This window comes from Antarctobacter jejuensis (assembly GCF_052266595.1).
Lineage (GTDB): Bacteria > Pseudomonadota > Alphaproteobacteria > Rhodobacterales > Rhodobacteraceae > Antarctobacter > Antarctobacter jejuensis.
Genome location: NZ_JBQQXJ010000023.1, coordinates 1 through 54,705, shown reverse-complemented (window position 1 = coordinate 54,705; position 54,705 = coordinate 1). Strand labels below are relative to the sequence as shown.

The following is a 54,705-nucleotide window of genomic DNA, read 5'->3' as shown; positions in this document are numbered from 1 at the left end:
CCATGGTGATCGGCTGTTCGCTGGGGGTCCTCGTGGCCTTCATGAAAATGTCGAAGACATGGATCCTGCGGCAGATCGCGAACACTTATATCTGGATCTGGCGCGGCACGCCCCTGCTGGTGCAGATGGTCATCATCTACACCGTACTGCCAAAGGTGGGGATCAAGCTGGGCGTGGTCGAAAGCGCCATCATTGCCCTGTCCCTGCATGAGGCCGCCTATTTCGCAGAGATCGTCCGGTCCGGCATCCTCTCCGTGAACAAGGGGCAAGAGGACGCCAGCCTGGCTCTGGGCATGACATGGGTCCAGCGGATGCGCCTTATCATCATTCCGCAGGCGACCCGGATCATCATCCCGCCGCTGGGCAACCAGTTCAACCTGATGATCAAGACGACCTCGCTGGCCTCTGTCATTTCCATGGAAGAGTTATTTCGCCGCACGCAGCAACTGGCCCAGCTCGAGTTCAAAGTGCTGGAGGCCTACATGTGCGCGGCCTGCTGGTACCTCTTGATGACCACCGTCTGGGGCCTGATCCAGAAACGGCTGGAGGCGCATTACGACCGGCCCTTCGGTCCCGCCGTCGACACCGGATCTGAAAGCGTCAAGAAACCCGATCCGGTTCTGGCCGGACAAGCAGCCCAGATCTGAGATGGGGGACGAGGATATGACCAACATGGACACCACATTCCTGCCCGTGGCCCCTGCAGGTCCGCGCGACCTTGGCCCGCCCATCGTCGAGATCAGGAATGTCGAGAAACGCTTTGGGACGGTGACGGTGCTCAAGGACGTCAGCCTGACCGTCCGAACCGGAGAGGTGGTGGTGATCGCCGGGCGCTCCGGCTCTGGCAAGTCGACGCTGTTGCGCTGCATCGACCATCTGGAAACCATCGAGGGCGGCTCGATCCGTGCCTGCGGCGAGCTGATGGGCTACCGCGACGATACAGGCGGCAAGCGCGTGCAACTGGGCGACCGGCGCGTGGCAAAGCAGCGGCGCAACATGGGCATGGTGTTTCAGTCCTTCAACCTGTTCCCGCATCTGAACGTGCTGAAGAACATCACCATCGCCCCGGTCAAGATCATGGGTGAGGACCCGAAAAAGGCAGAGACCCACGCCCACGAGCTGCTGGCTCGCGTGGGGTTGCCCGAAAAGGCGGACGCCTACCCCAGCCAGCTATCGGGCGGACAGCAACAGCGCGTTGCCATCGCCCGCGCGCTGGCAATGCGCCCGCAGGTCATGTTGTTTGATGAACCGACCTCGGCGCTGGACCCGGAAATGATCTCCGAGGTCTTGGACGTGATGATCGACCTCAGCCGACAGGGCATGACGATGATCGTGGTCACGCATGAAATGGGTTTTGCCCGCGCCGCCGCCGACCGGGTTCTGATGATGGCTGATGGTCATATCGTCGAAGAGGCCCCCCCGGAGGAGTTCTTTACCAACCCGCAGAGCGAGCACACCAAGCTCTTTCTGTCAAAAATTCTCTGAGGGCTGTCCGGTGATCAGAACCGTTCTGGGCGACGTGTCTGCGGATGCGATCGGGCCGATAATGCTGCACGAACATCTGCTGTTCGACATCGTGCCACCCGGAGCAACCGGCGACCGCGCAGCACAGATCACGCCCGAAGATCGCTGGCAGATCGATTACCGCTCCAACGAATGTGCCGCGAATGCGGTGCAGACCGATGTCTCAATCGCAGCCGGGGAACTGGCGCATTTCGCGGCCGACGGGGGCAGCCTGCTGGTCGATCAGTCGGTCTTTGGTCTGGCGCGTGACCCGCGCGGTCAGGCGCAGGCCTCCCGCGTTAGTGGCGTGCATGTGGTCGCGGCGGCCGGCACCTATGTGCAGGCCTACCTGCCCGAACACGTGCTTGCCCTCTCCACCGGGGCGCTGGCCGACCGCTTTACCGCCGAAGTGACCGAAGGCATGGATGGCACCGATATTCGCGCAGGTCTGATCGGGGAAATGGGCTGTTCATGGCCACTGACCGTGTTCGAGCAGCGCGCGCTGGAAGCCGCCGCCGAGGCCCAGCAACGCACCGGTGCCGCGATCAGCGTGCATCCCGGACGGCATGACACCGCCTGCGCGCAAGTTCTGGACATTCTGGAAACCAACGGCGCCGACCTTTCCCGCGTCGTGCTCTGCCATATGGACCGGACACATCCCGATGGCACGGGTATCCAAGCTCTGCTGGAACGCAGTGCGGTGGTCGAATGGGATTTCTTCGGCGTCGAAACCTCGCACTATTGGATGACAGATGAGGTGGAGCTTCCCACGGACCTGACCCGCCTGAGGCTGATCCGCGACCTGGCTAAGCAGGGCTTCGGCAACCAGATCGCCATATCCCACGACATCTGCACCAAGACCCGCCTGAGGCATTGGGGCGGACACGGCTATGGGCACATCCTGCGGAACGTCACAGCGCTCATGCAGCGGCTGGAGTTTCCGCCCGACCTCACCTCTGCGCTACTGCGCGACACCCCTTTGCGATTGCTGAATATGAAGGAGACCCCGCAATGACCCAGTTTCGCGGCACGTTTTCCGTGATGGTCACGGCCTATGACGATGCGGGCAATTTTGATGCCGGCCGCATGGAGCGCTACACCGATTGGCAGGTGACCGAAGGCATTCACGGGTTGATCCCGCTGGGATCGACCGGCGAATTCCTCTCGCTGAACATCGGGGAGCGGGAATCCGTAGCGCGCTGTGTCGTCGATACCGTCGCAGGCCGGGTACCGGTGTTGCTGGGCGCGGGCGCGGAAAGCACCGAAGAGGTCATCGAAAACTGCCGCATGGCCGAAGCTGTCGGCGCAGACGGCGTCATGATCATCCCGCCCTTCTATTCCACGCCCACCGAGGACGAGCTTTTTCATCACTACGCGCGCATCGCAGAGGCGACCGATCTGCCGATCATGCTCTACAACAACCCGGCGACGTCAAACGTGGACCTGACCCCGCCCATCGTGGCGCGGCTATCGATGCTGAAAGGCGTGGATTACATCAAGGAAAGCACGATGGACGTCACGCGGGTGCGCGACATCCTCGACCTCTGCGGCGACCGGATGACCGTCTTTGGCGGCATCATGGGGTTCGAAAGCTTTGTGAACGGGGCAGAGGGTTGGGTCGCGGTGGGGTCCAACATCCTGCCGCGCGATTGCGCGCGTCTGTTCACCTTGACCGCAGATGCGCAAGATTATGATGCGGCGCGGGCGCTCTACAAGAAGATGCTGCCGGTGATCCGGCTGGTGGGCGGACATCGCTATGTCTCGGCCACCAAAAAGGCGCTGGAACTGATGGGCCTGCCCACCGGCGACCCGCGCAGCCCACGCCTGCCCTTACCAGAGGCGGACATGCCGGAACTGCTGGACGCGCTTAAGGCGGTGGATCTGCTGGAACGGGCCGGGGCCTGACGACCATGCGCTTTTCCTGGAACGGCGCGCCGATGCAGGCGCGTCCCGGCGACAGCATCGCAGCCGCCCTGACGGCGGCGGGGGTGCGCAGGCTGGGCAGCGGCGGTGCCGGACAGGATCGGGCGATGTTCTGCGGCATAGGCGTCTGTCAAGATTGCGCCGTGCAGGTGGACGGTCAAGTCGGCCAACTGGCCTGCATGACCAAGGTGGCAGAGGGTATGAGTGTCTGCGCTCAGGAGGATCTGGCTACAACGCCAAGCACTTGGGCAGGCGAGGCCTCACCGCCAGAGGAGTTACAGGCCGATACGGTGGTGATCGGCGCGGGGCCCGCCGGCCTGAGCGCGGCACTGATTCTGGCGCGGGCGGGCGCGCAGGTGATCGTTCTGGACGAACGCGACGCTGCGGGCGGACAGTTCTACAAACCCCGCACCAAGGGGTTTCGCGGCACCGGCGCAAAAGACCCTCAGCATCGCGCGGGCGACGATCTGCGGCGCGCAGTGGCGGAGGCCGGGATCGTGGTGAAACAGGGACAGACCGTCTGGCACGCACGCGCCGACGGTGGTTTTGCCCTGCGCAGCCACGGGTCATCGGGCGGGCTTGCGATTGCCGCGTGCAGCGTTCTGCTGGCGACCGGGGGCTATGAACTGCCTCCCGTTGTGCCGGGATGGACGCGCTCAAACGTGCTCAGCATCGGAGGGGCGCAGACCCTTGTGAGGCGTTACGGGGTTGTGCCCCCCGGTCCAGTGCTGATCGCCGGTCACGGACCTTTGGGATGGCAACTTGCCGACGAAATCCTGAGCCTAGGCGGTACGGTTGCCGCCCTTGCCGAACGCGGCCGCCTGCGCGCCCCCGGTGCGCTGCTGCGGGCCGCCGCGTTGTCCCCGGCGCTGATCCGCGAGGGGCTGCTGCAAAGGCGGCGTCTGGCGCTGGCGGGCGTTCCGGTATTGACCGGCTGGGAATTGGCCGAGGTCACGGACGCAGGCGCAACGCTGCGCAAGACGGGTGGCACTGATCGCCGTTTTGTCGAAGCTCAGACGATCTGCATCGGTTCAGGCTTCGCGCCGCAGATGGAACTGGCCCGGCTGATGGGGGCAGCGCTTACCCCGGACGCGCTCAGCGGCCTGCCAGTGCCGCTGGTGGACGACAGCGGCGCTACATCGGTGCCGGGCCTCTGGATCGCGGGCGATGCGGGTGGCATGGGCGGCGCCCCGGCAGCAGAGGCGCAGGGCGCGCTTGCCGGGTCTGCGATTGCCGCCCAACTGGGCCTGACCGCGCCCCCAGTGTCGAACAGACCTTTGCGCCGCGCGCGCCGTTTTCAGGCGGCGCTCTGGTCGCTCTTTCACGCCCCGCCGCCCCCACCACCCGACGACGACGCCACGGTCTGCCGATGTGAAGCGGTGGATGCGGGCCGGATCCGGCAGGCCATCCGGGACGGTGCGCGCGATCCCGGTGCGTTGAAACGGGCCACCCGCATGGGCATGGGGCGGTGTCAGGGGCGCTATTGCCTGCCCGTCGCTCTGCGGATGCTGTCCGAGGCAGGACAGCCCCCCGAGCCTGAACGCCTGTTCGCCCCCCAACTGCCCGCAAAGCCGGTGCCAGTCTCCGCCTTGGGTATCGAGAAACCGGAATGGGGCGGTCATCGTGAAAGCGCGCCCGCCGCCCGTCCGGGAACCCCGCCAACCGACCCACTGACGCAGGCACGCGCCGATCTGGTTGTGATCGGTGGCGGCATCACCGGCATTTCGGCCGCCCTCTACGCCGCCCGCGCAGGCGCACGGGTCAGCGTTCTGGAACGCGGCTGGCTGAATGCAGAGGCCTCGGGTGGCAACGCGGGCAGCCTGCACCTGCAGCTCCTGTCATGGGATTTCGGCCAAAAGGCCGTGGGCGGCGGAGACTTGCAATTGCGCACCCTGCCGTTGCAGCAGGAGTCCATCGCGCTTTGGCGCGATCTGGAGCGTACGCTGAACGCAGATTTCGAAATGGCTACGACCGGTGGCCTAATGGTCGCAGAGACAGAAGCTCAGATCCCGTTCCTTGAACAAAAGGCGCGCTCCGAAGCGCGGGTTGGCATCACCACAGAGGTGATCGGCCCCGATCGCCTCCGCCAGATCGCCCCCAGCATTTCCGACCGGATGATCGCCGCCGCATGGTGTCCGGGCGAAGGCAAGATCAACCCGCTCGCCGCCTCGCTTGCGCTGATTGCAGAGGCCCGCAGGATGGGCGTTCATTTCGAGGAACAGGCTCCGGTCTCGGCCATCGCCCGCGATGGCGATGACTACGCCATGCAGACCGCGCGCGGCACCGTCACCGCGCCACGGGTTCTGGTCGCCGCTGGCGGCTGGTCCGCACAACTGGGCGCGATGCTGGGGGCGACCATACCGGCGAAAGGCGCACCTTTGCAGATGGTGGTCACCGAACGCACCGCGCCGGTGTTGCCCTGCCTCGTCGCCCATGCCGACCGGCATCTTACCATGAAGCAGACACAGGCCGGCACCGTCCTGATCGGCGGGGCCTGGACAGCCGAAACTGGCCCCGGCGGGCAATCCCGGGTGCTGCCGGACAGCCTCGAAGGCAACCTCTGGGCCGCCGCGCGCACGGTTCCGGCGGTTGGCGGCTTGCGCGTCCTGCGCAGCTGGGCCGCAATGAACATCGACATCGACGGCGCGCCGTTGATTGGCCCGCTGCCCGGACACCCGCGTGTCACCGTCGCGGCCACCGCCAATGGTTACACCCTTGGCCCGCTGATGGGACGAGAGGCGGCGCAGGCGGCCCTCAACGGGCAATTGCGGCAGGACTTGACCGCCTTCTCCTTTGACAGATTCAACGCATGAAAGGACCCATGATGACCAAACTGAAAATCCACGCAGGCCCCTATGAATTCGATGCCGTGCTGGAAGAGGACGCCGCCCCCAAGACCTGCGCGGCCTTCCGCAAGACGCTGCCCTACAAGAGCCAGCTGGTGCATGTGCGCTGGAGCGGCGAAGGCGTCTGGATCCCGCTGGGCGATCAAGATTTCGGCGTGTCTTATGAAAACCATACCTCGCACCCCGCGCCCGGGCATTTCATCCTCTATCCCGGCGGCATTTCGGAAACCGAGATCCTGTTGGCCTATGGCGGGGTCGATTTCTCGTCGAAGATGGGGCAACTGGCGGGCAACCATTTCATCACAATCACCAGCGGGCAGGAAAACCTGATGAAGCTAGGCAATCTGGTGCTGTGGGAAGGCGCGCAGGTCATTACCTTCGAACTGGTTTGACAAATGCGGTCCGGCCCGGCGTCCGTCACACCCGGCCGGGCTGCCCGCACTTGACCCTCCCCCTCAGGAATGCGACGCCTTCCACATGGCGACAGGGGCGCTCGGGCAACCGGGCTGAGAAGTACCCTTAGAACCTGAACCGGATAATACCGGCGGAGGGAGGCGCGCGAAATGACCGGGCGTTGTCCCGCCGTTTCCCGAATCTCTTTCTGCCTGTGGGCAAGAGGAGATTGCACAGATGACCCCCGCACAGCACCTGACGCAGATGCGCGCCGCCGCGCCTTTGGTGCAGAACATCACAAACTACGTTGCCATGAACGTGATGGCCAACGTGATGCTGGCCGCCGGGGCCTCTCCGGCCATGGTCCATGCGCGGGAAGAGGCGGCGGAATTCGCCGGGATCGCCTCTGCCCTGACCATCAACATCGGCACCCTGTCGCCCGGCTGGGTCGCCTCCATGACAGAGGCCGCAGCGGCGGCACAGGCGGCGGAAAGGCCTTGGGTTCTGGACCCGGTGGCTGTTGGCGCCACGGCGTACCGGCGTCAGGTCGGGGCGGAATTGTTGGCGCTGAAACCGGCTGTGATCCGGGGCAATGCCTCTGAAATCCTTGCACTGACGGGGGCAGAGGCCGCGGGGCGCGGCGCGGATGCCGCCGATACCGTCGAAGCCGCCGAAGAGGCCGCAGGTCTGTTGGCGGCGCGGCAGGACGCCGTGGTGGCCGTCACCGGGGCGGTGGATTTTGTGACCGATGGCAGCCGCGTCGCCCGCATTTCAAACGGGCATGCGCTGATGCCGCGCGTCACCGCCCTTGGCTGTTCGCTGACCGGGATCGTCGGTGCCTTTGTCGCGGGTCAGGATCGCTTTGACGCAACCGTCGCGGCACTGGCTTACTACGGCATCGCGGGAGAGGACGCCGCCAAGACAGCAAACGGTCCGGGATCGTTCCAGGTGGCCTTTCTGGATGCCCTGTACCGCCTCACCCCGGACGATATCACGGCCAGGGCGCGGGTCGCGGCATGATCCCCAATCTCTGTTTCATAACCGACGCCGGGGCCGATGCCCCGGTCGTCGATCAGGCGATTGCGGCGGCTCGGGGTGGCGCGGGATGGGTGCAACTGCGGGACAAGACCCTGCCGGATGCACAGTTCGCGGATCTGGCCCGAACCCTGCTGCGCACGCTTGCGAACGAAGGCGCCCAACTGGTGGTCAATGACCGGGTCGCGGTGGCCATCGCCGTGGGCGCGCCGGTGCTGCACATCGGTCAGGGGGACGGCGACCCGGCCAGGATTCGACAGCGGCTGAGCCCGGACTGTATCCTTGGCCTGTCGATAGAGAGCGAGGCGCAACTTGCTTCCGTACCGCCCGGTGTCGACTACCTCGGCGTCGGGCCGGTTTATGCGACAGGGTCCAAACCGGATCACGCGCCGCCCATCGGTCTGGACGGCTTTGCCCGGATCGCAGGCCGCAGCGCCCTGCCCTGCCTTGCCATTGGCGGCATCACCGCCAGCGATGCCCGCCCGGTCAAGGCGGCGGGTGGCGCGGGGTTGGCCGTGGTTTCCGCCATTTCGCACAGCCCGGACATGACCGGGGCCGCGCGCAGGCTCTTGGACACATGGAGGCAGGCATGATCCCCAATATCCTGTCCATAGCGGGTTCCGACAGTTCCGGAGGGGCTGGCATTCAGGCCGATATCAAGGCGATCTCGGCCAATGGCGGCTATGCGATGACGGCCATCACCGCCCTGACGGCGCAGAACACGCAGGGCGTCACGGCGGTACATCTTTGCCCGGTCGAGATCCTGACCGCGCAGATCGCGGCCATCCGCACCGACGTCCGCATTGGCGCCATCAAGATCGGGATGCTGGGCGACGCGGCGATCACCCGTTGCGTGGCCAATGCGCTGACGGGGCTGACCTGTCCTGTCGTGCTGGACCCGGTGATGGTTGCCAAGGGCGGCGACCGCCTACTTGCCGAAGACGCAATCGCGGCCCTGCGCGAGACGTTGTTCCCCATGGCAGCGTTGATCACGCCGAACCTGCCCGAAGCCGCAGACCTTCTGGGGCGGACAGAGGCGCGCAACCGCGACGAGATGCGCGATCAGGCCCGCGCGCTGCTGGCGCTTGGCCCGCAGGCCGTGCTGCTGAAGGGCGGTCATCTGGCCGGTGCGGACTGTCCGGATGTTCTGATCACGCCCGAGGCCGAGCATTGGCTGTCCGCCCCGCGAATCGACACCCGCAACACGCATGGCACCGGCTGCACGCTGTCCTCTGCCATCGCCGCGCGGTTGGGGCAGGGCCTGCCGCTGCTGCCCGCCCTCACCGGCGCCAAAAGCTACATCACAGCCGCGATTCGTGCGGCGGATCAGTTGGAGGTCGGGCGGGGTCACGGCCCGGTCCATCACTTTCACGCCCTGAAGGAGACCACGCAATGAGCTTTACCGACGACCTCGCCCGAGAAACCGCCTCTCTGCGCCGCCAGATCCACGACATGCCCTTCAACCGCCAACTGGCAGACGGCACGCTGCCCCGGGAGGTCTTTCAGGGGTACATCATTCAGGACGCGCATTACCTTGGGGGTTTTGCCCGTGCGCTGTCCCTGGCCGCAGCCAAGGCGCCAGATGCCGACAGTGTCGCGCAGCTTGCCGGATCGGCCGCCGGGGCCATCGCCGTGGAACGCGAATTGCACAGCCATTACATGGGCCTCTTCGGCGTCAGCGCCGCACAATTTGACGCCACCAAGGTGTCCGCAGCCTGTGACCACTACGTGTCTTTCCTGCTGCGCATGACCGCTCTTGGCAATTTCGCCGAAGGGTTGGCGGCGCTGCTGCCCTGCTTCTGGATCTACCGCGACGTCGGCCAAGAGATCGCGGAACAAACCGAGGCGCAAAACCCATACGCTGCCTGGATCGACACCTATTCAGGCACCGCATTTGACGAGGCCGTCAGGCGGATGCTGGACCTGACGGACCGCATCGGCGCGGCGGTAGATGAGGCGGGGCGCGCCCGCATGCACGGCGCCTTTTGGCAGAGCTGCTGGCACGAATGGCATTTCTGGGACAGCGCCTGGCATCAACGGCACTGGCCGCAGCCAGAGTCCGCCCCCCTTTCGCCAGAGCCTGCCGACGCGTAACGTCAAACCGAGTCTTGTCATTCGGACATTGGTGCCAAACACTGAAGCCGCAACAGGACTGAAAAAAAGTAACAACAACACAGGGAAACTCCGATGAAAAAGACATTTGCTCTTTCGTTGATGGGGGCATTGCTGGCAACCACGCTGCCGCTGGGCGCCGAAACGCTGCGCTGGGCGCGCGCGGGGGACGCGCTGACGCTGGACCCCCACGCCCAGAACGAAGGCCCCACACACACCATTCGCCATCAGATGTATGAACCGCTGATCATCCGCGACGTGACCGGCGCCTTTGAACCGGCGTTGGCCACCGAGTGGGCCCCCAAGGAAGGCGATCCGAACGTCTGGGTCTTCAAGCTGCGCGAAGGCGTGAAATTCCACGATGGCGCGGACTTCACCGCCGAAGACGTGGTCTTCAGCTTTGAGCGCGCCAAGCAACCGAACTCGGACATGAAGGAACTGATCGGTTCCATCACCGAGGTGCGTGCGGTCGACGACTATACCGTCGAGTTGGTAACAGACGGGCCGAACCCGATCCTGCCGTCGAACCTGACCAACCTGTTCATCATGGACAAGGGCTGGACCGAGGCGAACGGCACCGTGAACGTGCAGGACTTCGAAGGTGGAGAGATCACCTTTGCCACCACCAACGCCAATGGCACCGGCCCCTATGTGCTGCAGAGCCGCGAACCCGACGTAAAGACCGTCATGACGCGCAACGATGCCTATTGGGGCGTCGACATGTTCCCGATGGAAGTGACCGAAATCGTCTACACGCCGATCCAGAACGCCGCGACCCGCGTTGCCGCGATGCTGTCCGGAGAGGTCGATTTCCTGCAGGACATGCCGGTGCAGGATCTTGAGCGGGTGAACAATGCCGACGGTCTGGTGGTCAAGAAGGCGCCGCAGAACCGGGTCATCTTTTTCGGGATGAACATGGGGGCCGAGGATATCGAGGCCGACAACATCGACGGCAAGAATCCCCTTGCCGACGTGAAGGTGCGCAAGGCCATGTCGATGGCGATCAACCGCGATGCGATCCAGCAGGTCGTCATGCGCGGCCAGTCGATCCCGGCGGGCATGATCGCACCGCCCTTCGTCAACGGCTGGACCGCCGACATGGACGCCGAATCCTCGACCGATATCGAAGGGGCCAAGGCGCTGTTGGCCGAGGCAGGTTATGCCGACGGCTTTTCGATCCGGCTGGATTGCCCGAACGACCGCTACATCAACGACGAGGCGATCTGTCAGGCGGCCGTCGGTATGCTGGGACAGATCGGCATCACCGTGAACCTGGATGCCAAGCCCAAGGCGCAGCACTTCCCACTGATCACCGAGGGCAAGACAGATTTCTACATGCTGGGCTGGGGCGTTCCGACCTACGATTCCGAATACATCTTCAACTTCCTCGTCCATGGACGTGAGGCGGACATCGGAACGTGGAACGGCACCGGCTATGACAACGATGAGATCGACGCCAAGATCAAGTCGCTGGCCTCGAACACGGATCTGGACTCGCGCAATGCCGACATCGCTGCGATCTGGCGCGTGGTGCAGGATGAACAGCTGTACATTCCGATCCACCACCAGGTGCTGAACTGGGGCATGGCCGAAAAGTTCGGGATCGAGGTCGATCCCGAAGATCAGCCCAAGGTCAAATACTTCACGATCAACTGATCTTTGCCCGCGCGCCTTTCTGGCGCGGGGGTTTCCATGTTCTATTTGCCCCCAGAGCCTGCGCCACAGCGAACCGCGCGGGACCCAAAGGGAAGGAAACCCCATGCGACACCTGATCCTGTCGGCGGCGCTGGCCGCGGCCTGTGCCTCTGTTGCTCAAGCCGAAGAATTCAAATGGGCGGTCACCACCGATCCCCAGACCATGGACCCGCACGCGGTCAACTCGACGCCCGTGCTGGGCTTTCTGAACAACGTCTACGAAGGCCTCGTTCGCCGCGGCAAGGACATGGGCGTCGAGCCTGCCCTTGCCACCGGATGGGAGCCGATCGGACAAGGAGAGGGCTGGCGGTTTACCCTGCGCGAAGGCGTCACCTTTCACGACGGCAGCACCTTTGACGCGCAGGACGTTCTGTTTTCCTACCAGCGCGCCGCCAGCGAGGAATCCGACACACGCAGCTGGTTTGCGCCGATCGCCGACGTGGTTGTGGTCGACGATTACACCGTCGATTTCATGACCTCCGCGCCGAACCCGCTGTTTCCCTCCTCCATCGCCAACTGGATGATGATGGACAGCGGCTGGGCCGAGGCGAACAGCGCCACCCGCCCCGACAAGGAAAGCGGGAACTACGCCACCATCAATGCCAACGGCACCGGCGCCTTCCGCGTCACTGCGCGCGAACCGGGCCTGCGCACCGTGCTGGAGCCCTTTGACGGCTGGTGGGGAGAGGTGGAGCACAACATCACCCGCGCCGAACTGACGCCGATCCAGAACCCGGCAACCGCATTGGCAGCACTGCTGTCCGGCGACGTGGATTTCATCAACCCGGTGCCGATTCAGGATGTCGCCCGTCTGGCGCAGAACCCGGATGTAAAGGTTGTGCAAGGGATCGAGGCGCGGGTCATCATGCTGGGCTTTCCGCATGAGGCCGAGGCGCTGAAGTACTCAGCCGAAACCACGGATGCCAATCCCTTTGCCGATGCGCGCGTTCGTCAGGCGGTGGCCCATGCGATCAACGTCCCGGCCATCCTGCAGACCATCATGCGCGGCAACGCAGAGCCGGTGAACCAATTGGTCAGCAGCGCGATGAACGGCTATTCCGATGCCCTCGCCCCTGCCCCCGCCTTTGATCAGGACAAGGCGCGCGCCCTGCTGGCCGATGCAGGGTATGCCGATGGCTTTTCCTTTGGCCTGAAATGCCCCAACAACCGCTACCTGAATGACGAAGCCGTCTGTCAGGCGATCACCGGAATGCTGGCGCAGGTCGGGATCAAGGCGACGCTGGACGCCATGCCGGTCAACAACTACTGGCCGGAACTGCGGGCCGACAATTTCGACATGTATCTGCTGGGCTGGTCGCCCGGTACGCTGGATGCCGAGCACCCGATCCGCTTCCTTGTTGCCACTCCGAACGAGGAAAAGAAGCTGGGCAGCTGGAACTTCGGTGGTTATTCCAACGCCCGCATCGATGAGCTGCTGCCGCTGATCCAGTCCGAAATCGACGAAGACAAACGACAGGCGATGCTGGACGAGGTCGCGCAGATCATGACGGATGAACAGGCCTATGTGCCGCTCTACGTTCAGCCACTGGTCTGGGGCACCCGCAGCAACATCGAGCTGACGCAGCGCCCGGACAACTTCTTCATCCTGCGCTGGGTGACAGTAAACTAAAGTCAGGCAGGGGCCGCCGCGCGCGGCCCCACCCAACCAAACGGGGGCGCAATGCTCGCATTCATCATCCGGCGCGTGGGGCAGTCGATCCTTGTCCTGCTGGTCGTGGGCCTTGTCGCCTTTTCGATGTTCACCTTTGTCGGCGATCCGATCGACAACATGCTGGGGCAGGAACGCACCGCAGAGGACATCGCCCGCCTGCGTGAACAGCTTGGCCTCGACCGGTCCTTTGTCGTTCAGTATTTCAAGTTCCTGCAAGAGGCCGTTCAGGGCAATTTCGGCGTCAGCTATCGGCAGGGCCGCCCGGTCACCGATATCCTGCTGGAGCGCGCGCCCGCGACGCTGGAACTGGCCTTTGTCTCTGGCCTGCTGGCCATCCTTTTCGGCATCGCATTGGGCGTCTTTACCGCGATCCGGCGCGACGGGGTGCTGGCCAACGTCATCATGTCCGCCTCGTTGATCGGGGTGTCCCTGCCCACCTTCCTGATCGGCATCCTGCTGATCTACGTCTTTTCGGTCGAACTTGGCTGGTTGCCAAGTTTTGGGCGTGGCGAGGTGGTGGATCTTGGCGGCTGGAAGACCGGTTTCCTGACCGCCAGCGGGCTGAAGGCGCTGATCCTGCCCTCGATCACGCTGGGCCTCTACCAGATGACGCTGATCATGCGGCTGGTGCGTTCTGAAATGCTGGAAGTGCTGCGGCAGGACTACATCCGCTTTGCCCGCGCCCGCGGCCTGCGCGACCGCGCCGTGAATTTCCGCCACGCTCTGAAAAACACCATGGTGCCCGTCATCACCGTGATCGGCCTGCAATTGGGGGCCATCATCGCCTTTGCCATCATTACCGAAACGGTGTTCCAGTGGCCCGGCGTCGGATTGCTGTTCATCAACGCGGTCCAGTTCGTCGATATCCCCGTCATGGCTGCCTACCTGATGCTGATCTCCGTCATGTTCGTGGGCATCAACCTGTTGGTGGACATCCTTTACTTCTTCATCGACCCGCGCCTGCGCGCCGACCGCTCGGGAGGCCACTGATGAGCGACATTCCCACCGAAACCCCGCTGGCCCCGCCGCCAAAATCGCGCCTGCGGCTCGCGCTGGAAAGCGATGTTTTCTACACCTTCCGGCGTTCGCCTGTCGCCGTTATCTCTGCCTTGGTGGTGCTGGTACTGGTGCTCTCGGCCCTGTTCGCGCCGCTCATCGCGCCGACCAACCCCTTTGACCCGGCCTCATTGAACCTGATGAACGGCTTCACCCCCCCGATGGAGCCGAACGCCTTTACCTCCGATACCTTTCTGCTGGGCACCGACGACCAGGGGCGAGACGTGTTCTCGACCATCCTATACGGCATGCGGGTCTCTCTGTTTGTCGGGGTCTCCGCCGTGGCCTTTGCCATGATCCTCGGCATCACGCTGGGTCTGATTTCCGGCTATGTGGGCGGCTGGCTGGAAACGATCATCATGCGCACCGCCGACGTGCAGCTGACCTTCCCCTCGATCCTTGTCGCCATGCTGATCTTTGGCATCGCCAAGGGCGTGACTCCGGTGGAATACCGCGACCAGATGGCGATCTGGGTGCTGATCCTTGCCATCGGCCTGTCCGACTGGGTGCAGTTCGCACGTGTCGTGCGCGGGGCCACGCTGGTCGAGAAGAACAAGGAATACGTGCAGGCGGCCCGCCTGATCGGACGCAGGCCCGGTGCGATCATGCTGCGCCACATCCTGCCCAACGTTCTGTCGCCGGTGCTGGTGATCGCGACCATTTCGCTGGCCCTTGCAATCATCGCCGAGGCGACGCTGAGCTTCCTCGGCGTTGGTGCGCCGCCCACGCAGCCCAGCCTTGGCACACTGATCCGCATCGGGCAGGGGTTCCTGTTCTCAGGCGAGTGGTGGATCCTCTTTTTCCCGGCCTGCACGCTGCTGGCGCTGGCGCTCTCAGTCAACCTGCTGGGTGACTGGCTGCGCGACGCCCTGAACCCGAGGCTGCGCTGATGTCGGACACCGTTCTTTCGATCCGCAACCTGACCGTGGAAATCCCCACCCGTTACGGCATCCTGAAACCCGTCGATGATGTCAGCTATGACATTGCCAAGGGAGAGATCCTTGGCGTCGTCGGTGAATCCGGTGCCGGCAAGTCCATGGCAGGCAACGCGGTGATCGACCTTTTGACCCCACCCGCCCATGTTGCATCCGGTGAGATCTGGCTGAACGGTCAGCGTATCGACCAGCTGAAGGGCGAGGCGATGCGCCGCCTGCGCGGCAAGCAGATCGGCATGGTCTTTCAGGATCCGCTGACCTCTCTCAACCCGCTGCTCAGGATCGGCGATCAGCTGGTGGAAACCATGCTGACGCATCTGGATATCAGCGAGCGTGTGGCCCGCACGCGTGCCGTGAAGGCGCTGGAAGAGGTGGGCATTCCCGGCGCGGCAGAGCGGGTAAACAGCTATCCGCATGAGTTTTCCGGCGGGATGCGGCAACGTGTTGTGATCGCGCTGGCGCTCTGCGCCGAGCCGTCGCTCATTATCGCGGACGAACCGACAACCGCGCTGGACGTGTCGGTTCAGGCGCAGATCATCGCCCTCTTGAAACGGCTGTGCCACGAACGCGGCACCGCCGTCATGCTGATCACCCACGACATGGGCGTTATCGCCGAAGCAACGGACCGCGTCGCCGTGATGTATGCCGGCCGTCTGGCCGAACTTGGCCCGGTGCGCGACGTGCTGACCCGTCCACGTCATCCCTATACGCATGGGCTGATGGCCTCGACCCCGCTGGCCTCGGCGGGCAAGGCACGCCTGCACCAGATCCCCGGCGCCATGCCACGTCTGGACGCGGTGCCGGATGGATGTGCCTTCAACCCACGCTGCCCGCGCGCCACGGACGTCTGCCGTCAACCGCCTCCGCCAAAGGTCGAGGATGGCAAGGCCGCCTGCTGGCACCCGCTCTCGCACGACATCGAAGAAGAGGCTCTGTAATGGCGCTGGTCAAAGTCGAAAACCTCAGCCGCGTCTTCGACGTCTCGAAGCCTTGGCTGAACCGGGTGATCGAACGCCGTGAAAAGGCCTTTCTGACCGCCGTGTCAGAGGTGGATTTCGAGGTCGCGGAACAAAGCACCTATGCGCTGGTGGGCGAAAGCGGTTCCGGCAAATCGACCATCGGCAAGATGCTGGTGGGGCTCCTGCGCCCGTCTGAGGGCAAGGTCGAGATCGAGGGTGTCGATCTGGCCAATGAGCCGGACGCCGCCAAAGTCGACAAGATCCGCGCCGATATCCAGATGATCTTTCAGGATCCCTTCGCCTCGCTCAACCCGCGTTGGCGGGTCAAGGATATCATCAATGAACCCGTTGCCGCACGCGGTGGCAAAATCGAGGGGCTGGCCGAACGGCTGTTGGAACAGGTCGGCCTGTCGGTCAAGGACGCGGGCAAGTTCCCGCACGAATTTTCCGGAGGGCAGCGGCAACGGATCTGCATCGCCCGCGCGCTGGCGTCTGACCCGCGCCTGATCGTCTGTGATGAGCCGACCTCTGCGCTGGACGTTTCGGTTCAGGCGCAGGTGCTGAACCTGATGAGCGATCTCAAGGACGAATTCGGCCTGACTTATGTCTTCATCAGCCATGACCTGACCGTGGTGCGCCACATGGCCGACCGCATTGGCGTGCTCTACCTTGGCCGTCTGGTCGAAGAGGCCGCGCCCGAGGAGCTGTTCGAAAACCCGCGCCATCCCTATACGCAGATGCTGCTGGAGGCCGCGCCGCGCATGGACGGTTTCGGCCGCGAGGTCACGCCGCCGGAGGGTGAGATCCCCGACCCGATCAATCCGCCGTCCGGCTGTGCCTTTCACCCGCGCTGCCCGATCTCCGAGGCGCGCTGCAAGACGGAAAGACCGGAAATGCGGCCCTTGGGCGGTGCGCGCGTCGCCTGCCATCTGGCAAGGTAAAACCGAAAGACCCGTTGGCGTGCGTCGTGGCGCACACACCGGCTTGCCCGTCCAAATACACCGGCAAGCTGTGCCAATGCGGGCTGGCCCCGGACAGGGGCCAACCCGCGTTTTTCTTGGCGGCTCAGTTCGAGCCAGTTGCGATGACGGGATTCTGCCCGCCCAGACCCGCGCTGTGGACCCGATCCCAGAACGCTTTGTTCTGGCGGTTGATGACTTCGATCCGGCGGCTGCGTTCACCGTTTGCCGCATCCGCGTCCTTGATCTGCACGATCTGGTTCAGGGTGTACTGCGATGCGTCCAGCCCAAGTTCTGCGGCGTACCGCTCATGGACCGACATTTCAGCCTGCGCCGCAAAGCACGGTACGGCGATGGCGAAGGCTGCAGCGAAAATAACGCGCACTGACATTTCGAATCTCCTTTTTGACCTTAATCGCCCCCGGCTTCTCCGGCGGCACCCCAAGAGTGCACCGGCCTGCGGAATCCAGCGCCAATCCAACGCCAATCTATCGTCAATTCGTCACAGGGTTCTGTGGCAGGCGGAAAACAACAAACCGCCGCCCCCGGAGATCGGGGACGGCGGAGTGAACTCTGACGTGGCGACAGGTCACCGATCGATGAGGGCAGTCGTTATCGGAAAATCGAGGGGTGTCGTCCGAAACAGCGCATCGCCGACAACCTCGTCCAGCCAGTCCTGAACCGCATCAGTGTCGATGCGAACGACATTGCGCGGCACCTGGCTTTGCAGAATCTTGTCGGTGTTCCCATCGTGGCAGTTGCTGGCCGTGCCCATTCCGGACACGACACCCATCAGGACGAGGGGGCCATAGCCCTCCCGCAGATCATGGCCGTACTTGAACAATCCGCCGCCGCTGTCGCCCGCGCAGAGGGCTTTGCCCGGTTCCCAGAAAATCGCGGATTGGTGCCCGGTACACCGGCCCTCGGGATCTAAGGCTCCGTGACAGTCGCCGAGGCGCAAAACGGAAATGCTCATCTTGCGCTTGCGACCAAAGGACAGATCCTGACTTTTCCCAAAGCCGACAGCGGTAAATTCGTTCGTCCCCTCCGCATAGGGTTCCCAGCTTGAGGCGGCCGCGCCCCGGGCTGCAACAGGCGCCATGCTTCGGGCGACATGGGACGGATCACGCTGTTTATCTGTCAGCGTCGAACGTACATGCTCCAAGCTCCCGTCCGGAAGGGTCATAAGGGCGAGGTCCCCTTGCTCTATCCTGTCTTCGTAGAGTTCTCCGCTGCTCGCGCACACGGCAGCGTTATTGTAGAACCGGACGCCGTCCGATTCAGGCTCGATGACCGCCCAATCGCCGGATATTCCCGCTGACACCGTTACATCGCTTTGCAGTTTTCCGTTGATCACCCTTTCACAGAGGCAATGCGCCGCCGTCAGAACATGGCGGGGCGAAATCAGCGTTCCGGTGCAAAACAACCCCCTCGAATTGTCCATCAGGCGAACCGTGTGAAAGGCGCAGCCGATCTTGGTGTCTGCATTTGCGACATCACAACGGAGCGCCCCCTGCGATGTGCCCTCACCACTTCCTTCGACCTCAGGGCCAAAACTGTGCACTGTGACGAGGCCAGAGCACTCGTCGGTCAGGGGTCCGGAGGGTTGCGGGAAATAGAGGGTTCCAAGCCTGTCGCCGACGGAAACGATGTCATCATCGATATCCAACAGGCCGCCTGCGTCGGTGACAACAAGCTGCCCTTCCACAGAGTATGCCGAATAGCTCGGTCCCGTCGCGAACTGCAGGCGCGCAAATCCTCCTGCACAGTTCAGGCCCGCCCCGGCATTGTTCCATATCTCGTCAGGCACTTGATTGAGCAGGGTAAGGTCCCTTTCGATCAATTCGGCGATCAGTTCTTCACCGATGGATTGGGGCAAGGTCGGAAAACCCCGCCAATTCAAAGCGCCTGACCTCTCAAACCGATCACGTTCGATGACAAACGCATCCACCTCTGCGACCGGATCGGCGTAGGGCATCACGTACAAGACCGACGGGCCCTCTTGGGCGTTGGCCGCCAAGGTCATACCAATGGCCGAAATCCCGGCCCAAAGGCTGGCATGTATGTATCGCTTCATGGCCGTCACTCCTATCAAAAGGTTTTCAAATCAACGGCGCCATGGCCGTGCTGAATGTGATCGTAATCGTGAGCTTTCGTGGTTTTCGCGATCAGGTCCGCGCGTAGCCCGGCGCCTGTCAGCGGGTCGTTCGGGTTCTGGACGATCCGTTCCTTGGCCAAAAGCGCGATCACGCCTCCGACCTGGGCGGCTGCCGCCGAAGTACCGCCAAAACCGAACGGCTGTCCGGCATGGCTGGTCTCGGCCATAGGGTTCGAGGCAAAACCGCCCGGCCCGGCCAGATCCGCAGTGGGAACGGGGACGCTCTTGGCGTTTAGGGGCGTGTCGCACCTATAGGGCGGGTGTGTATCCATGTCCGATGGCGCCAGAACACATAGGCCTGGCCCATACTGGCTGTACCCCGCCCGGCTGTGTGCCTTGCGGTCGATGGTCGTCGGATCGAAATCCGGTGCGCCTGTGTAATTGGCGGCTCCGACCACGATGACGCCGGTCCCTTCGAAAAAATCGGCCTTGCCAGTATTGCACCACTTTTGATCGGCTGACGGGACGAACTCGGACCCCACGAATGTCGTCAAGCCCGCGCGCAATTTTTCGACGTCCACTTGGCGGTTATAGCTGTTGATCATCTCCAGCAGCAGCTCAAGAACGTATTCGCGCGTTTGGTCATGCCGCAGCATTTCGACCACGGCGCAATAGTCCTCTGGGTTTCCCGGATAAGCCACCCGATCGCCGCCGCCATTGCCGGATGGGATAACCACAGCCACCGCATGCTGCACCAGCAGGATGGCAAGCGCAAAGGGATCACATGCGGGGCGCTCCTGTTTCCTTGCCTCCTTGATCAGGTCCGCGACTTTGCCCTCTTCAACCGCTTTTTCCAGTTCGTCGGCGGTGATGTAATTGGACAGCTCGTAGTCCGGGCGCTGGAAGTCCAGGGACAGAATTACCGCAGCAATCCGTTCCCCAATGGCACCGCTACCGCATTGTGGTGTCGGACGGCTCCCCGCCAAGGCGACGCCCAGCAGGGCAACGCCCAGTTCGAACCGGTCGTCGTGATCGTCACGGGCAAGATTGGCGCAGCGGACCGGCAGCACCTTCGCCCCGGGCGCAACGCCAAGACGCTTTTCGTCGGTCAATCCCGCGATCAACCCGGCCATCGCCGTTCCATGGCCGATCCCTTTGGAACCCATGCACCATGGGTCATCGAGCGGCATCGGGTAATCGAGATTGATGAACTCGTTCCCGATGGAATGGGCGATGGCCGGATTGCGCACATCCACTGCCGTGTCGAACAGCCCCACGACGGTACCGGCTCCGGCGTCGATTGGGGCGCGGGACTCGATGCCAAGGGCGGTAAGGTTCCAGCCCAGTTCAGATCCGGGCTTGGGTTCGGAATATTCCGGAGGGTCTTTGAATTCACCGGGGCGGCCAAGCAGGTGGCAATTGGCCAACGGATCGATGTTCATTTCGGCGATGGCATCGGTAAAGACCTCGTCCAGCACCAGCCGCAGGATCGGAAAGGCCGCGCGCGCGGCAAGGATGCCCGCTTCGGTATCCGACGCGTAATGGACCCCGGCGTATTCCCGGTTGACGCTGATACGCTCGGCGGTGTCGAACAGGCGCGCCACAAGGGCAGAGTCCTCGTAGATCTCGGCCAATCCGTGCGCGATGAGATGCGTCTGAACGGCATGGGCACTGGGATATGAGGAATGCGTTGGCACCGCGATCGCAGGCACGATACGCGGGTCGAACACATTAGGGCGAAGCCGCCCGAAATGCCGCTTGAAGTAGTAGCCGACGACAAAGCCCGCCATGTCCATCAGGTTCAGAATCCGCAGAGCACCCGTCGGCGGTCCGGCAAAATCCGACACAAGATCAAGGAACGGCGTCGAGATGTCATCGACCTCAGCCTCGATTTCAGGCAGGCGGATTTTGCGCTCTTCCGAGGCCTGCATCCGGAGCAACACCTCAATTTCCTTTTGGGTGCCACCGTGATCGGGCGCCTTCAGCGTGTACGGGAATTCGGTATCCGGCGTGCTTAGCAGTTCGAAGATGGTGGGCAGGCTGTCGGTCACGCGTTGCCGGTAATGGGCCGTTTCTTCTTCGAACAGAAAGTCGAGTGACTGCTGTCCTCCGGCCGACGCCTCGATCATGCGCGCGCGTCCACGTCCTCTGCCGCGACCACGTCCACGCCCCTTGCCGCGACCACGCCCCCGGCCACGCCCCCTACCAAGGCCGGTCACAATTTGGGCCTCGAATATCCCCTCGGGGAAGCCAAGATCGCTGCTGTGACATGTCACCAGGGGTTTGCCGAAAACCGCCTCTTGCGGGACCTCGTCACCGATCACCAGTTTTGTTCTCAGACCAGTCTGGGCGTCGCTCACCAGGTATTGCGACGTCGCCTCCCAATACAGCCCGGCCAGATCCCGCGGCTGTCCGTTCTCGGGATGGTGGCAATTGACGATCTTGGGGATACTCCTTTCCTGCGCCGTGATGATGGCGCCGCGCAGGAGGCCGATCAGCCCGTCGCCACTCGGCGTGAAACAGGTGGTCTGGCTCTGAGCGAATGCAGCCTTGGTATGCAATCCGGCAATAGCCGAAGCGCCTCCGAGCAAAATGCCTCGACGGGTAATATTCATCGATCTCTCCCTCGTTCGGGCGAAAATTGGCTTTGGTCTCAAACGTGCCCAAGCAGCCGGAACGTACGCCCGATGGCGTCCCGGCTTGCCGGACTTGGCAATGGGTAAGAAGGGTCCTGAATGGCGTCAGGGCTGAATCGCTTGTCCCGGGACCGCACGCGCGCGACCATGTTCTCAGCCTCGGCGAGTTGGCCCAAGGCAGAGAGGCTTGCCGCGGTATGGCGCATCACCGCCAGGAATTCCGGCAGCCGCATCAGAACCGAACGCGACACTTGAACCGCGGTCTCATGTTCCCCGGTGAGCGTCGCGGTGATCGCAAGCGACGAGCGAAACAGCTCCCGATAGGGGCTGTACTGGCCCAGCTGCGCGGCTTTGCGGCTGTACCGCAACGCATCCTCGAACGCGCCACGGTAGATCGCGTTCATGGCCGAGAAATCCCAGACTTGCGGCAATGCAGGCGCCTGCCTCCGCGCCAGGGCCAAGGACTCGGCCCCGACCGCAAAATCACGCAGGGCAAAGCCGAAAACATGTCCCACAAACGCAAGAACCAGCGGGTTCTGCATATCCAGTTCCAGTGCCCTCAACGCATGCTTCCGTGCCTCTTCCAGATCGGCGAGTGATGGGTCGCCTTCCCCCAGCGTATTGGCGACGGACAGGGCATAACAGGCATTGGCAAGGGCCGAGTCTGCCAGTTCGGGATGCCCCTGAAGATAGTGCCGCAACGAATGCTGGCCCTCGGTCGACATACCGTACAACTGGTGAACGACACCTATCATGGATTGGGTTCGCCTGGGCCGAAATCCTCCACCTTCAAGTTTGCGAAAAGCCGCTTTCAGAATGGCGTCCACTGTCTGATTGGCAAAGGTTGCCACGTCATCGTGCGAAAACAGGAAAGGGCCGGTCTGATCGGCCGAGGTCGCATGGGACCACAGGATCTGCCGACCACGCCGGACCGTCGCGCAAAGCTGCGCCATCGACCCCACTTTGGTCAGGCTCAGCCGAAGATACATGTCGGGATCCCTGATCGCCGGCTCCCCGTCCGAGAAGTGGTCGGTTTCGAGATCGCGGAAATCGAAAAGCTCGAAGATCTCATAAGCCTTCAGGGCTTCGACCACGAAATCGAGCACCTGTGTCGCAAGCAGCGCGGCCATGGGTTCGTCCAGCCGTTCGATTGTCGGCAGGATTCCGATGCAGATCCGATGTGCATCGACGGTCTCCTGGGGCCGAAGAACCGGCAACAGTTTCCTTGACCGGCTGCGTTCGGTCTGCAGCCAGGTTTCAAAGGCAGAGCCGATGTTGGTAGGCGCATCTTCGAAGAAGCGGGCGCTGTTTTCCGGTCGCCGCAGGGTCACCGCCTTATCCAGCCACAGATGGGTTCGGTTCGCCCCCAGCAGATCCGAGGCCGGGCCAAGATCCTTGCGCAGGTTCGAAAGGGCTGTCCGCATGCTGCCGGAGGCCTGCTTTTCGTCGCTGCGGGGCCAGAGCATGGCCTTCAGCGCATCGCGGGCTTTCTTCTGATCATCGGCAGTGGCGAGGATTGCCAGGATGGCGCGTGCCCGGGCGGCGGTGACAACGACTTCCTGACCGTCGACATCGAGCCGGAAATTTCCGTCCAAAGATATCGACTTCGTCAATTCCTCAGGCATGCCCGCCTCCTTACGTTGCGTCACTCTCGATCCACAGCAAGGCGGCAATCAATGGGATCTGAAAAATCTACTTGGGAATGACGATAGGTTAACGATAGCACAGAGGCGGCGGTTTTTCAATTTTGACACGAATGCCGCCCAACGCACTCAACGTGTGAATGGTCGCCCTGCCTGCTGAGGGCCGCGCCGCAGGACCTGCATTTGTGCCGTGGCCGAGGTTCGACCCGCCCGCAAAACGAGCCCGCCAACCGTTCCGGTTTGGATACCAACATGCCTTCGGCTCCAGGCCACGAAGTGCATGGGGAGAACGCACCGTAGACATGAACGAATCCTTCAAAGCACGACGACGACCGCCCTGAGGGCGGCCTTCATAATCGTGATCTCTTTGGAGAGACAGTGGTGAGCCGTGTAGGATTCGAACCTACGACCCACTGATTAAAAGTCAGTTGCTCTACCAACTGAGCTAACGGCCCACTGTGGCGGCCTAACTATGAAGATGCCTGCCCCGGGTCAACCCAAAAAATCACGAATCTTGCAGGGTTTTTTTCATTGCGCTTCCGAACACTGGAAAGCGCCACCCGACAGGCGTATATGCCCGCCATGACACAGGACGCTCACACTCTGCCGTTCATGAAAATGCACGGGCTTGGCAATGACTTCGTGGTGATCGACTCGCGCCAGCGCGAGGCGGTGCTGACGGCCAACCGCATCGCGGCCATCGCCGACCGCCATACCGGTGTGGGGTTCGATCAGCTGGCTGTTATCACGCAGAACGACAACCAGCCTCACCTGACCTTTTACAACTCGGATGGGTCCACGTCGGCGGCCTGCGGCAACGCCACCCGCTGCATCGCGCGCCACCTGATGGATCTGACCGGAGAGACCGCGCTGACCCTGACCACCGACCGTGGAACGCTGTACGCCACGGACGCAGGCAATGGCATCACCTCGGTCAACATGGGGCCTCCGCAACTGGACTGGGACCAAATCCCGCTGGCCGAGGAAATGGACACGCTGGAACTGCCGATTGAAGGCAGCCCTACCGCCACGGGCATGGGCAATCCGCATTGCACCTTCTTCGTCGAGGATGCAGAGGCCGTGGCGCTGGACCAGTTCGGCCCGCGCTATGAGCACCACCCGCTGTACCCGCAGCGCACCAATGTTCAGGTCGCCAGCCTTGTCGCACCCGATCACCTGCGCATGCGCGTCTGGGAACGCGGCGTTGGCCTGACGCTGGCCTCCGGCTCTTCCTCCTGCGCCACCGCCGTCGCCGCAGCGCGCCGGGGCCTGACAGGACGCAAGGTGCGGATCGACCTCGACGGCGGCACGCTGCACATCGACTGGCGCGAGGATGGCGTCTGGATGACCGGGCCAACGGCCCATGTCTTTGACGGGCAGTTCACCGCCCAGTGGCTGGACGCGAACCCATGAGCGCACCCAAGTTCACCACCCTCGGCTGCCGTCTCAACGCCTATGAGACGGAAGCCATGAAGGATCTGGCCGAGGCTGCGGGCGTCGAAAACGCCGTGGTCGTGAATACCTGCGCCGTCACGCAAGAGGCCGTGCGCAAGGCGCGTCAGGAAATCCGCCGCCTGCGCCGGGAAAACCCGCAAGCAAAAGTGATCGTCACTGGCTGCGCCGCGCAGATCGACCCGGACAGCTTTGCCGCGATGGAAGAAGTCGATGCCGTCATCGGCAACACCGAAAAGATGGCCGCCGACACCTGGAAGGGCATGGCCGCCGATTTCATCGGAGAGACCGAAAAGGTGCAGGTCAACGACATCATGTCGGTGACGGAAACCGCGGGCCACCTGATCGACGGTTTCGGGACTCGCAGCCGTGCCTACGTGCAGGTCCAGAACGGCTGTGACCACCGCTGCACCTTTTGCATCATCCCCTACGGGCGCGGAAACTCGCGCTCTGTGGCGGCAGGTGTTGTCGTGGACCAGATCAAGCGCCTGCGCGATCAGGGCTATAACGAGGTCGTGCTGACCGGCGTCGACCTGACCTCATGGGGCGCTGACCTGCCCGGCGCGCCGCGCCTTGGCGATCTGGTCATGCGCATCCTCAAACTGACCGATATCCCGCGCCTGCGCATCTCCTCGATCGATTCGATCGAGGCGGATGACAACCTGATGCAGGCCATCGCGACCGAACCACGCCTGATGCCGCACCTGCACCTGTCGCTACAACATGGTGACGACCTGATCCTGAAACGGATGAAGCGCCGCCACCTGCGCGACGATGCCATCCGGTTCTGCGAAGACGCGCGCAAACTGCGCCCCGACATGACCTATGGCGCCGACATCATCGCCGGTTTCCCCACAGAGACCGAAGAACACTTCGAAAACTCGATGAAGCTGGTCGCGGAGTGTAACCTGACCTGGCTGCATGTTTTCCCCTATTCTTCGCGCCCCGGAACTCCCGCCGCGCGCATCCCGAACAAGGTGAACGGCACCGTCATCAAGGAACGCGCCGCCCGCCTGCGCGCCGCCGGAGACGCACAGGTGCAGGCACATCTGGCCGCGCAGATCGGTCAGGACCACGCCGTACTGATGGAGGCCCCCGACATGGGCCGCACCGAGCAGTTCACAGAGGTCCGCTTTGCCATGCCTCAGCCAGTCGGCCAGATCGTCCGCGCCACGATCACCGGCGTCGACGGCACCCAATTGACGGCCTGATCCCATGCACCCAAACAAGACCTTCCGCCAGACCGATGAGGCCCAGGCGCTGCCCTTCGCGCGCGACCGGGCCTTTGGCCTACTGACGGTCTCTAACGCTGCCGCCCCGCTGATCGCCCATGTGCCCTTTCTGCTGTCAGAGAGCGCCACAGAGGCCGATCTGCACCTCGTGCGGTCCAACCCCATCGCCCGCGCCTGCGGTGACGGCTTACCCGCCACGATGGCCGTCAGCGGGCCGGACGGCTATATCTCGCCGGATTGGTACGGGATCGACGATCAGGTGCCGACATGGAACTATGTCGCCGTCCACCTGACCGGCACGCTGCGCCCGCTGCCCGCCAGCGACCTGGAGGATCTGCTCACCCGTCAGTCCGCCGCCTATGAGGCGCGCCTGCCCGGCAAGGCACCTTGGACGATGGACAAGATGAGCGCCGAAACACGGGCGCGCTTCCTGCGGATGATCCTGCCGTTCCGGCTGGAGATCACGGATGTTCAGAGCACCTTCAAGCTGAACCAGAACAAGGACGATGCCGTACGTCTTGCGGCTGCCGATGCGGTGGCAACGGGCTTTGGCAGTGAACTTGAGCGACTTGCCCAACTGATGCAGGCCCCACCCAAGCCAGAGTGACAGCGTCTTGCCCGTTCGAGGGTAAGACACATCGCCCCCCCTTGGTCAGAGACCATCGCGGCATGAAAAAAGGCCCCGCCGGTGCCGGCAGGGCCTTTGAATTCGTCGAAGCGAGAGTGGATTACTCTGCGGCTTCTGCCTCGGCAACGCGGGCCTTGTCGGCTGCGCCCTTGGCGTCAACGTCGCGGTCGACCAGTTCGATGATCGCCATCGGCGCCATGTCACCGTAACGGAAACCGGCCTTCAGAACGCGGCAGTAGCCGCCCGAACGCTCGGCGTAACGCGGGCCGAGGATCTCGAACAGCTTGGCGACGTCCTTGTCTTCCTTGAGCTGAGCAGCGGCCTGACGGCGCGCGTGCAGGTCGCCGCGCTTGCCCAGGGTGATCAGCTTGTCGATGACGCGCTTGAGTTCCTTGGCTTTCGGCAGGGTGGTCTTGATCTGCTCATGCTCGATGAGCGAGCCGGCCATGTTTGCCCACAGCGCCTTGCGGTGCTCGTGGGTACGGTTCAGGCGGCGGTAACCTTTTGCGTGACGCATTGTCTAACTCCTAAAGTGCCCTCTACGGGCGATTTTGCTTTGTCCGGCCACCGATGCGTGTCAGCGGCTCTCCTTGGGGCGGTTGCCCGGCAGGATGGGTGAAATCACCCATCCTGCAATTCGCTTAGAACGAGTCTTCCAGCTTCTTGGCCAGGTCCTCGATGTTGTCCGGCGGCCAGTCCTCGACGTCCATGCCAAGGTGCAGACCCATGCCCGACAACACTTCCTTGATCTCGTTCAAGGACTTGCGGCCGAAGTTCGGGGTGCGCAGCATCTCGGCTTCGGTCTTCTGGATCAGGTCGCCGATGTAGACGATGTTGTCGTTCTTCAGGCAGTTCGCCGAACGCACCGACAGTTCCAACTCGTCCACTTTCTTGAGCAGAAGCGGGTTGAACTCCAGACCGTCGTCGTCGTCCTGACGCTGCGCCGATTCCGGCTCGTCGAAGTTGACGAAGATCGACAGCTGGTCCTGCAGGATACGCGCGGCATAGGCCACGGCGTCTTCGGGCGTGACCGAACCGTCAGTCTCGACCTTCATGGTCAGCTTGTCATAGTCCAGCACCTGGCCCTCACGGGTGGGCTGCACGTCATAGGCGACCTTCTTGACCGGCGAATAGATCGCGTCGATCGGGATCAGGCCGATGGGCGCATCCTCGGGCTTGTTCTTGTCAGCCGAGACATAGCCTTTGCCGGTGTTCACGGTGAATTCCATGTACACTTCGGCGCCTTCGTCGACGTGGCAGATCACGTGATCCCGGTTCAGGATCTCGATGCCCGCGGTTTCGGCGATGTCACCGGCAGTGACCACGCCGGGTCCCTTGCCGCTGACGGACAGGCGCTTGGGCCCTTCGACTTCCATGCGCAGCGACACACCCTTGAGGTTCAGGATGATGTCGGTCACGTCCTCACGGACGCCAGCCACGCTGGAGAATTCGTGCAGAACGTTATCGATCTGCACAGAGGTGATGGCCGCGCCCTGAAGGCTCGACAGCAACACGCGACGCAGGGCGTTGCCCAGCGTCAAACCAAAACCGCGTTCCAGCGGTTCAGCCACACAGGTGGCCATCCGCGACGGATCTGCGCCCGGCTTGATCTCAAGCTGTGTCGGCTTGATCAGTTCAGCCCAGTTCTTATGGATCATGCAATTCCCTCCATACCTGCCGGTGCCCCATGTCCCTAAGGCACCGACGCCCGAGGTTTCCAAACGACAACACGAGGCCGGGTAAAAACCCGGCCCCGCTGAATTCTCTACCTCGGATCAGACGCGCCGGCGCTTCGGCGGACGGCAGCCGTTGTGCGCAATCGGCGACACGTCGCGGATCGAGGTGATGTTGAAGCCAACCGCAGCCAGCGCGCGCAGCGCCGATTCACGGCCCGAACCGGGGCCCTGCACTTCGACTTCCAGCGTCTTGACGCCGTGTTCCTGCGCTTTCTTGCCGGCATCTTCTGCGGCCAGCTGAGCGGCGTAGGGGGTCGATTTCCGCGAGCCCTTGAAGCCCATGGTGCCAGCCGACGACCATGCGATCGCGTTGCCCTGCACGTCCGAGATCAGGATCTTGGTGTTGTTGAAGGTCGAGTTCACATGCGCAACGCCAGCTGCGATGTTCTTGGAGACCTTTTTCTTGCCGCCTGCGCGGCGCGTATCACGTGCCATATCCGTGTGTCTCCCTTACTTCTTCTTGCCTGCAATGGCCTTTGCGGGGCCTTTGCGCGTGCGAGCGTTGGTGTGCGTGCGCTGACCGCGCACCGGGAGATTGCGGCGATGACGCAGGCCGCGGTAGCAGCCAAGGTCCATCAGGCGCTTGATGTTCATCTGAACATCGCGGCGCAGGTCGCCTTCGACGGTCAGGTTCGCGTCGATGTATTCACGAACGGCAAGCACTTCGGCATCGCTCAGTTCGTTCACACGGCGCGTTGCGTCGATGTTGGTCGCTGCGCAGATTTCCTTGGCAATGGCCGGGCCAATGCCGTGAATGTAGGTCAACGCGATCGGAACGCGTTTGTGGGTCGGGATGTTGACGCCGGCAATACGTGCCAAGTCCATATTCCTTTTCGTTGCGAGCCCGTAGCTCCAGGCCCTTTTTTCACAACATGAGGCCCGAGGCTTGTCCGCCGCCGGGCCCGAGCTGATCAGGTGGTCTGCCAACCGGGCGTGCCCGGCAGGCGTGATTGATTCTCGTGTCGAGATGCGAGTGGGTATGAGTTTTCCGGACCGCGGTCAACCCCTGCAATGCCGGCCCGCCCCCTTGCGCAAGAGGCCGCTTTTGCGTCATGTGCTTTGCACAGGTGAAACACCCCCGGAACGACGGCCGACCCATGCAAATTATTCAGCTCTACTACACCAGCGAGGCGCTCCATCCAAGCGGCGCCAAGACGGATACCGAGATCCTGGACGTGGCCCGGACCAAGAACCCGCAGTCGGGGGTAACCGGCTTTCTCCTGCGCGCGCAACATCGCTTTGCCCAGATTCTGGAAGGGCCCGAAGACGCGGTCATGACCCTTTTCGAGAGCATTCGGAAGGACCCCCGCCACAAGGGGATCCGCCACATCGTCCGCCGCTCGGTTTCCGACCGCAGCTTCCCGGAGTGGTCGATGGGCTATGTCGCGCGCGATGACGTTCTGGCCGCCTCGCTGGTCAACTTCATGCCTGACGATGACGCCGACTTTCTCAACCTGATTGCCAGGCTCAGATCCATTTCCCAGGACCCGGCTCAGCCGTCCTGACCGCCTGTCTTCCAGACAAGAAAAAACCCGCACCGAAGCGCGGGTTTCAAAAGCAACAGCCGATTTGACTTAGCTGTCCATCAAGGCAGCAATGCCGGACTGGACGTTGTCGATCTCGCCCATGCCGTCCGTCGCGGCGTGGATGCCCTTGGCATAGTAGTAGCCGACCAGAGGCGAGGTCTGCTTGTAATATGCCATCAGACGCGTGCGCAGGCTGTCCTCGTTGTCGTCGGCGCGGCGCTTGAATTCCGCCGTTTTGCCGCAAGAGGTGCAGACGCCATCCGCCGGGATCGGCTTGGTGTTGTCGTTGTAGACCTCACCGCAGTTGGCGCAGGTCGAGCGCGCGGTGATCCGCGCCACCAGTGCCTCATCGTCGACACGCAGCTCGATCACCTTGTCCAGCGACTGGCCCATCTCGGCCAGCAGCTCGCCCAGGGCGTCCGCCTGTGCCAGCGTGCGCGGGAAGCCGTCAAAGATGAAGCCCGGCGCTTTGACCGTCTGCAGCTTTTCACGGATCAGGCCGATCACGATCTCATCCGTGACCAGTTCACCGCGCGCCATCACGTCAGCGACGATCTTGCCCATTTCGGTGCCGCTGTCCTTGGCTTCGCGCAGCATGTCCCCGGTGGACAGCTGCACCAGACCGCGGGTCTCCTCCAGAATACGCGCCTGCGTACCCTTCCCCGCCCCCGGCGGTCCCAATAGTATGATGTTCATCGACGCGCCGGCGCTCCCCGTTTCTTGCGGCCCTTACCCTTACCGCGCAGTTGCGATTTCTGAATAAGACCTTCGTACTGATGTGCCAAGAGGTGGCTCTGGACCTGTTGAATGGTGTCCATGGTCACGCTGACCACGATCAGAACCGAAGTGCCGCCAAAGTAGAAGGGAATCGCGTATTGGGCGCGCAGGATTTCCGGCAGAAGGCAAACCGCCGTCAGGTACAGGGACCCCAACACCAGCACACGGTTGACCACGTATTCCAGATATTCCGCCGTCTTCTTGCCCGGGCGGATGCCGGGGACAAAGCCGTTCTGGTTCTTGAGGTTGTCGGCAACGTCATCGGGTTTGAACGAGACGTTGAAGGTATAGAAATAGGCGAAGAAGACGATCATCGCGCCGAAGAACAGCAGGTACAGCGGCTGTCCGGGGCCAAAGTAGGCAAGGATCGTCGACATGATCGGGCTGGCGCTGTCGCCGCCCGAGAAGGTCGAGATCGTCACCGGCAACAGCAGCAGCGAAGAGGCAAAGATCGCCGGGATCACGCCCGCCGGGTTGACCTTGACCGGCAGGTGGCTCGACTGCGCCTCAGTCATCTTCATGCCGACCTGGCGGCGCGGATACTGGATGGTGATCTTGCGCAGGGCGCGCTCCATGAAGACCACGAAGGTGATCACCCCCACCACCATCAGGATCACGCCGACGATCACCGCCGGGCTGATCGCGCCCGACTGGCCCGAGGCAAAGAACTGCGCCAGAGCTGCGGGCACCTCGGCGATGATGCCGACGAAGATGATCAGGGAAATACCGTTGCCGATGCCGCGCGCGGTGATCTGTTCACCCAGCCACATCAGGAACATGGTGCCGCCGACCAGCGTGATCATGCAGGATGCGCGGAAATACCAGCCCGGGTCGGTCACCAGATCGCCGGCCTCCAGGCTGACGGCCAGACCGTAGGACTGGATGATCGCCAGCGCCACGGTGCCGTAGCGGGTGTACTGGTTGATCTTCTTGCGGCCCTGTTCGCCCTCTTTCTTGAGCTGCTCCAGCGCCGGCACCATGGCCGTCAGAAGCTGCACCATGATCGAGGCCGAAATGTAGGGCATGATGCCCAACGCAAAGATCCCCATGCGTCCCAGCGCGCCGCCGGTGAACATCGACACCATGCCCGCAACGCCCTGCCCCGCCGCTTCGACGAATTCCCGCAACGCGGCGCCGTCGATCCCGGGAACCGGGATGTAGGTGCCAAGGCGGTAGACGATCAGAAGTGCCAGGGTAAAGAAGATGCGATTGCGCAGGTCGGTTGCTTTGCCAAGCGCCGCCCAGCTTGTGTTGGCGGCCATTTGCTCTGCTGCGGATACCATGCGGATCTCTCTTTTCGCTAAAACGCCGCCCTGACGGTTTTCCGTCGGGCGGCGCGCATTGGAAAACTGCTGGACATGTAAGCGGCTAAGCCGCCGCTCACAAGTCACGATTACGCCGCAGAAGCGGCGCGGGCGTTATTCCGAGGCTGCCGCGGCGACGGTCAGCGAACCGCCCTTGCCTGCAACGGCTTCGACTGCGGCCTTCGACGCGCCGGTGACGTTGATCGTCAGGGCACCGGTCACTTCACCCTTGGCCAGAACGCGAATCCCGTCCAGCTGACGGCGCACCAGACCCGAGGAAACCAGCGTTTCTTCGTTGATGCTGGCAGCGTCCAGCTTGCCCGCGTCGACGAATTTCTGGATCAGGCCCAGGTTCACGACGGCATAGGACTTGCGGTTCGGCTTGTTGAAGCCACGCTTGGGCAGGCGCTGGTACAGCGGCATCTGGCCGCCTTCGTAGCCATTGATGGCCACACCCGAACGCGATTTCTGACCCTTGATACCACGGCCACCCATCTTGCCTTTACCCGAACCGGGGCCGCGGCCGACGCGTTTCTTGGTCTTGGTTGCGCCGGGATTGTCGCGCAGTTCATTCAGTTTCATGTCGCTTCTCCATTGCCGGATGTGGCCCCCGAAGCGTGAACAGGGCCAACCACGGCTTTTCTTGATTGTGAATCGGGTCACTGGGACCACCGGGGGCGTATAGCGGCAGCATGGAGCCAAGACAAGCCTTCGCGTCGCGATCTGGCCGCGCACCGTTCGGGTAGGGAAAACCTTACGGTCGGGATTCCCTGAATGGTCCGGACAGGCTTGGGCGGGCACGCTGCCGACAGGACGCAAATTTACGGCGTCCAGACCCGGAGACCGTCCGATGACCCTGACCGAAGACTGGCTTTTGACCCTGGGCATTGCCTCGATCGTGGTAAGCAACCTGGCCTGCCTGCCGTATATCCGCGACATGCTGACCGGCGCGACACGGCCGATGCGCTCCACATGGCTTATCTGGTCGGTCCTTTCCGGCATCTGCCTGCTGTCCAACATCGAAAAAGGCGCAGAGGCCTCTCTCTTCTTCGTCGCCACCGAAACCGCCGAGACGGTCCTGATCTTTCTGCTGGCGATCCGCTTTGGCATGGGCAGCCTGTTCCATCCCGGTGACCTGCTGGTCTATGCCTGTGCCGGGGCGGGGCTGATCCTGTGGAGCTATACCGAGGACGCGGTCTATGCGCTGGCCATTGCCATCGCGATCAGCGCGCTTGGCGGCGCCCTCACGGTGATCAAGACCTACCGCGCACCGCGCACGGAAACCGCCGCCTGCTGGATCCTCTCCGCCGTCTCTGCCCTGTTGGGCAGTCTCGCCGTCGGGGAATGGTCCGTGGTCCTGCTGGCCTACCCGGTCTATTTGCTGGCCCTGTACTGCGCGATCCTTGCCGCGATGGCGCTTGGCTACCGCAGGGAACGAATGGAACGCGAAGCCCTTGCGCTGCGTCTTGCACCGCTCCCCCGGATGCCGTCCGGGACCATTCAGGGGTCCATCCGCGCCTGAAGCCTTGACTTTCTGCGTCGCGGCGCGCATATGCCATCCCAGTGCCGCACCCGCCGCGTGAGCGGGGCAGACGGATTTTATGATCCGCACGGCATTCATCCTGACATGGCTCCCACATCACGCATGGGTCCAGACCCGCGACAGGCCTTGCGCATGCGGCGCTCGGCTGGTGTTTGCGGTTCCCCATTGCGTCCGTGCGCGATCCTCGCGTCGGGCCATCACGCGCATTTTGCGCAACAAGGAATATCTCTTGGATTTCGACATGCTGGGGCTGCCGCCCCGCCTCTCGGCCAACCTGGCCGCACTAAACATCACCAATCCCACACCGATCCAGACACAGGCCATCCCGCACGCCATGAACGGCCGCGACGTGATGGGCCTTGCCCAGACCGGCACCGGCAAGACCGCCGCCTTTGGCCTGCCGCTGCTGACCGCCCTGATGCGGATGCAGGGCCGCGCCGCGCCCAAATCGGCGCGCGGCCTGATCCTTGCGCCCACGCGCGAACTGGCCAAGCAGATCCTCGACAACCTGCGCGCCTATGCTGAAGGCACCCACGTGCGCGTCACCCTTGTGGTTGGCGGCGCGTCGCTGAACGGTCAGGCGCAACGGCTGACCAAGGGCACCGACCTGCTGGTCGCCACCCCGGGCCGGTTGATCGACCTGCTGGAACGCAAGGCCGTTCACCTTGACCAGACGGAATTCCTTGTGCTGGACGAAGCGGACCAGATGCTGGACCTCGGGTTCATCCATGCCCTGCGCCAGATCGCCAAGCTGCTGCCCGCTCAGCGTCAGACCATGCTGTTCTCGGCCACCATGCCGAAACAGATGGCCGAAATCGCCAGCGCCTACCTCAAGGATCCGATCCGGATCGAGGCATCGCCCCCCGGCAAGCCAATCGAAAAAATCGATCAGAGCGTGCACTTCGTCGAACAGGCGCACAAGACGTCGATGCTGGTGGATCATCTGGACAAACACCGGACCGAGGCCGCGCTGGTCTTTTCGCGCACCAAGCACGGTGCCGAGAAGCTCAAGAAGCACCTCGAGGCCAAAGGCTTTGCCGCCGGTTCCATTCACGGCAACAAGAGCCAGGGCCAGCGCGACCGCGCCCTCAGCGCCTTCCGCCAAGGCGAATTGACGGTGCTGGTGGCCACGGACGTGGCGGCGCGCGGGATCGACATCCCCTCTGTCCGCTATGTCTACAACTATGACCTGCCCAACGTGGCCGACAACTATGTCCACCGCATCGGGCGGACCGCCCGCGCGGGCCGTGACGGCACCGCCGTGGCCTATTGCGCACCGACGGAAATGGGCGAATTCCGCGCCATTCAAAAGCTGATGGGCCGCGACATCGCGGTGGCCAGCGGCGAGGAATGGGAAGGCGAGAAGAAGCCGTCTCGCGGTGGTGGCGGCGGCGGCGGTCGTGGCCGACGCAATGGCGGCGGTGGCGGCGGCGGTGGTTTCCGTCAGGAGGGCGCGGCCAAGTCCGGGCGCCCGCGCCGCAGCAAGAACCGTCGCAAGGCGGCCTGAGTCACAACACGTGGCAGGAGGGGGCGCTGCCCCCTCTGGACCTGCGGTCCATTCACCCCCGGCGGTATTTTCAAAGAGAAGAAACCAGGGCCCGGCGATGCGGGTCGGTGTCCTACCAGGTCACCGGCACCGCCTTTGGCCCCCGGAAGGCCCAACCGGTAAAGGCCACCTCTCCGTTCAGCTTCAGTCCCGGCAGCGCCTCGAACAAAAGGGGCAGCGCCACCTCGGCGATCAGGGCGCGGGAGGCCGCCGCCCCGGCGCAGAAATGCGGCCCGGCGCCAAAGGCCAGGCTGGGCCCGGTGTCCCGCAAAATGTCGAAGACCTCTGGCCGGTCAAAGACCCGCAGATCGCGATTTCCGATGCCGAACATCAGGAACACCCGGTCACCGGGATCGAAACGCACGCCCTCTACCACGTCCCGCCGCGCCACCTCGCGCGGGCTCATGCCGATGGGAGCGATCCAGCGGGCGTACTCCTCGAAGGCATTGCGCCAGCTTGCCGCGCCCTCGCGGATCAGCGCACGTTGTTCGGGATGCGTCAGCAGCGCCCATACGCAGCCGGCAATGACATCGCGCGGCTCGTTCTGACCTCCGGAAATCGCCAGCTTGATATTGGCCTTGATGGAGGCCATGGGCAGACCTGCCTTCAGTTGCACATCCAGCAGGGACAACTCCGGCGGATCGTCCTGTTGCGACTCGATGGCCGCGTCGATCCGTGCCGTGGCCGCCTGACAACGTGCCTCGATCCCCGGATCGCCGGTGTAATTGGCGATCCCGTCGATCATCGCCTGACTGGTGGCGTCGATCTCTTGCCAGCTCAGCCCCTGCACCCCGGTGATGACGCGCAGCGCCTCTCCTGACAGGCGCATGGCATAGTCTCGCACCAGATCGCAGCGCCCTTTCGGCTGCACCTCTGCCAAGATCTCTTCTGCAGAGGCGCGAAACCGGCTCAGCCAGCGGTCCCGAACCGTACGCGGGCTGAAGGCGGGAAAGGTGGCGCGGCGCTCGGCGGCATGCGCCTCACCGTCCTTACGCATCATGTTTTCCCCCATCAGCCGCGTCATCAGCCCCTGCGGCTGATGCGAGGAAAAGACATCGATGCGCTTTTCCTGTGTGTAGATCACATCGCGCCGGGTGATCAGCGTCGCGCCCAGCTGCGGGACATGGGCAATCGGTGTCTCCGCCTGTAGGCGTGACAGGATCGGATAGGGGTCTGCGGTCAGCGCGGCGGGGTCCAGATCGACCTGCGGCGCGTCGCTCATCGCACGCGCACCGGCAAGGTGGCATAGCCCCGGAACCGCGCCAGCGGCACCCGCGTGCGCGGCCCGTTGTCGGCCAGCTTCGGGAACCGCTCTACGAATTTGCCAAGTGCGATCCGGCCTTCGACCCGGGCCAGCGTCGCGCCAAGGCAGACGTGGATGCCGGTGATGAAGGCGATATGCCGGTTGGGCCTGCGCGTGATGTCCACCCGGTCGGGGTCCGGAAAGACCTCCGGATCGCGGTTTGCCGCCGCGATCGAGGTGTGGATATAGGTCCCCTTGGGCAGCACCCCGGTCGACAATTCGATGTCCTCTCCGGCAAGGCGATTGCCGATCTGCAGGGGGCTTTCGACGCGCAGGCTTTCCTCGACCGCGCCATTGATCAGGGCGGGGTCCTCCATCAGCAACCGGTGTTGGTCCGGGTTGTCCAGCAACAGGCCGACCGAATTGCCGACAAAACTGGTTGTCGTCTCGTGTCCGGCGTTCAGCAGGAAAATGCAGTTCTGGATTAACTCTTCCTGCGTCAACCGCCGTCCTTCATGCTCGCCAAAGATCAACGCCTCCAGAACCTCGCCCTGATGCGCGCCGTCGCGGTTGGCGCGGCGGTGGTTGATCAGATCGTTCAGGACCTCACCGAATTCCGCGACCGCGGCGTTGCCCGCGGCCAGCCGTTCTGGCGGCACCACCGGGTCCAGCGCGCCAAGGATCGACAGCGAATAGCCCCGCAGCCTGGACCGGTATTCCTCTGGGATGCCCAACATGAAGGAAATGATCTCGGTCGGCAGGACCTTGGCGAAATCCTCGATCAGGTCCAGTTCTCCCAGATCCTCGACCCGGTCCAGCAGCCGGTCCACGATCTCTTCGATCAGCGGCTCGAACTCGGCCAGCTTGCGCGGGGTAAAGGCCCCTGCGATCAGCTTGCGCACCACAGTGTGATACGGCGGGTCGTTGAATATCAGCGAGGTCGTGTGATGGGTGTACAGCGGGCAGCGCCCGAATTTCTCGCCAAAGGCCTCGGTCTTGTCCGACAGCATGTCGCGGCTCTGATAGACCTTCAGGCAATCGTCATGGCGCGTCAGGTAGACAGACCCATCCATGTTGCGATGCACCGGGTCCTGGGCGCGCAACCGGTGCAGCACCGGATGCGGGTTTTCGATGAACTCCGGCCCGATGCTGTTGAGGTCGAACCCCGCGATATCCAGCATTGTCTGTCCTCCCCACACCATCCTGCGCGCCGACGGCAAGGCTGGCAAGGGGCGGGTATTCCGGTCCTGACCCAATTCGCCGATCCAGTTAGGATAAGGGATGAAATCCCCTTCCAGCCTCCTGCTATCATTGGTCCTGATCTTGGTGGCGCAGCTGCCGGCGCGGCGGCGGGGTTCTTCCTTGTGATCGGAGTCGGGCTGGCCACGGGGACCGGCACCGATCCCGTCCAAGGGTTTCACCGGCTGGACACCCCCGGCCTACACAGCCGTTGAGCCTTGGGGCAAGCCGCCCCTGCGCGGACCGGCGGAGGGACTGGATATGGCGATCCGCTACATGCTGCGCTGGGAGGGGCATTGAAAAAGGGCGGCCCGGGCCGCCCTTCTCGCTGCTTCGTCTATCGGTACAGGATCAGCCCAGTTCGCCGGGTTTGTACCAGTCGCCCATCTTCACCGTGGACATATCGCCCACCATCTCGGCGAACATCGCCGGATCCTGCGTTCCGCCGTCGCGGCCGCGATAGTGATAGGGATAGACGAAATCCGGTTTGAACTCGCGCACCGCATCCGCCGCCGTCGCCGCGTCCATGGTAAAGGGCAGGTTCATGCAGACAAAGGCCAGGTTGATACCTTCGAGCGCGCGCATTTCAGGCACGTCCTCGGTGTCGCCCGAGACGTAGACACGGAAATCGTCCATCGTCAGCACATAACCGTTGTCGCGCCCCTTGGGGTGAAAATTCATGCGGTCCGCAGTCAGGTTGTGGGCCGGGATCGCATCCACCTGCAGGCCGGTCAGGCTGGCGCTGTCGCCATTGGCCAGCGTCTTCGTGTTGGCCTTCAACTCTTCCGGCAGCATGTCGAACACCGCCGGGTTGGTCAGCATCTGGGTGTTCTCACCCTTGATCGCGTTCAGCACGTCGGCGTTGTAGTGATCGCCGTGCTGGTGCGTGATCAGGATAAGGTCGGCCTCGGGGTGATCGGCATATTCCGAAGCCTCGCCAACCGGGTCCACGTAAAGTGTTCCGATCGGCGTTTCCATCACGATAGAGGCGTGGTGCACGGGATGCACCAGCAGCGTGCCCTGAGAGGTCTTGAACTCGTTTGGCAGATGCCGCCCGGCGCGGCCCGCAAAGGGCAGCACCGTGATGGTGCCTGCGGCGGCGGCGGTGGACAGGAAAGTGCGGCGGTTGAGGGTCATGGCTTGCGCTCCATCGTTGAACCTGTCCGAAAGAGTAGCGCGCCAAACGCTTGCGACAAATTGAACTTTTCGAAACCTCATGTGCATCTGCGAACCATCGCCACGCATCAGCGCACGAAAAAAGCCCCGCGGCAGGGCCGGGGGCTTTTCTCGAATTCACGGTCGTGAGGGCGGTTCAGCCGCGCTCTTCGACGATCTCGACCAGATGCGGGATCTTGCGGATCATGCCGCGGACCGAAGGTGTATCCTCCAGCTCACGGGTCTTGTGCATCTTGTTCAGGCCCAGGCCGATCAGCGTCTTGCGCTGGATTTCCGGGCGGCGGATCGGCGAGCCGATCTGCTTGACGACGATGGTCTTTGCCATGGATCAGGCCTCCTCGGTCGCGGCGGCTTCGGCTGCCGGGGCTTCGTCACGCTTGGGCAGGATGTCTGCCACTTTCTTGCCGCGACGCTGCGCCACGTTACGCGGCGACTGCTGGTTACGCAGCGCGTCAAGCGTGGCGTGGATCATCGCGTAGGGGTTCTGCGAACCGGTCGACTTGGCGACGACGTCCTGGATGCCCAGCATCTCGAACACGGCACGCATCGGACCACCGGCGATGATACCGGTACCCTGAGGCGCGGTCCGCATCACGATCTTGCCGGCGCCAGCATGGCCCTTGGCGTCGTGGTGCAGGGTGCGGCCCTCTTTCAGGGGAACGCGGATCATCTTGCGCTTGGCTTGCTCGGTCGCCTTGCGGATGGCCTCGGGGACCTCCTTGGCCTTACCCTTGCCAAAACCAACGCGGCCCTTCTGGTCGCCGACAACGACAAGCGCGGCAAAGCCAAAACGCTTACCGCCTTTGACGGTCTTGGACACACGGTTGATCGCGACAAGGCGATCGGCGAACTCGGGCGCCTGCTCTTCGCGGCGGCCGCGGCCACCGCCACGGTTGTTATCACGTTCTGCCATCAGGCATTCCTTTATCTCGTGGTGCCCAAGAGCACCGAATTGTCTCAATCGCAGTCGGCCGTTACGGCCCCTCGATCATCGAGGCGTTTCCGCCTGCAAAAGAAGGTGCGCCCGGAGGGCACACCTTACTTGGATCCTTAGATCTTCAGGCCACCTTCGCGGGCGGCGTCGGCCAGGGCTTTCACCTTGCCGTGGAAGAGGAAACCGCCACGGTCGAAGTAAGCTTCTTCGACACCGGCTGCCTTGGCGCGCTCGGCAATGGCCGACCCCACCTTGGCTGCGGCTTCCACGTTGTTCTTTCCAACAACACCCAGGCTCGGCTCGAGCGAGGATGCAGCGGCCAGAGTACGGCCTGCCACGTCGTCGATCAGCTGGACCGAGATGTTCTTGTTCGAACGGTGCACGCTGAGCCGCACGCGGCCTGCATTCACCTTGCGAAGTTTGTTCCGGACGCGCAGACGGCGCTTGAGGAACAGTTGACGTTTGTTGTTTGCCATGTTCCCGATCCTTACTTCTTCTTGCCTTCCTTGAGGAAGATGTACTCGCCCTTATAGCGGATACCCTTCCCCTTGTACGGCTCCGGCCGACGCCAGTCGCGGATATTGGCCGCGACCTGGCCCACCTGCTGATTGTCGTGCCCCTCGACGATGATCTCGGTGGGCTTCGGGCAGGTGACGGTGATGCCGTCGGGAATTTCGAAGTTCACGTCGTGCGACAGGCCGAGGTTCAGCTTCAGGACCTTGCCTGCCAGCTGAGCACGGTAACCGACGCCCTGAATTTCGAGTTCCTTCTTGAAGGTGTTCTGCACACCGTGCACCAGGTTCGCCACGACAGTCCGCGACATCCCCCACTGCTGCAGCGCGCGCTTGGATTTGCCGCGCGGCGTGACGGTGACGGCGTTGTCTTCGACAGTGATCGTCACATCGTCGGTGGCCGTAAAGCTCTGGGTGCCTTTCGGACCCTTCACTTCGATGGTCTGGCCCGAGATGCTGGCGGACACGCCCGAGGGCAGTTCGACCGGCTTCTTACCAATACGAGACATGTTTCAGGCCTCCTTAGAACACGGTGCAAAGCACTTCGCCGCCGACGTTGGCTGCGCGTGCGTTTGCGTCCGACATCACACCCTTGGGGGTGGAGACAATCGACACGCCCAGGCCCTGACGGACCTGCGGGATGTCCTTGACGCTCATGTAGACGCGGCGGCCGGGCTTCGAAACCCGCTTGACCTCGCGAATGACAGGAGTGCCATCGAAGTATTTCAGGCTGATTTCCAGCGTCGGGTGACCGTCGGTGCCGGTGCCCTTTTCATAGCCGCGGATGTAGCCTTCGTCCGCCAGCACGTCCAGAACCCAGGCGCGCAGCTTGGAGGCCGGCGTGGAAACGGTGGACTTGCCGCGCATCTGCGCGTTGCGGATCCGGGTGAGCATATCGCCGATAGGATCGTTCATCTAGATACCCTCCCTTACCAGCTCGATTTCACGACGCCGGGCAACTTGCCGTTCGAGCCAAGCTCGCGCAGCATGATCCGGCTGATCTTAAGCTTACGATAGTAAGCGTGCGGACGACCCGTCAGCTGGCAACGATTGTGCAGCCGTGTGGGCGAGGAATTGCGCGGCAGTTTGGCCAGCTTGAGCCGTGCCTTGAAACGCTCTTCCATCGACTTCGATTCGTCGGTCGCGATTTCTTTCAGTTCAGCGCGCTTGGCGGCATACCGGGCCACCAGGCGCTCGCGCTTCTTCTCGCGCTCGATCATGGATTTTTTCGCCATGTCTTGCTCCTTTTACGCCTTGGTGAACGGCATGTTGAACTGAGCCAGCAGGGCTTTCGCCTGCTCGTCAGCGGTGTGCTCGCCAAAATCCTTGGCGTTGGTGGTGATGATGATGTCCATGCCCCAGACTTCGTCGACCTTGTCGAACTCGATCTCGGGGAACACGATGTGCTCTTTCAGACCGGTGGCAAAGTTGCCGCGGCCGTCAAAAGCTGCCTTCACACCACGGAAGTCGCGGATACGCGGCATCGCGATGGTGACCAGGCGGTCAAGGAATTCATACATACGCACGTCACGCAGGGTGACCTTGGCGCCGATGATCATGCCTTCGCGCAGACGGAACGGCGCGTGGGAATGCTTGGCCTTGGTGCCGACGGCCTGCTGGCCGGCGATCTTGGTCAGGTCCTCGATGGCCGATTTGGCCTTCTTGGAGTCACGGACCGCCTCGGCGCCGCAGCCGATGTTCAGAACGATTTTTTCCAGACGCGGGATCTGCATGTCGTTCTTGTAGGCGAACTGCTCTTTCATCGCCGCCTTGATCTTGCCGTTGTATTCGGCCTTCAGGCGCGGTGTGTAGGTCGCGGTATCAAGCATCGATCACGTCCCCCGTGGTCTTGGCAAAGCGGACTTTCTTGTCGCCTTCCATGCGGAAACCCACGCGGGTCGGCTTGCCGTTGGCATCGACGAACGCAAGGTTGCTGATATCGACCGGCAGGGCCTTCGGCATGCGGCCGCCCTGGCTCGTCTGGCTCTGGCGGGTGTGACGGATCGCGATGTTCACACCTTCGACAATCGCCTTGCCTTCTTTCGGCATGACAGTGGTGATCTGTCCGGTCTTGCCCTTGTCCTTGCCGGACAGGACCATGACCTTGTCACCCTTTTTCAGCTTGGCAGCCATCTTACAGCACCTCCGGGGCGAGCGAGATGATCTTCATGAAGTTCTTGGCACGCAGCTCACGCACGACCGGCCCGAAAATACGGGTACCAACCGGCTCACCGTTGTTCCCGAGGATCACGGCGGCGTTGCGGTCAAAGCGGATCGAGGTGCCGTCTTCACGGCGAACTTCCTTGGCGGTGCGCACGACGACAGCCTTGCGGACGTCACCCTTTTTCACGCGGCCGCGCGGAATGGCCTCTTTCACCGAGACGACGATGATATCGCCGACCGATGCATAGCGACGGTGCGAACCGCCGAGGACCTTGATGCACTGAACTTTCCGGGCTCCGGAATTGTCAGCGACATCCAGATTGGTCTGCATCTGGATCATTATGGTTTCTCCCGACCTTCGGAGGCTGTTCTGTTGTTGGCCCCCGGGTTTCGATCAAAGCGGAAAAGTCCGGTCTCAGGCCTCTGCGGGCTGATCGACCAGAACCTCCCAGCGTTTGGTTTTCGACTTGGGCGCGCATTCGATGATGCGCACGCTGTCGCCGACATTGAACTGCTCGTGTTCGTCGTGGGCGCGGTACTTCTTGGACTTCTTGATCGTCTTCTGAAGAACCGGGTGCTTGAAGCGGCGAACGATCTGGACGGTCACCGTCTGCTTGTTGGCCGTGGAGGTCACGGTGCCTTGCAGGATACGCTTGGGCATGCGTTACGCCTCCGCAGTCGAGGCCGCAGCAGCGGCTTTTTCATTCAGGACAGTCTTCACGCGGGCCACGTCACGGCGGACCTGACGCATACGCGAAGTGTTTTCCATCTGGCCGGTGGCCGCCTGGAAACGGAGGTTGAAGGCCTCCTTCTTCAATTGGACAAGCTGATCCCGGAGTTCGTCCGGGGTCTTGTCACGGAGTTCGTGGGCGTTCATGCGCCTCTCCTCTTTATACAACATCACCGGTAGGCCCCTGCCTGCAGGCACGCAGGGTCACCCTGATTCCGGTGGAGTCCGTGGATGAGCGCGCCGTATAGGCCCAAAACCGGGTCAAAGCAACACCCAAAATCCCGTTCAGGACTGACACGGTTTGGCAACTTGATTGGATCAGCAACGGCTCAATATACTGCGCGTGCAAAGCCGACAGAAACAAGGGCAGGCATGACGGATCAGGCGCCTAGGGACGACGATGCCCTTTACACACAGATAGGCCGTGACGCCAAGCCGCATGAGGTGATGTTGGAACAGGCCGCCCGCATCGCACAGCTGGGCTATTTCGTGTTCAATGTCCGCTCCTCTACGGTCGAGGTCTGCTCGACCCGCCATGCCGCGATCTTTGGCCAATCACCCCCGGATTTCATCAAGACCGTGACCGGGCTGGGCGGTGAGATGACGATGATCTACCCCGATGACCGGAACCTGATCCGCGAGGCTTATGGCCGGCTCATGCAGGGCGAAACCATCGAGATGGAATACCGCTTTTACCGACCGGATCACAGCATTGGCTACATCCGCGAGGTGGTCGCCCCCGACCGCGACGAGGACGGCCAGATCGTCCGGGGGCTTGGCAGCAGCCTCGATGTCACCGAAACCCGACTTGCGGAAGAACGCCGCGCACAGGCCGGACGGCTGGAGGCCCTGGGTGAGTTGACCGCCGGAGTCGCCCATGATTTCAACAACATCCTTGCCATCGTCATGGGCAATGCCGAAATGCTGCAGGCCGGTGTCCCGCTGGCCGAGACCGGAGAGTTCCTGGAGGAAATCGTCACGGCGGCCCGGCGCGGCGGCGCGCTGACCCAGAGCCTGCTCAACTTCGCGCAAAAGGCGGCGATCCGCCCGGTGGCGCTGGACCTTGGTGAGGAAATCACCCGCGCCGCGACGCTGTTCGAGCGGACCCTGCTGCAAAAGGCCACGATGACCGTGACCCGGGACGACGATCCGCTGCCGATTTTTGCCGACAAGGACAAGCTGCAGTCGGTCATCATCAACATCCTGATCAACGCCCGCGATGCCGTCCGCGAAGGCGGCCAGATCGAGATTCGCGCCGAACGCTGGACGCCTCCGGGGACAGGCAATGGCGATCGGGCCGCGCATCCCACGATGATCCGCCTGTCGATCCGCGATGACGGAGCGGGCATCGCGCCGCAGATCCTGGCCCGCGTGACAGACCCGTTTTTCACCACCAAGCCGCGCGCCAGCGGGTCCGGGCTTGGCCTGTCGATGGCCGCAGGTTTCATGCGGCAGCTGGGCGGCGACCTTGCAATTGAATCCCAGGAAGGGCACGGGACAGAGGTTCACCTCGATTTCCCGGTCTCGCTGCATGTAGACACCGGCACGCGGCAGGACGCCGCCTCGATCCCGCTGCATTCGAACGCCGTGCACATTCTCCTTCTCGAGGACGAAAATGCACTGCGCGCACTGGTCCAGCGCAATCTCAAAAGCTGGGGCTTCAGGGTCACTGCGGCGCGCAATGCCGCCGAGGCGCTGGAAGCCATCGAGGCAACGCAGTTCGACCTTGCCCTGCTGGACAACTTCATCCCCGGCGACTCCACCGGTGTCGACATTGCCAACCGGGTCAAGGCCACCTCACCCGATACGGCGACGATCCTGCTGACCGGACTGGCCAACCTGCAGGACAGGTCCGATCTGGATGCCGTCGATCTGGTGCTGGCAAAGCCTATCCCGGCAAGCACCCTGCGGGCGCGGATCGCCCAGACACTGGCCGCCCGGAAATCCCCCGTCGATCAGCGCGCCGCAGGCGGTGTCTGACCGATCACCGCGCATCACACCGCTCAGCGCAGCAGTTCCAGCGCGATGCTGGCGGACATATAGCTGACCTGCGCCTGAAGATAATATGCAGAGGCCGCACCGCCCGACACATACCCCGTGTTGCCCCCCTCCTCCGGCACATCCTCCGGCCCATCGGCCACTTCATCCGTCGGCACCACGGTCGGCGCGACCTCTGGCGACACAGCAATCTCGGTTGTCTCGGGGTCGGATCCGCTGGCCACCGGGGCCACCTCTGCCGCGCCGCTTTCGCCTGCTGCCATCGTCAGAGAGGTCGCCACCACGGTGTAGGAGACATTGACATACAGCGCCTCGACCGCGCCCTGCCCGGTTTCGATGCCGCGTGCGATGCCCGATGCGGTGGCGCCCTGGGATCGACAGTCATGCGTCCCCCAGCATCGCGCCGCAACCAGCCCCTTGGCCTGATGCCCCACCGATTGTGCGGATTTCCCGCGCGATCCGGATCCTGCGGTCATGTCTTGACTGCGCGGGACATGCGTCATCGCGGCTGAATTCGTTTGCATTTCCATGTGGCCCCCTTGGTTCGCCTCGGGTCACATGCTCTCCGACGGCGGTAAAGAATCCCGGCGCTTCACCACCGGAATCATGTCGCAATTTCTCGCAGATTGAGGATATCGTCGGGTGTCAGGCAGGATCCGGCGCGTAACCGCCTGAAAACACGGCAGCACGACGGGGGAGCAGGCTCACTCCCACTTGTAGTTGAAACTGACCGAAACCCGGTTGTCCTCGGCCATGTTCATCGGCACCTCATGCCGCAGCCAGCTTTCCCACAGCGCCACGTCGCCCACCTCGGGCGCAAGGTAGACAAAGCTGCGCAACTCCTCGCGGCACCCCTTCTTGCGGGTGGGTGCGGCCATCATCATCGCCAGCCTCGGGTCCTCCAGCTTCAACGCCGAGGCCCCCTCTGGCATCGCCACATAGGTCGTCCCAGAGATCACCGAATGCGGGTGGATATGGCTGGAATGGGTGCCGCCCTCGGGCAGGATGTTGATCCAGATATCCTCCAGCACCAGCGCCTTGTCCCCAAGGTCGAACTCCAGATCCTGTGCAAAGGCGGCCACGTGCCGGTCCAGCGCTTTCACCAGCTCGGCAAAGATCGGAAAGCGCCACGGCAGGTCCGTCAGCGAGGCATAAGAGGTGTAGCCGGGATAGCCCTCGCTCTCGCACCACTCCTGCCCGGCTTCGTCATCCTCGGCGATGGAATAGCAGGACGACTCCAGCTCTGACGGATCGATCTGTGGATCGAATTCCGAGAGTTTGGCGTGATACAGGCGGGTGGCGAACAGCGAACGGATCTGTGACATGGCCGCGCTTTACCGCGCCGCCGGGCGCGGGGCAATGGAATCTCAACCTCTGGCAGGCAAAGTCCGGCGCGAATGGAAGATGAGAACAGAATGTTCCCGATACGCTGCCTGATCCTGCTGTGCCTGCTGGTCCTGCCCGCGCGCCTGCCCGCGCAATCCGCCTCGCTCTTTGCCCCTGCGGGGGACACCTCGGGGCGTACACCCTTCGTGACCACACGCTCTGCGCCCATCACCCCCGCCCACGGCGGCAGCCTCTTTGGCGGTGGCCAACGGCATAGTTTCTTTGCCCCGCTGCCGGAACGCACCCCGGACGAACCGGCCTCGCCCGCACCGAACATCCTCCGGGGCAACAGCCAGGCCGCCAAGATCCGCGACCTGATCGCCCAGGCAGAGGCGGGCCGCAAAGGCTATGATGAGGTCAATGGCGGCGCCCGCGTGAAACCGCCCAAGCCCCCGACCCAGATGACCGTGCAAGAGATCTATGACTGGATCGACGCCACGCCGGGACAGCCGCATGCCATCGGCCGCTATCAGTTCATCCCCGCCACGCTGCGCCGCCTCGTCTCCGATCAGCGCGTCAGCCGCCGGGCGGTCTTTAGCCCCGCGCTGCAGGATCAACTTGCGGACCAACTGTTGGCCGAGGCCGGATTGCTTGCCTTCAAACGCGGCGAGATCACACGCCGCAGTTTCATGTACCGGCTGGCCAAGATCTGGGCCGGCCTCCCCCTGCCCTCGGGCAAGTCCTATTATGAGGGGTACGCCGGCAACAAGGCGACCATGACATGGGCGCGGTTTGACGGCGCGATGGCGCAGATCTTTCCCGGCTGACCGTCCGGCGCTCAGGTCAGGCTCGGCTGTCGTCGCAGCCGGGCAACGTGTCCGTTGCGCAACGCGTCGATGTGGATCGCACCAATCTGAACTGGGATTTCCGGCAGCCCCAGCAGACGGACAATCGCAAACCGGTGCCCGCCGCCACCAGAGCGCAACAAGACCCCATCGCGGGCAATGTGAACCAGGATGCCACCGTGTTCCCGCCGGAAACATTCGGGCAACTCCTCGCGCAAGAGCAAACGCCCCCGCGCCCGGATTTCCTCGTACACCCGGTCAAGCGCCGCATACCGCGCCCGTACGTCGTTCACGTCTGCGCACCCGTCGGGCCGCAACCCTCGTGCAAGCTCCGCGACCATTTGCCGGAACTTCGGCGTCTCTTCCCAGTCGGCGCCCTCTTGGAACCGCATCCGACAGCTGATGAAACGACTGTCCTCGCCAACCGGTCTGCGCGCAAGATCCCAGTCACCCGCCAGAACGCGGGCGCTGTCGCGACGGCGCAACTCATCCCGGCCCCGCGGCTTGTCGTAGATGTGAGCGACATCCGCCAGATCGACAAAAATCGCGGCATCGCTGGGTGGCACGGCATCGCCAAAGCGGAGCCGGTTGACCCAGTCGCGAACAGCCTTCCGAGGGACCTGGTTTTCGATCGCCCGCCGCCAGCGCGCCGGGTGCCAGTAGAAAGAACGTGTTCTCTGATAGACCGTGTCGGGCATCAATTACCCCCGCAAGATATTCGAATTGGAAAGACTTACCACAGTTGCGTGCTGCGCACAAAACTCTCGCAAATCTCCTTGTCATTTCGCCCGAAACCATGGCCCGGACGCGAAAGCCCCCACCGCTTTCGCGCCGGGGGCTCTCTTTTTCCATCCTGCGCCGTCATAGCCAATCCTGGGATCGGCCTTGGTGGCGCATCCGTCACCCTGCCAAGCAGGGCGCGGCGTTACCAGTCCTCGCGGACAACCACGCGGGTCTTGATCGGCAGCTTCATGGCTGCAAGACGCAGCGCTTCACGGGCGATATCCTCACCCACGCCGTCGATCTCGAACATCACGCGGCCCGGCTTGACCTTGCAGGTCCAGCGATCCACCGAACCCTTACCCTTACCCATACGAACTTCGATGGGCTTGGCCGTCACCGGGGTGTCCGGGAAGATGCGGATCCAGACGCGGCCCTGACGCTTCATGTGACGCGTCATGGCACGACGGGCTGCTTCGATCTGGCGCGCGGTTACGCGCTCGGGCTCCAGAGCCTTCAGACCGTAGGTACCGAAGTTCAGATCCGAACCGCCCTTGGCCTCACCCTTGATGCGGCCTTTGAACATCTTCCGGAATTTAGTGCGCTTTGGCTGAAGCATGGTTACCTCCGATCATCCCGGCGGCCGCCGCCGGCGCCACGAGGGGCCGGGCCGTCCTGGATTTCCTGGGCCTTGCGATCACGGGCCTGTGGATCATGTTCCATGATCTCGCCCTTGAAGATCCAGACCTTGATGCCGATGATGCCATAAGGCGTGGTCGCCTCGACACCGGCATAGTCGATGTCCGCACGCAGAGTGTGCAGCGGCACGCGGCCCTCACGATACCATTCGGTCCGTGCGATTTCCGCGCCACCCAGACGGCCAGCGACGTTCACCCGGATACCCTGGGCGCCCATGCGCATGGCGTTCTGCACGGCCCGCTTCATCGCGCGGCGGAAGGAGACACGGCGCTCCAGCTGCTGGGCGATGGACTCGCCGACCAGCTGTGCGTCCAGCTCGGGCTTGCGAACCTCGACGATGTTGAGGTGCAGTTCCGAGTCGGTCATCGACGAGAGCTTCTTGCGCAGCACCTCGATGTCCGCACCCTTCTTGCCGATGATGACGCCCGGACGCGCGGTGTGCACCGTGACGCGGCACTTCTTGTGCGGACGTTCGATGATCACGCGGCTGATGCCGGCCTGCTTCGGCGGGTTCTTGTACTCATTGAAGATGAAGTCGCGGATCTTCAGATCCTCGAGCAGCAGATCCCCATAGTCCTTGGTGTCGGCGTACCAGCGGCTGTCCCAGGTGCGGTTCACCTGCAGGCGCATGCCGATCGGATTGGTCTTGTTACCCATCAGGCTTGCTCCTCAACTTGACGCACTTTGATGGTCAGTTCGCTGAACGGCTTGTTGATCCGGCCAAACCGGCCACGCGCCCGCGGGCGACCGCGCTTCATGACCAGGTTCTTGCCGACATAGGCCTCGGCAACCACCAGTTCATCGACGTCCAGACCGTGGTTGTTCTCTGCGTTGGCAATCGCCGACTGCAGGCACTTCTTCACGTCGATCGCGATCCGCTTTTTCGAGAAGGTCAGGTCCGTGAGGGCCTTGTCCACCTTCTTGCCACGGATCAGCGCGGCGACGAGGTTCAGCTTCTGCGGCGAGGTGCGCAGCATGCGCAGCTTGGCCATCGCTTCGTTGTCCGCCACGCGGCGGGGATTCTTATCCTTGCCCATGGCTTACTTCCTCTTCGCTTTCTTGTCGGCGGCGTGACCGTAGTAGGTACGGGTCGGTGCGTATTCGCCGAACTTCTGACCAATCATGTCCTCGGACACGTTGACCGGGATGTGCTTCTGGCCGTTGTAGACGCCAAACGTCAGACCCACGAACTGGGGCAGGATCGTCGAGCGGCGCGACCAGATCTTGATGACTTCGTTACGACCCGACTCGCGCGACTTCTCTGCCTTCTTCAGGACATAAGAGTCGACGAACGGACCTTTCCAGACGGAACGCGACATGGATTACCGCCCCTTCTTCTTGGCGTGACGCGAGCGGATGATCAGCTTCTGCGACGCCTTGTTGGTGTTGCGGGTGCGCTTGCCTTTGGTCGGCTTGCCCCATGGCGTCACCGGGTGACGACCACCCGAGGTACGACCTTCACCACCACCGTGCGGGTGGTCGATCGGGTTCATGACGACACCGCGGACGGAGGGGCGCTTGCCCATGTGGCGGACCCGGCCGGCCTTGCCGAGGTTCTGGTTCGAGTTGTCGGGGTTCGAGACCGCGCCAACCGTGGCCAGGCATTCCTGACGGACCATGCGCAATTCGCCCGAGCTGAGGCGGATCTGGGCGTAACCACCGTCACGGCCGACGAACTGGGCATAGGTGCCCGCGGCGCGTGCGATCTGGCCACCCTTGCCGGGCTTCAGCTCGATGTTGTGAACGATGGTACCGATCGGCATGCCGCTGAAGGGCATGCAGTTACCGGGCTTGATGTCGGCCTTGGCGGACGACACGATCTTGTCGCCGATACCCAGACGCTGCGGCGCCAGGACATAGGCCTGCTCGCCATCGTCATACTGGATGAGGGCGATGAATGCGGTACGGTTGGGGTCATATTCGATGCGGACCACGATGCCGTTGACATCGAATTTGTTCCGCTTGAAATCGACGATCCGGTAGAGACGCTTTGCGCCACCGCCGCGGCGGCGTGCCGTGATACGTCCGGTGTTGTTCCGGCCACCCTTTTTCGTCAGACCTTCGGTGAGGGCCTTGACGGGGCGTCCTTTATACAGCTCCGAACGGTCGATCAGCACCAGCCCGCGCTGGCCCGGCGTCGTCGGCTTGTACGACTTGAGTGCCATGCTTTCTGTCTTCCGTTAGCTAACGCGATCCCGAAGGACCGCTATGTAGGGCGGGGTTCACCCCGCCGCGTGTATAGGCCCCTCGACATGCGTCCGCAGGTGCCCGGTGGTATAGGCCCCTCGACCGAAGTCCGCAGGTGCCCGAATCTTGCTCTCCGCGAATAAGCAAAGCCCCGGACGAATCCGGGGCCGCTGCGGATGGGGTCTGTTACGGGAGGAGGGGCGTGGGGTCAAGTGGCTGATGCGGTGCAAACAGGCCCGATACAATTTGCTAACCTCCCCCAAGTGCCTAGCGCGGCAAATCTTGCTTGATCCTGTTCAAGGTCGCCTCGCCGATGACATCATACTTCCCCGTGCAGGTCCCATAGAAATCTCGCAAGGTGTTTCCCCGTGCGTTTGGGTGAGGCAAATACAAACGCTTGCCGGTGTACGTCGCCCTATTAAGTCCACGTTCTGCGGCGCGTCCGAATGTACAGACCAGTTCCGGGTTAAGAGTGTCCATCTCATCGGTAATTGCACACCGCTCGGCCATTTGTGTCGACTTTGATTTAGGCCCGCTGCCTTTGGCGAAAAAGAGTTTCCAGGCATCGGTCAGGTAAACACCATACCCAATGGAGCACAGCCCCTCGACACTGGGCCAGATCTTGCGTGCAATCCCATGTGATCGAATTCGCGGGCTCGAAAATCCCCATGGTGTTGCGATGGAAAAACCTAACTCATCCTTCTCCGGCACTCGCTTGGGATCCTGAAAGACCAAGGCAACAACACGTTGGTTCCAGTTTTCCGGCGTGAAAAGCAGAGGAAGATCAAAACCCCAACACTTTCCCGGAAGTTCACTGGCCTGTTCAAATCGACAAACGGCCTTGTCGATCGTCTCCCATCCATCTCCGCCTCCGGAATATGTTCCGTCAGAAATTTCTCCAAATTTTTGGCCCTGCCGGCGCAGGTACTCGAAATCAAAAAGTTCGCTGTGCGACGCCTCGATGACCTGCGACCAAAGTCGGGCCGCATTCAATTTCAATCTCATTCTGAAAATTCCTTTCAATGCCTTTGGCGGGTCTAATAGTGACAGAGTATCTGTTCAAGCCGAGCCTCGAAGCTTCACGTTTATTCTCCGAGAGGCTCCAATGGGGGGGGGCCACACCGCTCCATATTGTCACCCCTAGACGCTCTCTCAAACCACACAAAGCATGAAGAGTCCGTAAATTCGTCCCCGTAACCCCTTGATCCTGCATTCCCCCTAAGCTGTCCACGCGTGGACACCCCAAACCGAAAAGGCCCCCGCATCGCTGCGAGGGCCTCTCCAATTTCCGTAGGCCGGGCTTCAGCCCGGCATCACACTCACAGACCGGTGTTCACGTCGATCGTGTTGCCCTCTTCGAGCGTCACATAGGCCTTCTTGACGTCCCGGCGCTTGCCCAGACCGCCGCGGAAGCGCTTGACCTTGCCTTTGGTGATGGTGGTGTTGACCGCCTTCACCTTGACACCAAAGAGCGCCTCGACGGCCTCCTTGATCTGCGGCTTGGCCGCGTCGATCGCCACTTCGAAGACCACAGCGCCGTTCTCGGACGCCATGGTGGATTTCTCGGTGATGATCGGTTTGCGAACCACGTCGTAGTGTTCTGCTTTCGCGCTCATTTCAGACGGGCCTCCAGTGCTTCGACACCCGCCTTGGTCAGCACGAGCGTGTCGCGCTTGAGGATGTCATAGACGTTTGCGCCCATGCTCGGCAGCACATCGAGACCGTCGATGTTGGCCGCTGCGCGGGCAAAGTTTTCGTTGACCGCGGCGCCATCGATGATCAGCGCGCGCTTCCAGCCCAGGTTCGACACCTGCTTGGCCAGCGTGTTGGTCTTGCCATCGCACTCGGCGTTGGCGATCACAACCAGCGAGCCGTCCTTCACCTTGGACGACAGGGCGTGCATCAGGCCCAGCTTGCGGACCTTCTTGGGCAGGTCATGGGCGTGGCTACGCGGGGTCGGGCCCTTGTAGATACCACCCTTGCGGAAGATCGGCGCCTTGCGCGAGCCGTGGCGTGCGCCACCGGTGCCCTTCTGGCGGTAGATCTTCTTGGTCGAATAGCTGACTTCCGAGCGGGTCTTGACCTTGTGCGTACCGGCCTGCGCCTTGTTGCGCTGCCAGCGGACCACACGGTGCAGGATGTCGGCGCGCGGCTCGAGACCGAAAAGCGCCTCGTCCAGCTCGACCTCACCAGCTGCAGAGCCGTCGAGATTGATCACGTCGAGTTTCATTCGTCGCCTTCCTTCTTCTCGGCTTCGATTTCAGCTTCGGCTGCCTTCAGCGCCTGAGCTTCTGCGGCGGCCTGCTCTTCGGCCAGACGCTTGGCTTCGGCTTCGGCTTCTGCTGCGGCTGCGGCTGCGGCTTCCTCGGCGGCTTTCATCGCTTCACGCTTGGCGCTCATCAGCGCGGCGGGAAGGATCGCGTTTTCCGGGAAGGGTTTCTTCACGGCGTCCTTGACGGTCACCCAGGATCCCTTCGGGCCCGGAACGGCGCCCTTGATCATGATGATGCCACGATCGCTGTCGGTCTTGACCACCTGCAGGTTCTGCGTGGTGACGCGAACCGCACCCATGTGGCCGGCCATCTTCTTGCCCTTGAACACCTTGCCGGGGTTCTGACACTGACCGGTCGAGCCGTGCGAACGGTGGCTGATCGACACGCCGTGCGTGGCGCGCAAACCGCCGAAGTTGTGACGCTTCATGCCGCCGGCAAAACCTTTACCGATGGTGATGCCGCTGACGTCCACGAACTGACCTTCGAAGTAATGGTCGGCGATGATTTCCTCGCCCACTCCGATCAGGTTGTCCGGCGACACGCGGAACTCGGCGACCTTGCGCTTGGGCGCAACGTTGGCCACGGCAAAGTGGCCGCGCATCGCCTGGCTGACGCGCTTGGCTTTTGCGGTGCCTGCGCCCAGCTGGACGGCGGTGTAGCCGTGCTGGTCATTGGTGCGCTGCGCAACAACCTGCAGGTTGTCGAGTTGCAGCACGGTGACGGGGACCTGCTTGCCATCTTCAAGGAAAAGACGGGTCATGCCGATCTTCTTTGCGATCACTCCAGAGCGCATTTCAGACATCCCCCCTTATACCTTGATCTCGACGTCAACGCCGGCGGCGAGGTCGAGCTTCATCAGGGCATCCACGGTCTGCGGGGTCGGATCGACGATGTCGAGCAGACGCTTGTGCGTCCGGATCTCGAACTGGTCACGCGACTTCTTGTTGACGTGCGGACCGCGCAGAACGGTGTATTTCTCGATCTTGTTCGGCAGCGGGATGGGACCGCGGACCGTTGCGCCGGTGCGCTTGGCGGTATTGACGATTTCCTGGGTGCTGGCATCGAGCACGCGATAATCGAACGCCTTGAGCCGGATACGGATGTTCTGGTTCATTGAACAGCCTTATTCACGATGTTGGAGTTGAGAGGAGGACCCACGACCACCGCGCACCCTCATCGAACCCAAAAGGCGGGGAATCACCCCGCCTTGAACGACCCTATGGCCGTTGCGCGCGTATAGCTGCTGAACCTTGGGGTGACAAGGCGTTTGACCCGATTCATCCTTGGAAAACACGCTTTTCGCGGAGCTTTGCCCGCCGGGCGTCCGCAGCCTGACGCAAAAAGGCCGCCCCGGTTTCTGGGGCGGCCTTTTCTGTTTTCTGCCTGTGGCTCCCGGGACATTCGCGCCTGAGGGCGCGAATACCCCGATTCCACCCTCCATGGCCAGCCGT

At 62.8% G+C, this 54,705-nt stretch carries 62 protein-coding genes, 1 tRNA gene and 1 riboswitch (1 of these 64 only partly in view); of the genes, 24 read left to right on the top strand and 39 right to left on the bottom strand.

Going from position 1 to position 54,705, the window contains the following annotated elements:
- The 16 genes from ACTXGA_RS22415 to ACTXGA_RS22340 form a co-directional block, all read left to right on the top strand.
- On the top strand, positions 1–647 hold the 3' portion of the coding sequence (locus tag ACTXGA_RS22415) for an amino acid ABC transporter permease (protein ID WP_443396948.1). 91 nt of this gene lie to the left of the window's left edge; the window shows 647 of its 738 coding nt (coding positions 92–738); its start codon lies off the left edge, out of view; the stop codon is at positions 645–647.
- Positions 648–672: 25 nt separating this feature from the next.
- Positions 673–1,485: an amino acid ABC transporter ATP-binding protein gene (locus tag ACTXGA_RS22410; protein WP_443396947.1), complete on the top strand. Its 813-nt coding sequence runs from the start codon at positions 673–675 to the stop codon at positions 1,483–1,485.
- Between the two features lie 10 nt (positions 1,486–1,495).
- Complete coding sequence (locus ACTXGA_RS22405) at positions 1,496–2,518, top strand: phosphotriesterase family protein (RefSeq protein ID WP_443396946.1); 1,023 nt, start codon at positions 1,496–1,498, stop codon at positions 2,516–2,518.
- Positions 2,515–3,408: a dihydrodipicolinate synthase family protein gene (locus tag ACTXGA_RS22400; RefSeq protein ID WP_443396945.1), complete on the top strand. Its 894-nt coding sequence runs from the start codon at positions 2,515–2,517 to the stop codon at positions 3,406–3,408. Before ACTXGA_RS22405 ends, ACTXGA_RS22400 begins: the two co-directional genes overlap by 4 nt.
- Positions 3,409–3,413: 5 nt before the next feature.
- Positions 3,414–6,239, top strand: coding sequence for an FAD-dependent oxidoreductase (locus tag ACTXGA_RS22395; RefSeq protein ID WP_443396944.1), 2,826 nt, complete (start codon positions 3,414–3,416; stop codon positions 6,237–6,239).
- A gap of 11 nt (positions 6,240–6,250) precedes the next feature.
- A complete protein-coding gene (locus ACTXGA_RS22390) occupies positions 6,251–6,664 on the top strand; it encodes a DUF3830 family protein (protein ID WP_443396943.1) in 414 nt (137 codons plus the stop codon).
- An 83-nt stretch (positions 6,665–6,747) separates the two neighbouring features.
- Positions 6,748–6,842: riboswitch (TPP riboswitch) on the top strand.
- A gap of 60 nt (positions 6,843–6,902) precedes the next feature.
- Positions 6,903–7,685 carry a hydroxyethylthiazole kinase gene (thiM, locus tag ACTXGA_RS22385; RefSeq protein WP_443396942.1) on the top strand — a complete coding sequence of 261 codons (783 nt, stop codon included), beginning with the start codon at positions 6,903–6,905 and terminating at the stop codon, positions 7,683–7,685.
- Positions 7,682–8,293, top strand: coding sequence for a thiamine phosphate synthase (thiE, locus tag ACTXGA_RS22380; protein ID WP_443396941.1), 612 nt, complete (start codon positions 7,682–7,684; stop codon positions 8,291–8,293). Before thiM ends, thiE begins: the two co-directional genes overlap by 4 nt.
- Positions 8,290–9,096 carry a bifunctional hydroxymethylpyrimidine kinase/phosphomethylpyrimidine kinase gene (gene thiD / locus ACTXGA_RS22375; protein ID WP_443396940.1) on the top strand — a complete coding sequence of 269 codons (807 nt, stop codon included), beginning with the start codon at positions 8,290–8,292 and terminating at the stop codon, positions 9,094–9,096. The genes thiE and thiD overlap by 4 nt, the downstream gene beginning before the upstream one ends.
- Positions 9,093–9,794, top strand: coding sequence for a thiaminase II (gene tenA / locus ACTXGA_RS22370; RefSeq protein WP_443396939.1), 702 nt, complete (start codon positions 9,093–9,095; stop codon positions 9,792–9,794). The genes thiD and tenA overlap by 4 nt, the downstream gene beginning before the upstream one ends.
- 93 nt (positions 9,795–9,887) lie before the next feature.
- Positions 9,888–11,468 carry an ABC transporter substrate-binding protein gene (locus tag ACTXGA_RS22365; RefSeq protein ID WP_443396938.1) on the top strand — a complete coding sequence of 527 codons (1,581 nt, stop codon included), beginning with the start codon at positions 9,888–9,890 and terminating at the stop codon, positions 11,466–11,468.
- A 103-nt stretch (positions 11,469–11,571) separates the two neighbouring features.
- On the top strand, positions 11,572–13,137 hold the full coding sequence (locus ACTXGA_RS22360) for an ABC transporter substrate-binding protein (RefSeq protein ID WP_443396937.1): 1,566 nt from the start codon (positions 11,572–11,574) through the stop codon (positions 13,135–13,137).
- Between the two features lie 51 nt (positions 13,138–13,188).
- Positions 13,189–14,169, top strand: coding sequence for an ABC transporter permease (locus tag ACTXGA_RS22355; protein ID WP_443396936.1), 981 nt, complete (start codon positions 13,189–13,191; stop codon positions 14,167–14,169).
- Positions 14,169–15,125, top strand: a complete 957-nt coding sequence (locus tag ACTXGA_RS22350) for an ABC transporter permease (RefSeq protein WP_443396935.1) — start codon at positions 14,169–14,171, stop codon at positions 15,123–15,125. The genes ACTXGA_RS22355 and ACTXGA_RS22350 overlap by 1 nt, the downstream gene beginning before the upstream one ends.
- A complete protein-coding gene (locus tag ACTXGA_RS22345) occupies positions 15,125–16,108 on the top strand; it encodes an ABC transporter ATP-binding protein (RefSeq protein ID WP_443396934.1) in 984 nt (327 codons plus the stop codon). Before ACTXGA_RS22350 ends, ACTXGA_RS22345 begins: the two co-directional genes overlap by 1 nt.
- On the top strand, positions 16,108–17,070 hold the full coding sequence (locus tag ACTXGA_RS22340) for an ABC transporter ATP-binding protein (RefSeq protein WP_443396933.1): 963 nt from the start codon (positions 16,108–16,110) through the stop codon (positions 17,068–17,070). The genes ACTXGA_RS22345 and ACTXGA_RS22340 overlap by 1 nt, the downstream gene beginning before the upstream one ends.
- Positions 17,071–17,194: 124 nt before the next feature.
- On the opposite strand, the gene ACTXGA_RS22335 is transcribed toward ACTXGA_RS22340, so the two are convergent.
- The 5 genes from ACTXGA_RS22335 to ACTXGA_RS22315 all read right to left on the bottom strand — a co-directional run bounded on the left by ACTXGA_RS22335 (position 17,195) and on the right by ACTXGA_RS22315 (position 23,920).
- Entirely contained in the window at positions 17,195–17,479 is a 285-nt protein-coding gene (locus ACTXGA_RS22335) for a hypothetical protein (protein ID WP_443396932.1), read from the bottom strand.
- A 198-nt stretch (positions 17,480–17,677) separates the two neighbouring features.
- Complete coding sequence (locus tag ACTXGA_RS22330) at positions 17,678–19,165, bottom strand: trypsin-like serine protease (RefSeq protein WP_443396931.1); 1,488 nt, start codon at positions 19,163–19,165, stop codon at positions 17,678–17,680.
- 14 nt (positions 19,166–19,179) lie between these two features.
- The gene (locus ACTXGA_RS22325) at positions 19,180–21,801 is read right to left on the bottom strand and encodes a S8 family serine peptidase (protein WP_443396930.1); all 2,622 of its coding nucleotides are present in this window, start codon (positions 21,799–21,801) and stop codon (positions 19,180–19,182) included.
- A 38-nt stretch (positions 21,802–21,839) separates the two neighbouring features.
- The gene (locus tag ACTXGA_RS22320; protein ID WP_443396929.1) at positions 21,840–23,447 is read right to left on the bottom strand and encodes a tetratricopeptide repeat protein; all 1,608 of its coding nucleotides are present in this window, start codon (positions 23,445–23,447) and stop codon (positions 21,840–21,842) included.
- A gap of 397 nt (positions 23,448–23,844) precedes the next feature.
- Positions 23,845–23,920 (bottom strand) — tRNA-Lys (locus ACTXGA_RS22315).
- Positions 23,921–24,038: 118 nt separating this feature from the next.
- On the opposite strand from ACTXGA_RS22315, the gene dapF reads away from it, so the two are divergent.
- The 3 genes from dapF to ACTXGA_RS22300 are packed head-to-tail and all read left to right on the top strand — an operon-like array spanning position 24,039 to position 26,756.
- Positions 24,039–24,878 (top strand): diaminopimelate epimerase, encoded by an 840-nt coding sequence (gene dapF, locus ACTXGA_RS22310; RefSeq protein ID WP_443396928.1) that lies wholly within the window; start codon positions 24,039–24,041, stop codon positions 24,876–24,878.
- Complete coding sequence (gene mtaB, locus ACTXGA_RS22305; protein WP_443396927.1) at positions 24,875–26,128, top strand: tRNA (N(6)-L-threonylcarbamoyladenosine(37)-C(2))-methylthiotransferase MtaB; 1,254 nt, start codon at positions 24,875–24,877, stop codon at positions 26,126–26,128. Before dapF ends, mtaB begins: the two co-directional genes overlap by 4 nt.
- A 4-nt stretch (positions 26,129–26,132) precedes the next feature.
- Positions 26,133–26,756 carry an FMN-binding negative transcriptional regulator gene (locus ACTXGA_RS22300; RefSeq protein WP_443396926.1) on the top strand — a complete coding sequence of 208 codons (624 nt, stop codon included), beginning with the start codon at positions 26,133–26,135 and terminating at the stop codon, positions 26,754–26,756.
- Between the two features lie 121 nt (positions 26,757–26,877).
- Here the strand turns inward: ACTXGA_RS22300 and rplQ are convergent, their stop codons facing one another.
- The 4 genes from rplQ to rpsM form a co-directional block, all read right to left on the bottom strand.
- The gene (rplQ, locus tag ACTXGA_RS22295; RefSeq protein WP_443396925.1) at positions 26,878–27,294 is read right to left on the bottom strand and encodes a 50S ribosomal protein L17; all 417 of its coding nucleotides are present in this window, start codon (positions 27,292–27,294) and stop codon (positions 26,878–26,880) included.
- A 124-nt stretch (positions 27,295–27,418) separates the two neighbouring features.
- Positions 27,419–28,435, bottom strand: coding sequence for a DNA-directed RNA polymerase subunit alpha (locus ACTXGA_RS22290; RefSeq protein WP_443396924.1), 1,017 nt, complete (start codon positions 28,433–28,435; stop codon positions 27,419–27,421).
- Positions 28,436–28,552: 117 nt separating this feature from the next.
- Positions 28,553–28,948: a 30S ribosomal protein S11 gene (gene rpsK, locus ACTXGA_RS22285; protein ID WP_443396923.1), complete on the bottom strand. Its 396-nt coding sequence runs from the start codon at positions 28,946–28,948 to the stop codon at positions 28,553–28,555.
- A gap of 15 nt (positions 28,949–28,963) precedes the next feature.
- Positions 28,964–29,332 (bottom strand): 30S ribosomal protein S13, encoded by a 369-nt coding sequence (gene rpsM / locus ACTXGA_RS22280; protein ID WP_443396922.1) that lies wholly within the window; start codon positions 29,330–29,332, stop codon positions 28,964–28,966.
- A 278-nt stretch (positions 29,333–29,610) separates the two neighbouring features.
- On the opposite strand from rpsM, the gene ACTXGA_RS22275 reads away from it, so the two are divergent.
- Positions 29,611–30,018: a BLUF domain-containing protein gene (locus tag ACTXGA_RS22275; protein ID WP_443396921.1), complete on the top strand. Its 408-nt coding sequence runs from the start codon at positions 29,611–29,613 to the stop codon at positions 30,016–30,018.
- Between the two features lie 69 nt (positions 30,019–30,087).
- Here the strand turns inward: ACTXGA_RS22275 and ACTXGA_RS22270 are convergent, their stop codons facing one another.
- From ACTXGA_RS22270 to rplO, 3 genes are all read right to left on the bottom strand, one after another.
- Positions 30,088–30,735 carry an adenylate kinase gene (locus tag ACTXGA_RS22270; protein WP_443396920.1) on the bottom strand — a complete coding sequence of 216 codons (648 nt, stop codon included), beginning with the start codon at positions 30,733–30,735 and terminating at the stop codon, positions 30,088–30,090.
- Positions 30,732–32,099, bottom strand: a complete 1,368-nt coding sequence (gene secY, locus ACTXGA_RS22265) for a preprotein translocase subunit SecY (protein WP_443396919.1) — start codon at positions 32,097–32,099, stop codon at positions 30,732–30,734. The genes ACTXGA_RS22270 and secY overlap by 4 nt, the downstream gene beginning before the upstream one ends.
- A gap of 135 nt (positions 32,100–32,234) precedes the next feature.
- On the bottom strand, positions 32,235–32,702 hold the full coding sequence (gene rplO / locus ACTXGA_RS22260) for a 50S ribosomal protein L15 (RefSeq protein ID WP_443396918.1): 468 nt from the start codon (positions 32,700–32,702) through the stop codon (positions 32,235–32,237).
- A 268-nt stretch (positions 32,703–32,970) separates the two neighbouring features.
- Here rplO and ACTXGA_RS22255 point away from each other — a divergent pair, with 268 nt between their 5' ends.
- Positions 32,971–33,642: a hypothetical protein gene (locus ACTXGA_RS22255; protein ID WP_443396917.1), complete on the top strand. Its 672-nt coding sequence runs from the start codon at positions 32,971–32,973 to the stop codon at positions 33,640–33,642.
- Between the two features lie 250 nt (positions 33,643–33,892).
- A complete protein-coding gene (locus ACTXGA_RS22250; RefSeq protein WP_443396916.1) occupies positions 33,893–35,170 on the top strand; it encodes a DEAD/DEAH box helicase in 1,278 nt (425 codons plus the stop codon).
- Positions 35,171–35,282: 112 nt separating this feature from the next.
- Here the strand turns inward: ACTXGA_RS22250 and ACTXGA_RS22245 are convergent, their stop codons facing one another.
- From ACTXGA_RS22245 to rpmC, 14 genes are all read right to left on the bottom strand, one after another.
- Positions 35,283–36,431, bottom strand: coding sequence for a cytochrome P450 (locus ACTXGA_RS22245; protein ID WP_443396915.1), 1,149 nt, complete (start codon positions 36,429–36,431; stop codon positions 35,283–35,285).
- Positions 36,428–37,633: a cytochrome P450 gene (locus tag ACTXGA_RS22240; RefSeq protein ID WP_443396914.1), complete on the bottom strand. Its 1,206-nt coding sequence runs from the start codon at positions 37,631–37,633 to the stop codon at positions 36,428–36,430. The genes ACTXGA_RS22245 and ACTXGA_RS22240 overlap by 4 nt, the downstream gene beginning before the upstream one ends.
- A gap of 409 nt (positions 37,634–38,042) precedes the next feature.
- Positions 38,043–38,828, bottom strand: a complete 786-nt coding sequence (locus ACTXGA_RS22235; protein WP_443396913.1) for an MBL fold metallo-hydrolase — start codon at positions 38,826–38,828, stop codon at positions 38,043–38,045.
- Between the two features lie 175 nt (positions 38,829–39,003).
- On the bottom strand, positions 39,004–39,192 hold the full coding sequence (gene rpmD, locus ACTXGA_RS22230) for a 50S ribosomal protein L30 (RefSeq protein ID WP_443396912.1): 189 nt from the start codon (positions 39,190–39,192) through the stop codon (positions 39,004–39,006).
- A gap of 3 nt (positions 39,193–39,195) precedes the next feature.
- Positions 39,196–39,780, bottom strand: coding sequence for a 30S ribosomal protein S5 (gene rpsE, locus ACTXGA_RS22225; protein WP_443396911.1), 585 nt, complete (start codon positions 39,778–39,780; stop codon positions 39,196–39,198).
- 137 nt (positions 39,781–39,917) lie between these two features.
- Positions 39,918–40,277, bottom strand: a complete 360-nt coding sequence (gene rplR, locus ACTXGA_RS22220) for a 50S ribosomal protein L18 (RefSeq protein WP_443396910.1) — start codon at positions 40,275–40,277, stop codon at positions 39,918–39,920.
- An 11-nt stretch (positions 40,278–40,288) separates the two neighbouring features.
- Positions 40,289–40,822, bottom strand: coding sequence for a 50S ribosomal protein L6 (gene rplF / locus ACTXGA_RS22215; RefSeq protein ID WP_443396909.1), 534 nt, complete (start codon positions 40,820–40,822; stop codon positions 40,289–40,291).
- 13 nt (positions 40,823–40,835) lie between these two features.
- Positions 40,836–41,228 (bottom strand): 30S ribosomal protein S8, encoded by a 393-nt coding sequence (gene rpsH, locus ACTXGA_RS22210; protein ID WP_443396908.1) that lies wholly within the window; start codon positions 41,226–41,228, stop codon positions 40,836–40,838.
- A 14-nt stretch (positions 41,229–41,242) separates the two neighbouring features.
- A complete protein-coding gene (rpsN, locus tag ACTXGA_RS22205) occupies positions 41,243–41,548 on the bottom strand; it encodes a 30S ribosomal protein S14 (protein ID WP_443396907.1) in 306 nt (101 codons plus the stop codon).
- A gap of 12 nt (positions 41,549–41,560) precedes the next feature.
- Positions 41,561–42,142 (bottom strand): 50S ribosomal protein L5, encoded by a 582-nt coding sequence (gene rplE, locus ACTXGA_RS22200; RefSeq protein WP_443396906.1) that lies wholly within the window; start codon positions 42,140–42,142, stop codon positions 41,561–41,563.
- Complete coding sequence (gene rplX / locus ACTXGA_RS22195) at positions 42,135–42,446, bottom strand: 50S ribosomal protein L24 (RefSeq protein ID WP_443396905.1); 312 nt, start codon at positions 42,444–42,446, stop codon at positions 42,135–42,137. The genes rplE and rplX overlap by 8 nt, the downstream gene beginning before the upstream one ends.
- Position 42,447: 1 nt before the next feature.
- Positions 42,448–42,816, bottom strand: coding sequence for a 50S ribosomal protein L14 (gene rplN, locus ACTXGA_RS22190; protein ID WP_219517617.1), 369 nt, complete (start codon positions 42,814–42,816; stop codon positions 42,448–42,450).
- 75 nt (positions 42,817–42,891) lie between these two features.
- Complete coding sequence (rpsQ, locus tag ACTXGA_RS22185) at positions 42,892–43,137, bottom strand: 30S ribosomal protein S17 (protein WP_443396904.1); 246 nt, start codon at positions 43,135–43,137, stop codon at positions 42,892–42,894.
- A 3-nt stretch (positions 43,138–43,140) separates the two neighbouring features.
- Positions 43,141–43,353: a 50S ribosomal protein L29 gene (gene rpmC / locus ACTXGA_RS22180; RefSeq protein WP_443396903.1), complete on the bottom strand. Its 213-nt coding sequence runs from the start codon at positions 43,351–43,353 to the stop codon at positions 43,141–43,143.
- A 225-nt stretch (positions 43,354–43,578) separates the two neighbouring features.
- On the opposite strand from rpmC, the gene ACTXGA_RS22175 reads away from it, so the two are divergent.
- Positions 43,579–45,186, top strand: a complete 1,608-nt coding sequence (locus tag ACTXGA_RS22175; RefSeq protein ID WP_443396902.1) for an ATP-binding response regulator — start codon at positions 43,579–43,581, stop codon at positions 45,184–45,186.
- 23 nt (positions 45,187–45,209) lie between these two features.
- Here the strand turns inward: ACTXGA_RS22175 and ACTXGA_RS22170 are convergent, their stop codons facing one another.
- Together ACTXGA_RS22170 and ACTXGA_RS22165 are read right to left on the bottom strand one after the other, a co-directional pair.
- The gene (locus ACTXGA_RS22170) at positions 45,210–45,680 is read right to left on the bottom strand and encodes a hypothetical protein (RefSeq protein ID WP_443396901.1); all 471 of its coding nucleotides are present in this window, start codon (positions 45,678–45,680) and stop codon (positions 45,210–45,212) included.
- Positions 45,681–45,908: 228 nt separating this feature from the next.
- Positions 45,909–46,529: a 2OG-Fe(II) oxygenase family protein gene (locus tag ACTXGA_RS22165; RefSeq protein ID WP_443396900.1), complete on the bottom strand. Its 621-nt coding sequence runs from the start codon at positions 46,527–46,529 to the stop codon at positions 45,909–45,911.
- Positions 46,530–46,619: 90 nt separating this feature from the next.
- On the opposite strand from ACTXGA_RS22165, the gene ACTXGA_RS22160 reads away from it, so the two are divergent.
- A complete protein-coding gene (locus tag ACTXGA_RS22160) occupies positions 46,620–47,357 on the top strand; it encodes a lysozyme family protein (protein ID WP_443396899.1) in 738 nt (245 codons plus the stop codon).
- An 11-nt stretch (positions 47,358–47,368) separates the two neighbouring features.
- Here the strand turns inward: ACTXGA_RS22160 and ACTXGA_RS22155 are convergent, their stop codons facing one another.
- The 11 genes from ACTXGA_RS22155 to rpsJ form a co-directional block, all read right to left on the bottom strand.
- Positions 47,369–48,073 (bottom strand): hypothetical protein, encoded by a 705-nt coding sequence (locus ACTXGA_RS22155; RefSeq protein WP_443396898.1) that lies wholly within the window; start codon positions 48,071–48,073, stop codon positions 47,369–47,371.
- A gap of 227 nt (positions 48,074–48,300) precedes the next feature.
- The gene (rplP, locus tag ACTXGA_RS22150; protein WP_443396897.1) at positions 48,301–48,714 is read right to left on the bottom strand and encodes a 50S ribosomal protein L16; all 414 of its coding nucleotides are present in this window, start codon (positions 48,712–48,714) and stop codon (positions 48,301–48,303) included.
- 2 nt (positions 48,715–48,716) lie between these two features.
- On the bottom strand, positions 48,717–49,451 hold the full coding sequence (rpsC, locus tag ACTXGA_RS22145) for a 30S ribosomal protein S3 (protein WP_443396896.1): 735 nt from the start codon (positions 49,449–49,451) through the stop codon (positions 48,717–48,719).
- Positions 49,451–49,831 (bottom strand): 50S ribosomal protein L22, encoded by a 381-nt coding sequence (gene rplV, locus ACTXGA_RS22140; protein ID WP_443396895.1) that lies wholly within the window; start codon positions 49,829–49,831, stop codon positions 49,451–49,453. Before rplV ends, rpsC begins: the two co-directional genes overlap by 1 nt.
- A 3-nt stretch (positions 49,832–49,834) precedes the next feature.
- Positions 49,835–50,113 carry a 30S ribosomal protein S19 gene (rpsS, locus tag ACTXGA_RS22135; protein WP_068315468.1) on the bottom strand — a complete coding sequence of 93 codons (279 nt, stop codon included), beginning with the start codon at positions 50,111–50,113 and terminating at the stop codon, positions 49,835–49,837.
- A gap of 3 nt (positions 50,114–50,116) precedes the next feature.
- Positions 50,117–50,959 carry a 50S ribosomal protein L2 gene (gene rplB / locus ACTXGA_RS22130; RefSeq protein WP_443396894.1) on the bottom strand — a complete coding sequence of 281 codons (843 nt, stop codon included), beginning with the start codon at positions 50,957–50,959 and terminating at the stop codon, positions 50,117–50,119.
- Positions 50,960–51,248: 289 nt separating this feature from the next.
- Positions 51,249–51,986: a hypothetical protein gene (locus ACTXGA_RS22125; RefSeq protein ID WP_443396893.1), complete on the bottom strand. Its 738-nt coding sequence runs from the start codon at positions 51,984–51,986 to the stop codon at positions 51,249–51,251.
- Positions 51,987–52,300: 314 nt separating this feature from the next.
- Positions 52,301–52,597 (bottom strand): 50S ribosomal protein L23, encoded by a 297-nt coding sequence (locus ACTXGA_RS22120; protein ID WP_443396892.1) that lies wholly within the window; start codon positions 52,595–52,597, stop codon positions 52,301–52,303.
- Positions 52,594–53,211, bottom strand: a complete 618-nt coding sequence (rplD, locus tag ACTXGA_RS22115) for a 50S ribosomal protein L4 (protein WP_443396891.1) — start codon at positions 53,209–53,211, stop codon at positions 52,594–52,596. The genes ACTXGA_RS22120 and rplD overlap by 4 nt, the downstream gene beginning before the upstream one ends.
- Positions 53,208–54,047 (bottom strand): 50S ribosomal protein L3, encoded by an 840-nt coding sequence (rplC, locus tag ACTXGA_RS22110; protein ID WP_443396890.1) that lies wholly within the window; start codon positions 54,045–54,047, stop codon positions 53,208–53,210. Before rplC ends, rplD begins: the two co-directional genes overlap by 4 nt.
- Positions 54,048–54,062: 15 nt before the next feature.
- A complete protein-coding gene (gene rpsJ / locus ACTXGA_RS22105; protein ID WP_023849092.1) occupies positions 54,063–54,368 on the bottom strand; it encodes a 30S ribosomal protein S10 in 306 nt (101 codons plus the stop codon).
- Between the last annotated feature and the right edge of the window lie 337 nt (positions 54,369–54,705).

Coding starts and splice junctions, on each gene's coding strand:
- ACTXGA_RS22410 (WP_443396947.1), top strand. CDS start 673: ATGGACACCACATTCCTGCCCGTGGCCCCTGCAGGTCCGCGCGACCTT.
- ACTXGA_RS22400 (WP_443396945.1), top strand. CDS start 2,515: ATGACCCAGTTTCGCGGCACGTTTTCCGTGATGGTCACGGCCTATGAC.
- ACTXGA_RS22395 (WP_443396944.1), top strand. CDS start 3,414: ATGCGCTTTTCCTGGAACGGCGCGCCGATGCAGGCGCGTCCCGGCGAC.
- ACTXGA_RS22390 (WP_443396943.1), top strand. CDS start 6,251: ATGACCAAACTGAAAATCCACGCAGGCCCCTATGAATTCGATGCCGTG.
- thiM (WP_443396942.1), top strand. CDS start 6,903: ATGACCCCCGCACAGCACCTGACGCAGATGCGCGCCGCCGCGCCTTTG.
- thiE (WP_443396941.1), top strand. CDS start 7,682: ATGATCCCCAATCTCTGTTTCATAACCGACGCCGGGGCCGATGCCCCG.
- thiD (WP_443396940.1), top strand. CDS start 8,290: ATGATCCCCAATATCCTGTCCATAGCGGGTTCCGACAGTTCCGGAGGG.
- tenA (WP_443396939.1), top strand. CDS start 9,093: ATGAGCTTTACCGACGACCTCGCCCGAGAAACCGCCTCTCTGCGCCGC.
- ACTXGA_RS22365 (WP_443396938.1), top strand. CDS start 9,888: ATGAAAAAGACATTTGCTCTTTCGTTGATGGGGGCATTGCTGGCAACC.
- ACTXGA_RS22360 (WP_443396937.1), top strand. CDS start 11,572: ATGCGACACCTGATCCTGTCGGCGGCGCTGGCCGCGGCCTGTGCCTCT.
- ACTXGA_RS22355 (WP_443396936.1), top strand. CDS start 13,189: ATGCTCGCATTCATCATCCGGCGCGTGGGGCAGTCGATCCTTGTCCTG.
- ACTXGA_RS22350 (WP_443396935.1), top strand. CDS start 14,169: ATGAGCGACATTCCCACCGAAACCCCGCTGGCCCCGCCGCCAAAATCG.
- ACTXGA_RS22345 (WP_443396934.1), top strand. CDS start 15,125: ATGTCGGACACCGTTCTTTCGATCCGCAACCTGACCGTGGAAATCCCC.
- ACTXGA_RS22340 (WP_443396933.1), top strand. CDS start 16,108: ATGGCGCTGGTCAAAGTCGAAAACCTCAGCCGCGTCTTCGACGTCTCG.
- ACTXGA_RS22335 (WP_443396932.1), bottom strand. CDS start 17,479: ATGTCAGTGCGCGTTATTTTCGCTGCAGCCTTCGCCATCGCCGTACCG.
- ACTXGA_RS22330 (WP_443396931.1), bottom strand. CDS start 19,165: ATGAAGCGATACATACATGCCAGCCTTTGGGCCGGGATTTCGGCCATT.
- ACTXGA_RS22325 (WP_443396930.1), bottom strand. CDS start 21,801: ATGAATATTACCCGTCGAGGCATTTTGCTCGGAGGCGCTTCGGCTATT.
- ACTXGA_RS22320 (WP_443396929.1), bottom strand. CDS start 23,447: ATGCCTGAGGAATTGACGAAGTCGATATCTTTGGACGGAAATTTCCGG.
- dapF (WP_443396928.1), top strand. CDS start 24,039: ATGCCCGCCATGACACAGGACGCTCACACTCTGCCGTTCATGAAAATG.
- mtaB (WP_443396927.1), top strand. CDS start 24,875: ATGAGCGCACCCAAGTTCACCACCCTCGGCTGCCGTCTCAACGCCTAT.
- ACTXGA_RS22300 (WP_443396926.1), top strand. CDS start 26,133: ATGCACCCAAACAAGACCTTCCGCCAGACCGATGAGGCCCAGGCGCTG.
- rplQ (WP_443396925.1), bottom strand. CDS start 27,294: ATGCGTCACGCAAAAGGTTACCGCCGCCTGAACCGTACCCACGAGCAC.
- ACTXGA_RS22290 (WP_443396924.1), bottom strand. CDS start 28,435: ATGATCCATAAGAACTGGGCTGAACTGATCAAGCCGACACAGCTTGAG.
- rpsK (WP_443396923.1), bottom strand. CDS start 28,948: ATGGCACGTGATACGCGCCGCGCAGGCGGCAAGAAAAAGGTCTCCAAG.
- ACTXGA_RS22275 (WP_443396921.1), top strand. CDS start 29,611: ATGCAAATTATTCAGCTCTACTACACCAGCGAGGCGCTCCATCCAAGC.
- ACTXGA_RS22270 (WP_443396920.1), bottom strand. CDS start 30,735: ATGAACATCATACTATTGGGACCGCCGGGGGCGGGGAAGGGTACGCAG.
- secY (WP_443396919.1), bottom strand. CDS start 32,099: ATGGTATCCGCAGCAGAGCAAATGGCCGCCAACACAAGCTGGGCGGCG.
- rplO (WP_443396918.1), bottom strand. CDS start 32,702: ATGAAACTGAATGAACTGCGCGACAATCCCGGCGCAACCAAGACCAAG.
- ACTXGA_RS22255 (WP_443396917.1), top strand. CDS start 32,971: ATGACCCTGACCGAAGACTGGCTTTTGACCCTGGGCATTGCCTCGATC.
- ACTXGA_RS22245 (WP_443396915.1), bottom strand. CDS start 36,431: ATGAGCGACGCGCCGCAGGTCGATCTGGACCCCGCCGCGCTGACCGCA.
- ACTXGA_RS22240 (WP_443396914.1), bottom strand. CDS start 37,633: ATGCTGGATATCGCGGGGTTCGACCTCAACAGCATCGGGCCGGAGTTC.
- ACTXGA_RS22235 (WP_443396913.1), bottom strand. CDS start 38,828: ATGACCCTCAACCGCCGCACTTTCCTGTCCACCGCCGCCGCCGCAGGC.
- rpmD (WP_443396912.1), bottom strand. CDS start 39,192: ATGGCAAAGACCATCGTCGTCAAGCAGATCGGCTCGCCGATCCGCCGC.
- rpsE (WP_443396911.1), bottom strand. CDS start 39,780: ATGGCAGAACGTGATAACAACCGTGGCGGTGGCCGCGGCCGCCGCGAA.
- rplR (WP_443396910.1), bottom strand. CDS start 40,277: ATGGCAAACAACAAACGTCAACTGTTCCTCAAGCGCCGTCTGCGCGTC.
- rplF (WP_443396909.1), bottom strand. CDS start 40,822: ATGTCTCGTATTGGTAAGAAGCCGGTCGAACTGCCCTCGGGCGTGTCC.
- rpsH (WP_443396908.1), bottom strand. CDS start 41,228: ATGAACGATCCTATCGGCGATATGCTCACCCGGATCCGCAACGCGCAG.
- rpsN (WP_443396907.1), bottom strand. CDS start 41,548: ATGGCGAAAAAATCCATGATCGAGCGCGAGAAGAAGCGCGAGCGCCTG.
- rplE (WP_443396906.1), bottom strand. CDS start 42,142: ATGCTTGATACCGCGACCTACACACCGCGCCTGAAGGCCGAATACAAC.
- rplX (WP_443396905.1), bottom strand. CDS start 42,446: ATGGCTGCCAAGCTGAAAAAGGGTGACAAGGTCATGGTCCTGTCCGGC.
- rplN (WP_219517617.1), bottom strand. CDS start 42,816: ATGATCCAGATGCAGACCAATCTGGATGTCGCTGACAATTCCGGAGCC.
- rpsQ (WP_443396904.1), bottom strand. CDS start 43,137: ATGCCCAAGCGTATCCTGCAAGGCACCGTGACCTCCACGGCCAACAAG.
- rpmC (WP_443396903.1), bottom strand. CDS start 43,353: ATGAACGCCCACGAACTCCGTGACAAGACCCCGGACGAACTCCGGGAT.
- ACTXGA_RS22175 (WP_443396902.1), top strand. CDS start 43,579: ATGACGGATCAGGCGCCTAGGGACGACGATGCCCTTTACACACAGATA.
- ACTXGA_RS22170 (WP_443396901.1), bottom strand. CDS start 45,680: ATGACCGCAGGATCCGGATCGCGCGGGAAATCCGCACAATCGGTGGGG.
- ACTXGA_RS22165 (WP_443396900.1), bottom strand. CDS start 46,529: ATGTCACAGATCCGTTCGCTGTTCGCCACCCGCCTGTATCACGCCAAA.
- ACTXGA_RS22160 (WP_443396899.1), top strand. CDS start 46,620: ATGTTCCCGATACGCTGCCTGATCCTGCTGTGCCTGCTGGTCCTGCCC.
- ACTXGA_RS22155 (WP_443396898.1), bottom strand. CDS start 48,073: ATGCCCGACACGGTCTATCAGAGAACACGTTCTTTCTACTGGCACCCG.
- rplP (WP_443396897.1), bottom strand. CDS start 48,714: ATGCTTCAGCCAAAGCGCACTAAATTCCGGAAGATGTTCAAAGGCCGC.
- rpsC (WP_443396896.1), bottom strand. CDS start 49,451: ATGGGTAACAAGACCAATCCGATCGGCATGCGCCTGCAGGTGAACCGC.
- rplV (WP_443396895.1), bottom strand. CDS start 49,831: ATGGGCAAGGATAAGAATCCCCGCCGCGTGGCGGACAACGAAGCGATG.
- rpsS (WP_068315468.1), bottom strand. CDS start 50,113: ATGTCGCGTTCCGTCTGGAAAGGTCCGTTCGTCGACTCTTATGTCCTG.
- rplB (WP_443396894.1), bottom strand. CDS start 50,959: ATGGCACTCAAGTCGTACAAGCCGACGACGCCGGGCCAGCGCGGGCTG.
- ACTXGA_RS22125 (WP_443396893.1), bottom strand. CDS start 51,986: ATGAGATTGAAATTGAATGCGGCCCGACTTTGGTCGCAGGTCATCGAG.
- ACTXGA_RS22120 (WP_443396892.1), bottom strand. CDS start 52,597: ATGAGCGCGAAAGCAGAACACTACGACGTGGTTCGCAAACCGATCATC.
- rplD (WP_443396891.1), bottom strand. CDS start 53,211: ATGAAACTCGACGTGATCAATCTCGACGGCTCTGCAGCTGGTGAGGTC.
- rplC (WP_443396890.1), bottom strand. CDS start 54,047: ATGCGCTCTGGAGTGATCGCAAAGAAGATCGGCATGACCCGTCTTTTC.
- rpsJ (WP_023849092.1), bottom strand. CDS start 54,368: ATGAACCAGAACATCCGTATCCGGCTCAAGGCGTTCGATTATCGCGTG.